The organism is Stenotrophomonas sp. YJH_SMC_81 (genome assembly GCF_059370875.1).
The window spans coordinates 112,257-169,927 of sequence record NZ_JCAFUB010000003.1 but is presented as its reverse complement, the minus strand read 5'-3'; the positions used below and the strand labels follow the sequence as shown (position 1 = coordinate 169,927).

The 57,671-nt window shown below is 64.4% G+C and carries 49 protein-coding genes and 2 pseudogenes (1 of these 51 only partly in view); 18 read left to right on the top strand and 33 right to left on the bottom strand.

What is annotated here, in order from left to right; genetic code table 11:
* The first annotated feature begins 82 nt into the window (after positions 1-82).
* Positions 83-2,029 carry an EAL domain-containing protein gene (locus AC5P8U_RS07280; protein ID WP_188241289.1) on the top strand — a complete coding sequence of 649 codons (1,947 nt, stop codon included), beginning with the start codon at positions 83-85 and terminating at the stop codon, positions 2,027-2,029.
* On the opposite strand, the gene AC5P8U_RS07275 is transcribed toward AC5P8U_RS07280, so the two are convergent.
* Positions 2,026-2,637 carry a TetR/AcrR family transcriptional regulator gene (locus AC5P8U_RS07275; RefSeq protein ID WP_447897150.1) on the bottom strand — a complete coding sequence of 204 codons (612 nt, stop codon included), beginning with the start codon at positions 2,635-2,637 and terminating at the stop codon, positions 2,026-2,028. The genes AC5P8U_RS07280 and AC5P8U_RS07275 overlap by 4 nt on opposite strands.
* A gap of 104 nt (positions 2,638-2,741) precedes the next feature.
* On the opposite strand from AC5P8U_RS07275, the gene AC5P8U_RS07270 reads away from it, so the two are divergent.
* Positions 2,742-3,818, top strand: a complete 1,077-nt coding sequence (locus tag AC5P8U_RS07270) for an MBL fold metallo-hydrolase (protein WP_188241288.1) — start codon at positions 2,742-2,744, stop codon at positions 3,816-3,818.
* 27 nt (positions 3,819-3,845) lie between these two features.
* Here the strand turns inward: AC5P8U_RS07270 and AC5P8U_RS07265 are convergent, their stop codons facing one another.
* Positions 3,846-4,343 carry a helix-turn-helix transcriptional regulator gene (locus AC5P8U_RS07265; protein ID WP_111007959.1) on the bottom strand — a complete coding sequence of 166 codons (498 nt, stop codon included), beginning with the start codon at positions 4,341-4,343 and terminating at the stop codon, positions 3,846-3,848.
* A gap of 515 nt (positions 4,344-4,858) precedes the next feature.
* On the opposite strand from AC5P8U_RS07265, the gene AC5P8U_RS07260 reads away from it, so the two are divergent.
* Entirely contained in the window at positions 4,859-7,978 is a 3,120-nt protein-coding gene (locus AC5P8U_RS07260; RefSeq protein WP_447897151.1) for a discoidin domain-containing protein, read from the top strand.
* A 59-nt stretch (positions 7,979-8,037) separates the two neighbouring features.
* On the opposite strand, the gene AC5P8U_RS07255 is transcribed toward AC5P8U_RS07260, so the two are convergent.
* The 9 genes from AC5P8U_RS07255 to AC5P8U_RS07215 all read right to left on the bottom strand — a co-directional run bounded on the left by AC5P8U_RS07255 (position 8,038) and on the right by AC5P8U_RS07215 (position 18,730).
* Positions 8,038-9,015 carry an ABC transporter substrate-binding protein gene (locus tag AC5P8U_RS07255; protein WP_072168942.1) on the bottom strand — a complete coding sequence of 326 codons (978 nt, stop codon included), beginning with the start codon at positions 9,013-9,015 and terminating at the stop codon, positions 8,038-8,040.
* A gap of 16 nt (positions 9,016-9,031) precedes the next feature.
* Complete coding sequence (locus tag AC5P8U_RS07250) at positions 9,032-10,777, bottom strand: amino acid ABC transporter permease/ATP-binding protein (protein WP_447897152.1); 1,746 nt, start codon at positions 10,775-10,777, stop codon at positions 9,032-9,034.
* Positions 10,774-11,325 (bottom strand): GNAT family N-acetyltransferase, encoded by a 552-nt coding sequence (locus AC5P8U_RS07245; protein WP_065185134.1) that lies wholly within the window; start codon positions 11,323-11,325, stop codon positions 10,774-10,776. Before AC5P8U_RS07245 ends, AC5P8U_RS07250 begins: the two co-directional genes overlap by 4 nt.
* Positions 11,322-12,542: a M20 aminoacylase family protein gene (locus tag AC5P8U_RS07240; RefSeq protein ID WP_088497294.1), complete on the bottom strand. Its 1,221-nt coding sequence runs from the start codon at positions 12,540-12,542 to the stop codon at positions 11,322-11,324. The genes AC5P8U_RS07245 and AC5P8U_RS07240 overlap by 4 nt, the downstream gene beginning before the upstream one ends.
* A 4-nt stretch (positions 12,543-12,546) precedes the next feature.
* Complete coding sequence (locus tag AC5P8U_RS07235) at positions 12,547-13,890, bottom strand: LLM class flavin-dependent oxidoreductase (protein ID WP_227837172.1); 1,344 nt, start codon at positions 13,888-13,890, stop codon at positions 12,547-12,549.
* Positions 13,891-13,909: 19 nt separating this feature from the next.
* Positions 13,910-14,887, bottom strand: coding sequence for an MsnO8 family LLM class oxidoreductase (locus AC5P8U_RS07230; RefSeq protein WP_088497292.1), 978 nt, complete (start codon positions 14,885-14,887; stop codon positions 13,910-13,912).
* A 14-nt stretch (positions 14,888-14,901) separates the two neighbouring features.
* Positions 14,902-15,264 carry a DUF3088 family protein gene (locus AC5P8U_RS07225; RefSeq protein ID WP_061477874.1) on the bottom strand — a complete coding sequence of 121 codons (363 nt, stop codon included), beginning with the start codon at positions 15,262-15,264 and terminating at the stop codon, positions 14,902-14,904.
* A gap of 156 nt (positions 15,265-15,420) precedes the next feature.
* Positions 15,421-16,002: an FMN reductase gene (gene msuE / locus AC5P8U_RS07220; RefSeq protein ID WP_088497291.1), complete on the bottom strand. Its 582-nt coding sequence runs from the start codon at positions 16,000-16,002 to the stop codon at positions 15,421-15,423.
* Positions 16,003-16,153: 151 nt separating this feature from the next.
* Positions 16,154-18,730: a TonB-dependent receptor plug domain-containing protein gene (locus AC5P8U_RS07215; protein WP_447897154.1), complete on the bottom strand. Its 2,577-nt coding sequence runs from the start codon at positions 18,728-18,730 to the stop codon at positions 16,154-16,156.
* A gap of 338 nt (positions 18,731-19,068) precedes the next feature.
* Here AC5P8U_RS07215 and ftrA point away from each other — a divergent pair, with 338 nt between their 5' ends.
* The 3 genes from ftrA (at position 19,069) to AC5P8U_RS07200 (ending at position 21,174) form a co-directional block, all read left to right on the top strand.
* Positions 19,069-20,070 carry a transcriptional regulator FtrA gene (gene ftrA / locus AC5P8U_RS07210; protein WP_495214028.1) on the top strand — a complete coding sequence of 334 codons (1,002 nt, stop codon included), beginning with the start codon at positions 19,069-19,071 and terminating at the stop codon, positions 20,068-20,070.
* A gap of 95 nt (positions 20,071-20,165) precedes the next feature.
* Positions 20,166-20,609, top strand: a complete 444-nt coding sequence (locus AC5P8U_RS07205) for a BLUF domain-containing protein (RefSeq protein ID WP_447897156.1) — start codon at positions 20,166-20,168, stop codon at positions 20,607-20,609.
* Positions 20,509-21,174: a chemotaxis protein CheW gene (locus AC5P8U_RS07200; protein ID WP_495214026.1), complete on the top strand. Its 666-nt coding sequence runs from the start codon at positions 20,509-20,511 to the stop codon at positions 21,172-21,174. Before AC5P8U_RS07205 ends, AC5P8U_RS07200 begins: the two co-directional genes overlap by 101 nt.
* An 11-nt stretch (positions 21,175-21,185) precedes the next feature.
* Here AC5P8U_RS07200 and AC5P8U_RS07195 read toward each other — a convergent pair whose 3' ends face one another.
* Both AC5P8U_RS07195 and AC5P8U_RS07190 read right to left on the bottom strand, forming a co-directional pair.
* Positions 21,186-21,686, bottom strand: a complete 501-nt coding sequence (locus AC5P8U_RS07195) for a hypothetical protein (protein WP_343236031.1) — start codon at positions 21,684-21,686, stop codon at positions 21,186-21,188.
* A gap of 92 nt (positions 21,687-21,778) precedes the next feature.
* The gene (locus AC5P8U_RS07190; protein WP_447897157.1) at positions 21,779-22,366 is read right to left on the bottom strand and encodes a TetR/AcrR family transcriptional regulator; all 588 of its coding nucleotides are present in this window, start codon (positions 22,364-22,366) and stop codon (positions 21,779-21,781) included.
* 233 nt (positions 22,367-22,599) lie between these two features.
* Here AC5P8U_RS07190 and AC5P8U_RS07185 point away from each other — a divergent pair.
* From AC5P8U_RS07185 to AC5P8U_RS07175, 3 genes and pseudogenes are all read left to right on the top strand, one after another.
* Positions 22,600-22,906, top strand: a pseudogene (locus tag AC5P8U_RS07185) (SRPBCC family protein).
* Between the two features lie 11 nt (positions 22,907-22,917).
* Positions 22,918-23,232 carry an ArsR/SmtB family transcription factor gene (locus AC5P8U_RS07180; RefSeq protein ID WP_005416268.1) on the top strand — a complete coding sequence of 105 codons (315 nt, stop codon included), beginning with the start codon at positions 22,918-22,920 and terminating at the stop codon, positions 23,230-23,232.
* A 2-nt stretch (positions 23,233-23,234) separates the two neighbouring features.
* The gene (locus AC5P8U_RS07175; RefSeq protein ID WP_188238463.1) at positions 23,235-23,693 is read left to right on the top strand and encodes an SRPBCC family protein; all 459 of its coding nucleotides are present in this window, start codon (positions 23,235-23,237) and stop codon (positions 23,691-23,693) included.
* 53 nt (positions 23,694-23,746) lie between these two features.
* On the opposite strand, the gene AC5P8U_RS07170 is transcribed toward AC5P8U_RS07175, so the two are convergent.
* The gene (locus AC5P8U_RS07170) at positions 23,747-25,006 is read right to left on the bottom strand and encodes an alpha/beta hydrolase family protein (protein WP_447897158.1); all 1,260 of its coding nucleotides are present in this window, start codon (positions 25,004-25,006) and stop codon (positions 23,747-23,749) included.
* Positions 25,007-25,229: 223 nt separating this feature from the next.
* Between AC5P8U_RS07170 and AC5P8U_RS07165 the strand changes: the two genes are divergently transcribed.
* Positions 25,230-27,038, top strand: a complete 1,809-nt coding sequence (locus AC5P8U_RS07165; protein WP_447897159.1) for a hypothetical protein — start codon at positions 25,230-25,232, stop codon at positions 27,036-27,038.
* Positions 27,039-27,255: 217 nt separating this feature from the next.
* On the opposite strand, the gene AC5P8U_RS07160 is transcribed toward AC5P8U_RS07165, so the two are convergent.
* The 4 genes and pseudogenes from AC5P8U_RS07160 to AC5P8U_RS07145 all read right to left on the bottom strand — a co-directional run bounded on the left by AC5P8U_RS07160 (position 27,256) and on the right by AC5P8U_RS07145 (position 28,579).
* Positions 27,256-28,038: a 3-hydroxybutyrate dehydrogenase gene (locus AC5P8U_RS07160; RefSeq protein ID WP_447897160.1), complete on the bottom strand. Its 783-nt coding sequence runs from the start codon at positions 28,036-28,038 to the stop codon at positions 27,256-27,258.
* 61 nt (positions 28,039-28,099) lie between these two features.
* Positions 28,100-28,249 carry a hypothetical protein gene (locus tag AC5P8U_RS07155; RefSeq protein WP_447897161.1) on the bottom strand — a complete coding sequence of 50 codons (150 nt, stop codon included), beginning with the start codon at positions 28,247-28,249 and terminating at the stop codon, positions 28,100-28,102.
* A 21-nt stretch (positions 28,250-28,270) separates the two neighbouring features.
* Positions 28,271-28,357: pseudogene (locus tag AC5P8U_RS07150) on the bottom strand (hypothetical protein); the annotation flags it as partial.
* 9 nt (positions 28,358-28,366) lie between these two features.
* Positions 28,367-28,579: a hypothetical protein gene (locus AC5P8U_RS07145; RefSeq protein ID WP_447897162.1), complete on the bottom strand. Its 213-nt coding sequence runs from the start codon at positions 28,577-28,579 to the stop codon at positions 28,367-28,369.
* Positions 28,580-29,265: 686 nt separating this feature from the next.
* On the opposite strand from AC5P8U_RS07145, the gene AC5P8U_RS07140 reads away from it, so the two are divergent.
* A complete protein-coding gene (locus AC5P8U_RS07140; protein ID WP_447897163.1) occupies positions 29,266-29,649 on the top strand; it encodes a hypothetical protein in 384 nt (127 codons plus the stop codon).
* Entirely contained in the window at positions 29,649-32,858 is a 3,210-nt protein-coding gene (locus tag AC5P8U_RS07135) for a zeta toxin family protein (protein ID WP_447897164.1), read from the top strand. Before AC5P8U_RS07140 ends, AC5P8U_RS07135 begins: the two co-directional genes overlap by 1 nt.
* A gap of 89 nt (positions 32,859-32,947) precedes the next feature.
* On the opposite strand, the gene AC5P8U_RS07130 is transcribed toward AC5P8U_RS07135, so the two are convergent.
* The 3 genes from AC5P8U_RS07130 to AC5P8U_RS07120 form a co-directional block, all read right to left on the bottom strand.
* Positions 32,948-33,427, bottom strand: coding sequence for a hypothetical protein (locus AC5P8U_RS07130; RefSeq protein WP_447897165.1), 480 nt, complete (start codon positions 33,425-33,427; stop codon positions 32,948-32,950).
* A gap of 79 nt (positions 33,428-33,506) precedes the next feature.
* A complete protein-coding gene (locus AC5P8U_RS07125; protein ID WP_069139953.1) occupies positions 33,507-34,238 on the bottom strand; it encodes a hypothetical protein in 732 nt (243 codons plus the stop codon).
* A gap of 91 nt (positions 34,239-34,329) precedes the next feature.
* Entirely contained in the window at positions 34,330-35,682 is a 1,353-nt protein-coding gene (locus AC5P8U_RS07120; protein WP_447897166.1) for a YwqG family protein, read from the bottom strand.
* A gap of 398 nt (positions 35,683-36,080) precedes the next feature.
* On the opposite strand from AC5P8U_RS07120, the gene AC5P8U_RS07115 reads away from it, so the two are divergent.
* Positions 36,081-36,656, top strand: a complete 576-nt coding sequence (locus AC5P8U_RS07115) for a 5' nucleotidase, NT5C type (protein ID WP_353074924.1) — start codon at positions 36,081-36,083, stop codon at positions 36,654-36,656.
* Between the two features lie 93 nt (positions 36,657-36,749).
* Here the strand turns inward: AC5P8U_RS07115 and AC5P8U_RS07110 are convergent, their stop codons facing one another.
* Entirely contained in the window at positions 36,750-37,589 is an 840-nt protein-coding gene (locus tag AC5P8U_RS07110) for a type 1 glutamine amidotransferase domain-containing protein (protein ID WP_447897167.1), read from the bottom strand.
* Positions 37,590-37,686: 97 nt separating this feature from the next.
* Between AC5P8U_RS07110 and AC5P8U_RS07105 the strand changes: the two genes are divergently transcribed.
* The 5 genes from AC5P8U_RS07105 to AC5P8U_RS07085 all read left to right on the top strand — a co-directional run bounded on the left by AC5P8U_RS07105 (position 37,687) and on the right by AC5P8U_RS07085 (position 43,645).
* A complete protein-coding gene (locus AC5P8U_RS07105) occupies positions 37,687-38,604 on the top strand; it encodes a LysR family transcriptional regulator (protein WP_447897168.1) in 918 nt (305 codons plus the stop codon).
* A 543-nt stretch (positions 38,605-39,147) separates the two neighbouring features.
* Complete coding sequence (locus AC5P8U_RS07100; protein WP_447897169.1) at positions 39,148-39,504, top strand: hypothetical protein; 357 nt, start codon at positions 39,148-39,150, stop codon at positions 39,502-39,504.
* 622 nt (positions 39,505-40,126) lie between these two features.
* Positions 40,127-41,335, top strand: a complete 1,209-nt coding sequence (locus AC5P8U_RS07095) for a hypothetical protein (protein ID WP_338168156.1) — start codon at positions 40,127-40,129, stop codon at positions 41,333-41,335.
* Between the two features lies 1 nt (position 41,336).
* Entirely contained in the window at positions 41,337-41,789 is a 453-nt protein-coding gene (locus AC5P8U_RS07090; protein ID WP_049427765.1) for a three component ABC system middle component, read from the top strand.
* Complete coding sequence (locus AC5P8U_RS07085) at positions 41,786-43,645, top strand: DUF3732 domain-containing protein (protein ID WP_447897170.1); 1,860 nt, start codon at positions 41,786-41,788, stop codon at positions 43,643-43,645. The genes AC5P8U_RS07090 and AC5P8U_RS07085 overlap by 4 nt, the downstream gene beginning before the upstream one ends.
* 80 nt (positions 43,646-43,725) lie before the next feature.
* On the opposite strand, the gene guaA is transcribed toward AC5P8U_RS07085, so the two are convergent.
* The 11 genes from guaA to rlmN form a co-directional block, all read right to left on the bottom strand.
* On the bottom strand, positions 43,726-45,291 hold the full coding sequence (gene guaA, locus AC5P8U_RS07080; RefSeq protein ID WP_414495141.1) for a glutamine-hydrolyzing GMP synthase: 1,566 nt from the start codon (positions 45,289-45,291) through the stop codon (positions 43,726-43,728).
* A 103-nt stretch (positions 45,292-45,394) separates the two neighbouring features.
* Positions 45,395-46,852 (bottom strand): IMP dehydrogenase, encoded by a 1,458-nt coding sequence (gene guaB, locus AC5P8U_RS07075; RefSeq protein ID WP_032958143.1) that lies wholly within the window; start codon positions 46,850-46,852, stop codon positions 45,395-45,397.
* 765 nt (positions 46,853-47,617) lie between these two features.
* A complete protein-coding gene (folD, locus tag AC5P8U_RS07070; protein WP_049402332.1) occupies positions 47,618-48,496 on the bottom strand; it encodes a bifunctional methylenetetrahydrofolate dehydrogenase/methenyltetrahydrofolate cyclohydrolase FolD in 879 nt (292 codons plus the stop codon).
* Positions 48,497-48,875: 379 nt separating this feature from the next.
* Positions 48,876-50,708, bottom strand: coding sequence for a monovalent cation:proton antiporter-2 (CPA2) family protein (locus AC5P8U_RS07065; RefSeq protein ID WP_447897511.1), 1,833 nt, complete (start codon positions 50,706-50,708; stop codon positions 48,876-48,878).
* 218 nt (positions 50,709-50,926) lie between these two features.
* A complete protein-coding gene (gene moeB, locus AC5P8U_RS07060; protein ID WP_495214022.1) occupies positions 50,927-52,063 on the bottom strand; it encodes a molybdopterin-synthase adenylyltransferase MoeB in 1,137 nt (378 codons plus the stop codon).
* A gap of 184 nt (positions 52,064-52,247) precedes the next feature.
* Positions 52,248-53,645, bottom strand: coding sequence for a ribosome biogenesis GTPase Der (gene der / locus AC5P8U_RS07055; RefSeq protein ID WP_005413118.1), 1,398 nt, complete (start codon positions 53,643-53,645; stop codon positions 52,248-52,250).
* 18 nt (positions 53,646-53,663) lie between these two features.
* The gene (gene bamB, locus AC5P8U_RS07050; protein ID WP_111007940.1) at positions 53,664-54,872 is read right to left on the bottom strand and encodes an outer membrane protein assembly factor BamB; all 1,209 of its coding nucleotides are present in this window, start codon (positions 54,870-54,872) and stop codon (positions 53,664-53,666) included.
* A complete protein-coding gene (locus AC5P8U_RS07045) occupies positions 54,872-55,510 on the bottom strand; it encodes a YfgM family protein (RefSeq protein WP_111007939.1) in 639 nt (212 codons plus the stop codon). The genes bamB and AC5P8U_RS07045 overlap by 1 nt, the downstream gene beginning before the upstream one ends.
* A gap of 65 nt (positions 55,511-55,575) precedes the next feature.
* Positions 55,576-56,445: a RodZ domain-containing protein gene (locus AC5P8U_RS07040; RefSeq protein ID WP_049413003.1), complete on the bottom strand. Its 870-nt coding sequence runs from the start codon at positions 56,443-56,445 to the stop codon at positions 55,576-55,578.
* Between the two features lie 18 nt (positions 56,446-56,463).
* Positions 56,464-57,249: a type IV pilus biogenesis/stability protein PilW gene (pilW, locus tag AC5P8U_RS07035; RefSeq protein ID WP_072168970.1), complete on the bottom strand. Its 786-nt coding sequence runs from the start codon at positions 57,247-57,249 to the stop codon at positions 56,464-56,466.
* A protein-coding gene (gene rlmN / locus AC5P8U_RS07030) for a dual-specificity RNA methyltransferase RlmN (protein ID WP_005409296.1) crosses the window boundary here: on the bottom strand, positions 57,236-57,671 show its end. The gene runs 770 nt beyond the window's last position; only the last 436 of its 1,206 coding nucleotides appear in the window; the start codon falls outside the window, past its right edge; the stop codon is at positions 57,236-57,238. Before rlmN ends, pilW begins: the two co-directional genes overlap by 14 nt.

Sequence of the window (57,671 nt, the reverse complement as noted above, 5' to 3'; positions counted from 1 at the left end):
GCAGAGCACCCTCAGTGGCCGCGCGCGCGGTCGTGGTTTACCCTGCTCGTCACTGGCCGTCGGTCACAGGCGGGAACCTGCTATGGATGCGCTTTCACGGGTCTCGGCCCAGGTCCTGGACAGCGCCCTGCCCAGCCTGCCGCTGTATCTGCTGCAGGCCACGGCAGTGATCGGCATGATCGGCGTGCTGCTGATCGCCACCCGTCGCGCCGGGCACGCCATAGAAGGCCGTCGCCTGTATGTCGGCGTAGCGCTGGGCCTGATCTACCTGTTCAATTCCTGGTTCGTGGCCCGTTATTCCCAGGGTGTCGTCAAACTGCACCTGGGCTTCGACATCCTGCTGGTCAGTGGCCTGCTGGGCGGCTGGCGCGGCGGCTTGGCCTGCCTGGCTGCCGCCCTGCTGGCCCGCTACCAGTTCGTCGGTATCCCGTTCTTCCTGCCTGCCAGCCTTGAGGCCGTGTTGCAGATGGTGGCGGGCGTCTGGCTGCGCAGGCACCTGTACCCGCGCATGCTCAACGAGCTCTCGCCGCGCATGATCCTGCAGGCATGGTCCGTGCGCATCGGGGTAACCGCTCTGGGTTTGGCGCTGGGTGTGGCGATCATTGGCGCCGATCAACTGCCGGTGGCCGAGCTGGCGATCCAGCGCGCGCTGGCACTGCCGGTCTCGCTGCTCGTGCTCGGCGCCGTGTTCGCGCTGGTCTACAACGATGCCCAGATCGATGCGCAACGCCAGCGCGAACAGGCCTGGCTCCGCATCGATCCGATCAGCGGGCTGCCCAACATGCGTGCGCTCGGTGAACGCCTGCAACAGTACTGGCGGGATAACGACGGCACCGGCAAGGCCTGCCTGATCGTGGCCGAGATGGGCAACCTGCGCGATCTGCGCCTGCGCTACGGGCCGTTGCAGGACAACGGCCTGTGGCAGCGCGACAGCACCGAGGAAGTGCATCGGTTGCTGCCGTCGCTGCCGGCTGCGCAGCTGGAGATCTACCAGTTCGGCGATGCCGCGCTGGCGATCCTGGTGCGCGGCCTGACCTTGTCCACACTGCGCACGCAACCGCAGATCACTGAGCTGGCCAGCAACCTGGCCGATCGGGTCGGCCGCGATTGGCCGGGCTTCCGGCCGCTGTTCCGCTGTGCAGTGGTTGAATTGAAGCCCCCTGCTGATGCCGATGAAGGACATCTTCCGTTCCGCGCCATCACCGTGGCACTGAGCGCGATCGAGTCGGGCGTGGTGTTCTTCGATGACCCGATCCAGCGCGACAGCGAGATCGACGCCCTGATCGAGGTTGCCCTTGAGCACTGGCTGCAGCAGGGCAATGCGCCGCTGTGCTACCAGCCCAAGCATCGCCTGCAGGATCGCCAACTGGTCGGCGCCGAAGCACTGCTGCGCATGCGCGACGGCGAAGGCCGGCCGATTGCCCCGATGCGGGTGATCTCGCTGCTGCGCCGCCAGGGGCGGCTGGCAGACCTGGAATGGGCCACGCTGCGGTCGGCGGTGCACTTCCTGCAGCACTGCCGGCGGGACGGCGCGGCGCTGACCATTGCAGTCAATGTTTCAGCCGAATCGCTGCGCCTGCCCGACTTCGGCCTGCGCCTGCAGGAGCTGCTTCAGCTGCATGACATCCCCGGTGCGATGCTGCGCCTGGAGATCGTCGAATGGACCGAAATCGTCGAGCGCGACGTGGTCGATGCCAACATCGCACAGCTGCTGGCAGCCGGGGTCACCCTGTCGCTGGATGATTTCGGCGCCGGCTATTCAACCCTGATCCTGCTTTCGCAGCTGGCCATCGCCGAGGTCAAGATCGAGCAGGCGCTGATCGCCACGCTGTCCGACGCCAAGTCGCAGTCGATCGTGCGCTTCATCGTCGAGGTCGCGCACCGCTGCGGCGCGATCGTGGTGGCCGAGGGTACCGAGACCCTGGCCCAGGAACAGAAGCTGCGCGCACTCGGGGTGGATGTCGGCCAGGGCTACCTGTACTCGGCGGCGCTACCGGCCGACGAGTTCCGTCGCTTCGCAGCCGGCTAGACCGCGTAGAACCCCAGGAACATCGCCACCGCCGATTCGGCCACGCGCGCACGTTCCTGCGCGGTCAACGGTGGCTGCCCCATCGTGACCTGCGGCCAGAACGCGAAGCTCTTCACCAGCCCATGCAACTGGGCGCCGGCAAAGTCCGGATCCACCTCGCGCAGGCGGCCATCGGCAATTGCTGCGCGGATCCAGGCACTCTCGCCGCTTTCCTTCTCGCCCATGCGGCAGACGATGGCCTGCGCGCGCTCCGGTGAATGGATGATCTCGGCCATCGCGACCCGCGCCAGATCGATGAAATTCCCATCGCTGAGCAGGTCCAGCTTCTGGCCCATCAACTGCAGCAGCTGCGTCTGCAGCGGCTGGTCGGCGCGGTATGGCAGTGCGTCGCTGGCCACGCTGCGCTCCCACAGCTCCTCCAGGATCATCGAGAACAGTGCTTCCTTGCTCGGGAAATGGTTGTAGACGGTGCGCTTGGAGACCCCCGCCGCCTCGGCGATGCGGTCCATGCTGGTCGCCTCGTAGCCCGATGCACGGAACTCCTCCACCGCCGCGCGCACGATGGCGTCACGTTTGCGGTCGGTCAGGCGTTGCGGGGCACGGGACATGGCGGAAACCGGATAACTGAACGGATGCCTCCATTTTACACTCGACAGTGTACTTTTGAAAAACACGAAACTACACTGTGCAGTGTACTCAGCGGACGTCGCCCATGAAGCGCCTGCTCCTTGTCCTACTGCTCGGAATCCTCGCCGTGACCACCTACACCTTCTGCAAGTCCTGGTCCCTTCCCGACTTCCCCGATTCGCCGCAGTACCGTGATGGCAAGTTCCGCAATGCCCTGCCCCGTCCGGCGATGGGCCTGCGCGACGGCGCGGAGATCTGGTGGACGTTCCTGTTCAACAAGCCCAAGGGCACCGTGCCCGCGCACCCGATTCCGGTGAAGCCGCTGGACCGCGCCGCGCTGGACGCCGCACCAGATCGCAGCCTGTTCCGGCTGGGGCACTCCACGATCCTGCTGAAGCTGCGTGGTCAGTACTGGCTGACCGATCCAGTGTTCTCCGAGCGCGCCTCGCCGGTGCAGTGGATGGGGCCGGCACGCTTCCATGCACCGCCGATCAGCATCGACGCGCTGCCGCCGATCGCCGGTGTGATCCTCTCGCACAACCACTATGACCACCTGGACCATGCCGCGGTCATGCAGCTGGCCGGCAAGACCGCGCGCTTCATTGCACCGCTCGGCGTCGGCGACCAGCTGGTCGCGTGGGGGGTGGATGCGCGCAAGGTCGAGCAGCTGGACTGGTGGCAATCCACCGAAGCCAACGGCCTGCGCCTGACCGCGACCCCGGGCCAGCACTTCTCCGGCCGCGGGCTGGGTGACAGCGACCGCAGCCTGTGGGCTTCATGGGTGATCCAGGACGGTGACTTCCGCATTTTCTTCAGCGGCGACACCGGCTACTTCGACGGCTTCAAGGCCATCGGCGAGAAATACGGTTCGTTCGACCTGACCATGATCGAGACCGGCGCCTATGACCCGCGCTGGGCATTCGTGCACATGCAACCGGAACAGACGCTGCAGGCGCACCTGGACCTGCGCGGCAAGTGGCTGCTGCCGATCCACAACGGCACCTTCGATCTGGCCCTGCATGCATGGCAGCAGCCGTTCGAGCGCATCACGGCGCTGGCCGCTGCAAACAATGTTCCAGTGGCTACGCCGATGATGGGCGAAGCACTGGACATGCAGGCGCCGCAGGCGGGTACGCGCTGGTGGGAGACGGTGGAGCTGTAATGCGGTCGGCTCCGATTCTGGCCGCCGCTACGTCTTCGGGTGAAGCCTGCGCCCTTCCCTGGCCAGATTGATCTGTAGCGCAGCGGCGGCGAGCTCGGTCATTTCCGTCGTAACTTTGCCGCTGCCGCGCGCTCGCAGCCAACCGAGAATGTCGACGAGATGCCAGATCGAGGTCGAGCCGTCATGCACGGGGGACGGAAACGACTGCGGGTTGGCCAGCATGAGCTTCCGCATGTTCTGGCGCGACATTCCGAGCAGGTCTGCGACGTCAGTGAGCCCAACCAGATCGGGGCTCACTTCAACCAGTTCGGCACCGGGCACGGCCCGCTGCACATCGTCCAGCGCCGAACGCAGGGCAGCCCCTGCGCTATCTGCCTCGCGGCAGAACGCCAAGGCCAGCCGTCCCGGCAGCCCAAGGCCCACAAGCGCGTCGTCACAGCCGCCTTCGGCCAGGCGCTGCTCGAGGACGCCGATTTCAATACCTGCGTCCGGCAAGCGGTACTTCAGGGTGAAGTTGAATTCCATGATTGACCCCCTTCGCTTCTGACGAAGCGTGATCTCATTGCTCACGACTGCAGTTCTCGACCACACGCCGCAAGGCTCTTGCATGATGGCTGCCGCTACGCGGTGTGCTCCAGATGCTCACGATGCAGAACTCCCCGCATCGGCAATCGGTGTCGTTGCAAGGGCAATACATCCGGCCCCACGCATGGCCGCCCGCCATACGGAGCCTCCACCCACGATCCTCCGCGAACTGCAACGCCGCTTCGATGTCCTTGTCTGGATGACGCGCTCGAGACCTTCCTTGTTCTCCATAGTCTGCACACGGTTCACATTGGTTGTCAAATGACAACCCACTTAAAAGGACTTTCGACGTGACCCTAGCCAATTCGCGCTACACGTCCAGAGCCACATCCGTCAGCCCTCCCGTGATGGCAGCGGCAGCGTCCAGCGGCGCTGCAGTGCGTCATGTAACCGGTTACATCCCTTGCTAGCGTAGCGCTCGCCCGATTCCGGCCGAACCTGCGAGGCTGTCCGTAATGACGTTGCGCGCCGAACGCTCCAAGGTCTCCACACCGCCTTTCCCGTTGCGCCCTGCCGCTGCCCTGCTGTTGGCCGCCCTGGCCTCCAGCGCACAGGCACAGACCCTCCCCCCGCGCAGCCAATGGCAGGCCAGCAGTTCCTCGCAGCAGGTGCCGGCGATGGCGATCAGCCACCTGATCGACGGCAACCCGAAGACCGTTACCGGCGGTGCATTCAGTCCGGGCCACTGGTTCCAGATCGATCTCGGCGCGCCTGCAATGCTGGCCGGCGCGCGCCTCACCTGGGATGTCTCCAATCCGGAAGGCTATTCGCTGCAGACCTCACTGGACGGCAGGCAGTGGCAAACCGCGTACACGATGGCCGATTCGCTTGGCGACGTGGAAACGCTGTACTTCGCGCCACGGCAGGCGCGCTACCTGCGGCTGGCCAGCCCGCAGCGCACTTCCGATTGGGGCGTGTCGATCTTCGAGATGGAGCCGCTGGACAGCACGCTCAGCGCACGCGTCAGCGGTATCGATGCAGCGCAGGCGGCGGCGCTCTGGCAAGGCGGCGGCACCGTCGCGATGCCGGCCGGGGCAAATGGATCCCATACGTTCGAGATCACGCTGCCGCAGGCCCAATCAACGGCTGGCCTGGTGGTCGACTGGGCCGATGGCGCACGAGGCGCTGCCCGACTACAGGCGCAGGATGCACGGGGCCGTTGGCAGGACCTCGCACACGATGCACAGGCGGCCAGTCACCGTCAAAGCTGGCTGGCCGCCACTGCAGCACAACCATTGCGTGCTTTCCGCCTGAGCGTGGACGGCGCTGCGCCGCAGATCGCACGCCTGCGCCTGCTCGGTCCGAAAGCCGTGATGACGCCGATGAAGCAGTATCAGATCGTCGCCAGCGGCGCCCAGCGCGCATTGTTCCCGGCCTCGCTGCAGATGCAGCAGACCTACTGGACGGCCGTGGGTGTGCATGCAGGACGACAGAAGTCGATCTTCGATGAGTACGGCAACCTGGAAGCCTTCAAGGGCGCACCGCTGGTGCAGCCCATCTGGCGCAATGCCGATGGCCAAACCGCCGGCGCCGCCGGGCAGGCCATGCAGCATGCCCTGCGCGACGGCTGGAAGCCGATGCCCTCCGCCACCTGGTCACCGCAACCCGGCCTGCAGCTGCGCAGTGAAGTGTTCGCCATTGAGCGCGATGGCCAGCCGGTGACCTTCCTGCGGCATCGGCTGCAGAACACGGGAAGCACGAAGATCGAAGGCACGCTCACCCTCGTGGTGCGCCCGATGCAGATGAATCCGCCATGGCAGAACGGCGGGCTGTCCCCGATCCGCGAGGTGACCATCGATGGGCAGGCCCTGCGTATCAATGGCCGCACGCTGCTGCAGTCGCTTACTCCAGTGACCGCATCCGGCGCGGCGCCATTCGGCAAGGATGGCGCAACGGAGATCACCGCAAGCCTCGCTGCCGGCCAGCTGCCTTCCACGCAACAGGCGCGTGATGACCAGGGGCTTGCCTCGGCTGCGTTGAACTACCGCGTCTCGTTGGCGCCGGGAAGCAGCGATGCCATCGTGGTCGCGTTCCCGTTGGGCACCGCCGCCGCCGATGCCAATGGCGTGCTGCCCGAAGCGCCAGCGCTGGATCTGGCCACGCTGCCCCGCGATGCCAATGCGGCGTTTGATTTACTGGCCACGCAGGCGTCTGCGGACTGGCAGGCACGGCTGGGCCAGGTCGGCCTGCGCCTGCCCGATCCGTCGCTGGTGGACATGCTGCGCGCGCAGGCCGCCTACATGCTGATCAACCAGACCGGTCCAGCCATGCAGCCCGGCCCGCGCAACTACAACCGTTCCTTCATCCGCGACGGCATGGCCACCTCGGCGGTGCTGCTGCGGATGGGCGAAGCCCGCGTGGCGCGCGACTACCTGGCCTGGTACAGCGAACACGGCGTGCATGCCAACGGCCTGGTCTCACCGATCCTCAACGACGATGGCAGCGTCAACACCGGCTTTGGATCGGACATCGAGTACGACAGTCAGGGCCAGTACGTCGCGCTGGTGGCCGATGTCGCGCGCCTGGACGGCGGACCCGAGTCGGTGCGTGACTACCTGCCGAAGGTGAAGGCCGCGCTGCGCTTCCTGCAGGAGCTGCGCGAGCGCACGCTGGTGCCCGGTTACAAGGCCGACCAGCCTTCGCCGGAACGGTTCGCGGGCATTCTTGCGCCGTCGATCAGCCATGAGGGCTACCCCTCGCCCACCCACAGCTATTGGGATGACTACTGGGGGCTGAAGGGCTGGCACGACGGCGCCTGGCTGGCCGAATCGCTCGGCGACCACCAGACCGCAGCCTGGGCGCGCGAACAATACAAGCTGCTCTACGCCGCACTGCATGCCTCGATCCGGGCGACGATGGCATGGAAGGGCATCGACTTCATTCCCTCCTCGGCCGACCTGGGCGATGGCGATCCCACCGGCGTTTCGATCGCACTGGACCCGACCGGCGCACAGAGCGTGTTGCCCGCCGAGGCGCTGCGGACCACCTTCGCGCGCTATCTGGACGATGTGCGCAAGCGCAGCCAGCCCGGTGCGCTGTACGCCTACACCCCGTACGAGATCCGCAACGTGCTGAGCTATGTGCACCTGGGCCAGCCGCAGGTCGCCGATGAGCTGCTGCAGGGGCTGCTGCATGACCGGCGCCCGCTTCAGTGGCAGGTGCTGGCCGAGGTCGTGCACTCACGCCTGCGCTTTCCTCGCTACCTGGGCGACATGCCGCACACCTGGATCGGTGCCGAATACGGCCGCACGCTGTTCGGCATGCTGATGCGCGAAGACGATGATGCGCTCTCGCTGCTGCCGGGCACGCCGCCATCGTGGGTGGCGGGCGATGGATTGGCCGTGGAAGGCCTGCCCACCGCGTATGGCACGTTGCAGATGCAGGCACGGCAACGCGACGGCACGCTATCGATCACGCTGGGCAATGGCCTGCGCAGTGGGACGGCGGTGAAGGTCTGGTGGCCGGCGCGGACGATGCCGAAGACCGTGCGTGTGGATGGGCGCGACGTTACCGCGTTCGATGCAGAGGGCGTGCGCCTGGCAAGACCATTCAGAACGCTGGAGGCGCGTTGGTAGAGCAGCCGAGCATGGCTCGGCTCTACAGAAGCAGCGGTAGCGCCGGGCCACGCCCGGTGTCATTGCAGCGTCGGCAACCCCGGCGGATTGGTCTGCGATTGCGGCACCGCCTCCTCGGCCACGTTCCAGCGCTTCAATGCCTGCGCATAGGTGCCGCTGCCGATCTGGGTGTTCAACGCCTGCGTCACCGCATCGGCCAGGCCGCTGCCCTTGCGCGTGGCCACCGAGATCGCCGCAGCGTTCGGCCAGCCACCGGGGAACAGGCCCACGCGCCGCACCTTGCCATCGCGTGCCGAGTAGGCGCCGGTGGCATTGGGCTCGAACGAGACATCGGCGCGGCCAGTGATCACCGCCAAGCGGCCGACCACGGCGTCATCGAAGTACTGGTACTCCACCGGTTTCAGGCCGGCCGCAATGTTCTGCCGGTCCCACTGCCGCAGGATCTGGTCCTGGTTGGTGCTGGCGCCCACCACGACCTTCAGCCCGGCCACATCAGCGGGTTTCTCGATCTTCTGGATGGGCCCATCGCTGCGCGTGTAGATGCCCAGAAGATCGTAGCGGTAGCTGGAGAAGTCGAACTTCTTCTTGCGCTCTTCGGTCACCGTCACGTTCGACAGCACCGCATCGTACTTGCCCGATTCCAGCCCCAGCGGCCAGTCCGCCCACGCGACCGGCACGATCACCAGCTTCAGGCCCAACGCATCGGCAATCAGCCGCGCGATGTCGGGCTCGATGCCGACCACGTCCTTGCTGTCCGCGCCGTAGTCGGCCAGCGGTAGCTGCCCCGGATGGGTCGCCACGGTGAATGCGCCCGGCGTGACGAAGCGGTAGCCCGCAGGAATCAAGGCCTGCGCCTTCGGGTCGAGCGTGCCCTTCAGCACGGCGGTGTTGGTACCGGCCAGGCTGGTCGCGGCCACAGTGGCAGCCTCCGGGGCCTGGCGCACGCGCGAGTAGACGATGCCGGCGATGCCGATGACCAGCACCGCCACGATCAACAGGGTGCTGCGCGAGGGGCGACGCGGCGCTGCAGGGCTCATGGTGTTCCTTCCGGGGTTACAGGGTCTTGGCCAGGAAATCGGCGGTGCGTTGCTGGCGCGGGCGCTCGAACAGAGCCTCGGGCGTGCCCTGCTCGATCACCCGGCCCTGGTCCATCATCACCACGTGGTCGGCCACGCGGCGGGCGAAGCTCAATTCATGGGTGACAATTACCAGCGTGGTGCCGGAGCGGGCCAGCTCTTCGATCACACTGAGCACTTCGGCCACCAGTTCCGGGTCCAGCGCAGAGGTGGGTTCGTCGAACAGCAGCACCTTCGGTTGCAGCGCCAGCGCGCGGGCAATCGCGATGCGCTGTTGCTGGCCACCGGACAGCTGGCGCGGGAAAGCATCGGCCCTGTCGGCCAGGCCGACCCGCTCCAGCAGCGTGCGCGCCTGTTGTTCGGCCTGCACACGGGGCACGCCACGCACCGCGATCGGTGCCTCGATGATGTTCTCCAGCGCGGTCAGGTGCGGGAACAGATTGAAGCCCTGGAACACCATGCCCACCTCGGCACGCCGACGGCGGATCTCACGCTCAGGCAGTTCGTACAGGGTGTCACCGTCACGGCGGTAGCCGATCAGCTGGCCGCCGACGGTCACATAGCCGCTGTCGGCACGCTCCAGGTGGTTGATCAGCCGCAGCAGCGTGGACTTGCCGGCGCCCGATGGGCCGATCAGCACCGTCACGCTGCCGGCGCGCAGGTCCAGGTTCACATCCTCCAGCACCGGCTGGTCGCCAAACACCTTGCCTACGCCGTGCAGCGATACCGCCGCGCCCTCGCCCGCTTCGACCTGGGGGGCGATACGCGGGCGGTGGATCGAGCGCTGCGCAGCATCGCTCTGCACGCGCAGCGGCGATGACACGCGCGACGCCGTGCGCTCGCGCTGCAGCTGGCCGCGCGCGAAGCGCTGCTCCACCCGTCGCTGCAGCAGTGAAAGTGCGGTCAGGATCACCAGGTACCAGACCGTGGCCACCATCAGCAGCGGCACCACCTCCAGGTTGCGGCGGTAGATCACCTGCACCGTGTAGAACAGCTCAGGCAGCGCCAGCACGTAGACCACCGACGTGCTCTTGGCCAGGCCGATCACATCGTTGAACGCGGCCGGCAGGATCGAGCGCATCGCCTGCGGCAGGATGATGCGGCGCACCTGGCGGCCACGTGGCAGGCCCAGCGCGGCCGCGGCCTCGTACTGGCCGTGGTCAACAGACAGAATGCCGCCGCGGATCACTTCGGCCGAGAACGCGGCCTGGTTCAGGGTCAGGCCCAGCACCGCGGCAGTGAACACACCGATCAGCTGCGTGGTCGGGTACGAGAACAGGTTGATGCCGGTGAACGGCACGCTCAGTTCGATGGTGCTGTACAGGTAGCCCAGATTGTTCAGCAGCAGCAACAGCACCAGCAGCGGGATCGAGCGGAACAGCCAAACGTAGCCCCACGACACCGCCGACAGCAGCGGCGAGCCGGAGACGCGGGCCAGCGCAAGCAACGTGCCCAAGGCGAAGCCGAGGCCAGTACCGAGCGCGGTCAGCAGCAGCGTGCGGCCCAGTCCCTCAAGCACCGGGCGCGCGAAGAACCATTCGGCGACGGTGCCCCAGCCCCAGCGCGGATTGCCCAGCACGGACTGCAGCCCGATCAGGATCAGCGCCAGTGCCAGCACCGTGCCGAAGACCTGCAGCGGATGCCGGGCCGGCACGATCTTCAGCGCCGGCGCTGGCGCCGGCCGGGTTGCAATGCCATCCAGCGCGGTCGAAGGCGTGCTCACGCGTGGGCTCCTTGCAGCTGGGTCTGTGCAGGCACGATGGGGGGCGCCGGTGCCCGCAGGTGCTTTTCGAACGGCAGGTGCGCAATGGTTTCGGGATCCGCATCCAGATCGAACAGCGCGGTGTAACCATGGCTGAGGTACAGGCCAACAGCTTCAGGCTGGCGGAAGCCCGTCGTCAGGAACACCCGCCGATACCCTTGCCGCGCCGCCTGCTCTTCCAGCTCCTGCAGCACGCGCCGCGCAATGCCCTGGCGACGCAGCCCGGGCAGCGTCCAGATGCGCTTGAATTCGGCGGTATCCGGATCACGGTGCGGCATGAACGCACCGCCGGAAATCGCCACCCCGTCGCGCAGCAGCAGCACGAAGGCGCCCACCGGGGCCGCAAAGGCCTGCGCCGGATAGCGCTGCAGCTCCTCGCGGGCGCTGCCACCGATGCGTCGACGCACGTCGGCGTAGCGGCTGTCGTACTCCTGCTCCAGGCCGTCGAACAGCGGCCGCGCCAGTGGGTCATCCACCGAGGTGTAGAGGAAGCGTTCGTTGCTGCTCATGCCACGTCCTTCACCAGATAGTCTTCGGCCAGCCGTGCCCACAGGCTGGCAGCGGGTGCAATGGCGGCGTCGTTGAACACATAGCGTGGGCTGTGCAACGGTGCGCTGTCGCCGTTGCCGACGAACACGAAGCTGCCGGGCCGCGCCTGCAGCAGGAAGGCAAAGTCCTCACTGGCGGTGCGCGGTGCGAAGTCGGGCACCACCTGTTCGGCGCCGAAGCCCTGCACCGCCACCTTGCGGACGTAGGCGGTCTGCTGCGGGTGGTTGATCACGCTGGGGAAGCCGCGCGGGAATTCAATCTCGGCGCGCGCGCCGAACGCGGCGGCGGTCTGCTCGGCAAGTTCCGTGACCCGGCGTCGCAGCGTGTCGCGCACCTCGGGCAGGTAGGCGCGCACGGTCAGCTTCAGCTCGACCACGTCCGGAATCACATTGGCGGCCTGGCCGCCGTGGATCGAGCCGACGGTGACCACGCCCATCTGCCGCGGATCGACATTGCGCGACACCACGCTCTGCAGCGCGGTAACGATGTGCGCTGCCGCCAGGATCGGGTCGATGCTGCCCTGCGGCTCGGCACCGTGGCCGCCCTTGCCGATCACCTTCAGCCGCGCCCAGTCCACCGACGCCATCGCCGGGCCATCGACAAAGCCGAAGTGCCCCACCGGCGCGCCCGGCCAGTTGTGCAGCCCATAGATCGCATCCACCGGGAAGCGTTCGAACAGGCCATCGGCAATCATCTTCGACGCGCCCGAACCCGTCTCCTCTGCAGGCTGGAATACCAGCTGCAGGGTGCCGTCGATATTGCCGTGATGGGCCAGGTAATGCGCGGCGGACAGCAGGATGGCGGTATGGCCATCGTGACCACAGGCATGCATCAGGCCCTCGGTCTGGCTGGCGTAGGCCAGGCCGGAGTCCTCGCGGATCGGCAGCGCATCGATGTCGGCACGCAGCCCCAGCCGACGACTGCCCTGCCCGCGCTGCAACGTACCGACCACGCCGGTACCGCCGAGGCCAGTGGTCACTTCATAACCCCATTGCTGCAGAAGTTCGGCCACACGTGCGCTGGTGCGATGCTCCTCGAAGGCCAGCTCCGGGTGCCGGTGCAGGTCATGGCGGATCGCAATGGCGGCCTCGGCGCGTGCTGCGATTTCGGGCAACACGCCAGTCGCTGGGGAACTCCGCCGGGCCTGGCCCGGTGCTACTGCGGTTTCTCCGCTCATTGCCCTACCCCACCTTCCGCGCCGGTTCGGCGTCGGTCGCATACCGGCTGGCCTTGTACGGCAGGCCCAGATGCTCGCGCAGCGTCTGCCCTTCCAGCGCGCGCTGGTGGTAGCCCCGCGCCTGCAGGATCGGCAATACCTGGGTCACGAAATCGTCCAGGCCCTCGCGCTGCGCGGCAAAGCCGAGAATGAAGCCATCGCTGGCACCGGCATCGAACCAGCGGATCAGCTCATCGGCCACGTGCTCCGGCGTACCGATGAAGTTTGGTCGCGGGCTCACTGCCTCCAATGCCACCTGGCGCAGGCTCAGGCCCTTCTCACGCGCATCCTGCTTGATGCGGTCGGTGGTGGAGCGGAACGAATTGCTGCCAATGTCACCCAGCTCCGGGAAGGGCGCGTCCGGATCGTACTGGCTGAAATCGTGGTGGTCGAAGAACCGGCCGAGATAGGCCAGCGCATCCTCCAGCGTTGCCAGTGCGGCAATCGCCTGGTACTTGGCTTCAGCCTCCTCGGCAGTACGGCCGACGATGGGGCCGATGCCCGGAAAGATCTTCACGTCATTGCCGCTGCGGCCATGCGCGATCGCCGAATTCTTCACCTTCCGGGTGAACGCGCGGGTTTCCTCCAGCGACGGCGAGTGGGTGAACACCGCGTCGGCGTACTTGCCGGCCAGCGCGATGCCGTCGTCGGACGAACCGGCCTGGAAGATCATCGGCTGGCCCTGCGGCGAACGCTGGATGTTGAGCGGCCCTTCCACCTGGAAGAAGCGGCCCTTGTGGTCGAGGCGGCGGAACTTTTCCGGCGCGAAGAAGATACCGCTGTCGCGCTCGCGCACGAAGGCGTCGTCGTCCCAGGAATCCCACAGCCCCTGCACCACCTCCAGATACTCGTCGGCGATCTGGTAGCGCAGCGCATGTTCCGGGTGTGGCCGGCCATAGTTGCGGCCCGAGCCCTCCAGTGGCGAGGTCACCACGTTCCAGCCGGCACGGCCGCCGCTGAGCAGATCCAGCGAGGCGAACTGGCGGGCCACGGTGAACGGATCGCTGTAGGACGTCGACAGCGTACCCGCCAGGCCGATCTTCTTCGTTGCCGCGGCCAGCGCCGACAGCAGCGAGATCGGCTCGAAGCGGTTGAGGAAATGCGGGATCGACTTCTCGTTGATATACAACCCGTCGGCCACGAAGCCGAAGGCGATACCGTTGTCCTCGGCCGTGCGTGCGATGTCGATGTAGAACTGCAGGTTGACGCTGGCATCAGCCGGATTGGACGGATGCTTCCAGGCATGCATGTGGCTGCCGGGGCCCTGCAGCATGATGCCGAACGGAATGTGGCGCGGGGTCGTGCTCATTGGGAATCGCTCCTGCAGGTCAGGCCACCGCCGCGCGCGGCGCAGGCGACAGCAGTTCGAGGGATGTCAGGCGTGCGTCAAGGTCGGCCACCGGCGCGTCGAGGATGAATTCGCCCACGCCGAAACGCCGGTGCAGCGCGTCCAGTTCGCCGCGCACATGCTGCGCATCACCGGACAGCACGCTGGGGCGCGTTTCCTCGATGCGGAAGTCGGCCACGCCCACCTGGCGCGCGTACTCGGCAGCCGCCTCGGGGCTGGGCAGGTTCACCGCCTGCCCCGGACCGAGGTGCAGCTTGTAGACGCGCAGCGCGCCGATATGACGCGCTGCTGCTTCGGCAGTCGGTGCGGCGAAGGCCACCGTGGCCAGCAGCGGGGGCTGCGAGGAGACGCTGCGGTAAGCGTCGAACGCAGCCTCGATATGTTTCGGGTCGCCATCGAAGTGCGCGGCGTACACGAAGCGCCAGCCCAGCTCGGCTGCTTGCTTCGCGCTCTGTGGGCTGGCCCCGAGCAGGAAGCGCTCAGGCGCCTGCTGTGGAATCGGGCGCGCCAGCGCCTCGGTCGCGACACCGGACAGATAGCCCTCCAGGTCGCGCAGCTGCTGGTCGAAATCGGCGAATGCCGGGCGTCCCGCCGCCAGCGCGGCGGTCGACGCTGGCAGGCCACCGGGCGCCTTGCCCACCCCCAGATCCACGCGCCCCGGCGCCAACGCCGCCAGCAGGTTGAAGCTCTCTGCAACCTTGTACGGCGCATAGTGGCGCAGCATCACCCCGCCACTGCCGATGCGGATGCGCCGGGTCTGCGCCAGCACCCAGGCTGCCAGCACTTCCGGCGCCGGGCTGGCAAGCGCCGGGGCAGCATGGTGCTCGGCGAACCAGTACCGGTGGTAACCCAGCTGCTCGGCACGCTGCGCCAGCTGCAGGCTGTTGCGCAGCGCCTGTTCGGGCGAAGCACCTTCGGCCACCGGGCTCTTGTCCAGCACACTGATGAGATAGCTCACGGTCGCGTCCTCGCTCAGGGGTGGGCTACAGGAATGCCAAGCAAGCCGTTCAGCGCGGCCAGGATCGGCTCGGCACCGGAGATGTACTGGCGGTCCTGATGCACGCCACTGGCCAGCTCGCTGCGCACACCCTGCGGCAGCACCAGCTTGGGCAACGACTGGTCCTGCTCGCCGATCTCGGCAATCACCTCGCGGCGTGGCCGCGCGAAGCCGATGCGGCGCACATCCAGCTGCGCGTCGAGGCCGTCGATACTCGACAGTGCCCCTTCCAGCAGCAGGCTGTGCCGGCAGAAGAAACGCTGGCCAGGAATCTGGCCATCCTCGAACTCGCGGTCGAGCAGGAACAGGATGGGTTTGCTTGCTGCGTCCAACGCCACGGGAGTGTCCTCATCAGGGCCGGCAATGCGATGCCGCTTCGATTTCGATGCTAGGGATGCCGGTGCTTGCGGTGGCGATACCAGGCGACAATCGGCGGTCAGATCCGGCCATGCAGATGCGCCTTGGCCATAAGCAAAGCGCCGTCGGTTATGCCGTCAGGCAATGCGTCGCAGCGGCGCCGGTACCGCCGGCGCCTGCACGGCCAGATGCCCGGCCGCACGCTCGGTCGCCAGCGCGACGCGGGCCTGCAACGCTGCACTGTTGATGTGCTCGCCATCAAAGTCGGCAGGCGTGGCATACACCCCGATCGGCAGCGTGTGCGCCTGCAGGAAACTGAACAACGGCCGCAACTGATGGTCGATCACCAGTGCATGGCGCTCGCTGCCCCCGGTCGCCGCCAGCAGCACCGGTGTATCCACCAGCGCCTCCAGCTCGATGAAGTCGACCAGGTGCTTGAACAGCCCCGGATACGACCCCCGATACACCGGCGCGGCCACCACCAGCAGCTCGGCCGCCTCGATCGTCTGCAACGCCTGCTCCACCGCAGGCTCCGCCTCATCGCGAGACAACGACTGCCCCAGCGAGCGCGCGATCGGCGCCAGCTCCACCACCTCCACGCTGGCGTGTACCCGCTGCTGCAACGACGCCAACAGGTGCCGCACCAGCAGCAACGTGCGCGACGTCGCCGAGCTGGTCGGTGACCCTACCACTGCAACCACCTTCAATGCAGAAGACATGAACTGCTCCTCGATGATGCCGAACCCCGTCCGGCCGCCTTTCGCGTTCTGTAGAGCCGAGCCATGCTCGGCTGCTGTTGCCTTTGTAGAGCCGAGCCATGCTCGGCTGCTGTTGCCTTTGTAGAGCCGAGCCATGCTCGGCTGCTCCACCTCAGAACCGGTAATTGATCCGCCCGTACCAGAACGTCCCGATCCGGCTCAGCACATCGCCCGAATCCCACGTCGTCTCGATGCTGGCCACATCGGTAGCACTGCGCGCGTACTCCGGCACCTTGCGCGTGCGCTTGTCGAACACGTTGTTGACGCCCAGCGCCGCGCTCCAGCCCGCACCCAGCTCCACCGCACCTGAAAGGTTGGTCACCAGCACCGGCGGCTGCCTGTATTCCACGCCGTTGTTCAGGCGCTTGATCGGGCCGTAGTAGGTGAAGTCGACATTCGAGCGCCAGCGCCCGTTCTGCCAGCCCAAGCCCGCCACCTGGGTGTAGCTGGGCGTGCGGAAGCGCAGTGCGTACTCGCTGGATTTGGTCAGCAGGTTGATGTTGGGCAGCCCCTGCAGCGCCGCCGGAATATCACTGACCTTCCGGATCGTGGTGCGGCCGACGTTGGCCGCATAGCTCCAGCGCAGCTTGCCCCACGCCGTTTCCTGGTTCGCTTCCAGGGTCAGCTCCACACCGCGTGTGCGGGTATTGCCCACATTGGTGAAGTAGCTGGCGTAGAACGCATCACCCGGCAGGATGCCGATGCCGGCTGAACCCAGCAGCGCATCGATGGTGTTCTTCTGCGCCGCACTCAACACCGTACCGCTGTTGTCGGTGATGCGCGCTGGATCCTGCGCGTTGTAGCCGATCTGGCTGGACTGGCCGAGCTGGCCGCGGATGTCGATCTGGTAAGCATCCACGGCCAGGTGGAACGCAGGGCTCGGGTCCCAGGTCACACCCAGGCTGTAGTTGGTGGCCTTTTCCGGCTTCAGCGGTGTGGCACCCAACGCAATCGCCGCCGGCGAAGACACCTGTGCCACCAGCGTGGTGCCGCACGGGCAGCTGCCGGTGGCCTGGTAGAACTGCGCGCCCAGGCTGGGCGCATGGAAGCCGTTGCTGACCGTAGCGCGCACACCCAGCGCATCGGTGAAATCGAAGCGGGTGGTCAGGCGGCCCGTGGACACGCTGCCGAAGTCGGAATGATCTTCCCAGCGTGCAGCCGCATCCAGATACCAGCGCGCGGTGATGTTGCTGGCCGCGCCCACATAGACCGCCTTGCTGTTGCGCGTCGCCTTCACCGCATCGGCGGTGGAATAGCCCACGAACGCGGCGGCACCGAAGCCGATGTAGGACTCCCACTGCCCGGCGCCGCGTTCGTACTGTTCGTGCTGGTACTCGGCACCTGCGCTCACTTCCAGCGGCGAAGCGAATGCCGCCACCTCGAAGCCACGGCGCAGGTCGAGGTTGGCGATGCCCTGCTGGTAGTCCAGCTTGCCATCATAGAAGTCAGTGGGCGAACCAGGGTACGGCAGCGAGTAGTTCACCGAGTTGCGGGTATAGGTGCGTACCGTGCTGCGGTTGCCGGTCAGGCTGGCGTCGTAATCCCAGCCCGCGATCTGGCCTTTCACACCTGCGGTGCCGGTGTACTGCTTCTCCTTGGTTTCCAGCAACGGCAGGAAGCCATCGGGAAACACGCTCAGCACACCCGGCGCCTTGTAGGTGGTGAAGATGGTCGCCGGCAGGCGGAAATTCTGGATCGCCTGCGCGGTTCGATCACTGGCGGTGGCATTGGCGTAGAACTGCGCGCTCTCGCCCAGGCCATGGCCCACGTTCACCGCAAACGCCTTCAGCGCATACGATGGCGAACTGAGGATGGTGTTGGCCTCGGCATTGCGGTTGGCCTCGGCCGGGTTCGGCGATGCGCCGGCCGGCAACCGGTTGTTCGGTCGCAGCGCGACCAGATTGCCGTTGGCATCTACCGCCGGATAGCTCAGATAGCCATCAATGTAGCGGCGGGTACGGATCGCGTGGTGCTGCCGCGTGGTTTCGCCCGACAGGTTGACGAAGCCATCGGCGCCCCACGGCAGGCCCACGTTGGCACGCACGCTGGTGCGCGCGCCATCGCCATCAATGCTCTGCCCGCTTTCCACGGAAAGCTCGCCACCGTGTGCCTGCGATTTCAGGATCACGTTGACCACGCCGGTGATCGCGTCCGAACCATAGATGGCCGACGCGCCATCGCGCAGCACTTCCACGTGGTCGATCGCCGAGACTGGAATCAACGCCAGGTCTGCCCAGGCATGGCCGGGGAAACCGCCGCCGTTGGCCCCGCTCACATAGGCACTGGCATTGCGGCGCTTGCCGTTCACCAGCACCAGCGTGTAGCCCGGCGAGAGATTGCGCAGCTGGTAGCCACGGATCAGGCTCTCCTGGTCGCTCTGGTAGCCACCGATCTGGCTCAGCGACGGCAGGCTGCGCTGCAACGCTTCCAACAGGTTGGCCTGGCCGGTCGCAGCAAGGTCCTCTGCGGAAATCACATCGATCGGGGTGGAACTGTTCTTCACCGTGCGCGTGCTGGTGCGCGACCCGGTAACGACCACCGCATCCAGCGTGGACGCTGCCACGTTGGCCGTTGCAGCGGTGGCAGCAGGATCCGCATCGGCGTCAGCCGCATGGCCAGGCGATGCGGCCAGAACGCTGGCGATCAGGACGGCGAGAGTGTTCAGCACAGGGGCGTGGGCAGCAGGCATGGGGGCTCGTGGGGGTGGGCCGGAAACACGCTTCCATTCAAGGGCCTGTTCACCCACCGCGACAGGCGCGATCGCGTCACCCAGCCGTAACATCCGGCCACCCACATGACCGCTGGTAATGACGTTAGGTGGCCGCAACGGTGCGCTGCTGCCTGTAGAGCCGAGCCCACGTTCGGCTGCTCTTCGCGACGGCGTCAGATGCATCCACCCCGCCGGCACTGAACCGAGTGTGGGCGCGGGCCTACAGTAAGGGAGCGACCGCTCCATATGCCTGCCCGGCATCACCTCATGCCCTCGCACCACGCAGCGCCACGCATCTGCATCCGTAGCATCAAGCCATGCCCAGCCCACCCGCCGATCCCACCGCACCGCTCGTCGCCATCGTTGCCTGCCACGGCCAGGGGCTGTTCGAATTCGGCTGCGCGGTAGGCCTGTTCGCGCCTGTGCGGCCGGAACTCGGCGTGGCCTGGTACCGCACCCAGCTGTGCGCGGGTGAACCCGGTGCACTGCGCATGCTCGGTAATGCACAGGTGCAGCTGCCCTACAATCTCAGCACTGTTGATGACGCCGACATCATCGTCATTCCCGGATGGCGCGAACCCAGCGAACGCCCGCCGCAGGCACTGCTCGATGCACTCGTCCGCGCCCACGCACGTGGCGCACGCATCGCCTCGATCTGCTCTGGCGCCTTCGTGCTGGCCTGGGCCGGGCTGCTCGATGGCCGCCCGGCCACCACCCACTGGCGCCTCACCGAAGCGCTGGCACGCGACTTTCCGCGCATCGATGTGCGCGAAGACGTGCTGTACGTCGACACCGGCAACGTCATCACCTCGGCCGGCTCGGCCACCGGCATGGACATGATGCTGCACATGGTGCGCAAGGACTACGGCGCGCGCGTGGCCAACCTGGTGGCCGAGCGGCTGGTACTGGCGCCATGGCGTGATGCCGAACGCAGCCAGCGTGTCAGCCGCGCCATTCCCAATGGCGAGCCCTCGCGTCTGGCAAAACTGATGGAATGGATGCGCCGCAACCTGCGCGAGCCGCACTCGCTGGGCAGTCTTGCCGAGCAGGCCGCGCTCAGCCAGCGCACGCTGCAGCGGCAGTTCCTGGAAGCCACCGGCCTGTCACCCATCGACTGGCTGATCCGCGAGCGCGTGGCATTCGCCCGCGAGCTGCTGGAAACCACCGACCGGCCGCTGCAGTGGATTGCCGAGCAGGCCGGCTTTGGTTCGCAGGAGTCGTTCCGCCGGCACTTCCGCGGCCAGGTGGACGCCAGTCCTACCCAATACCGCAGCCAGCATCGCGGCGGAATTGGCGCGGATCGGTTGGTGGGCTGCTGATCCAACGCATCACTCCCCGGTGATGCGTGAGGAAAGGCTCACGGCAGGCTATGGCGACCCACGTATAGTGACGGGCGTCACAAGAAGCCCCTTCCATGCTCCACGCATTTGCCTACTCCAGCCACATGTCGGCTGGGCTTTCCGATGAAATGCTCCGGCAGATCGTCTCCCGCTCTGCCACGTTCAACCGTCGCGTGGACGTTACCGGAGCGCTGCTCGTCGACGGGCAGCGGTTTTTCCAGTACGTCGAAGGTCCGCCCGACGGCCTGGAGGCGGTCAAGCACCGCATCCATGACAGTCGCTCGCATGCTGCCGTCGTGCCGGTACTGGACATGGCCATCAGCGCGCGTGCTGTTCCCTATTGGGCCATGACCCGCATCGACACCGGGCAGGTCGTGGTGTCCGGCCTGGTCAATGCGCGATGGGACGAATTTGGCCATGCCGTTCCGGGCATGGATCAGCTCGTCGGCCTGCTGCATCCGCACTTTCCGCGCATCGGCCCGCTCAGTGCGCACCATGCGTCCGTCGGATCCAGCTGAACCGCCGCCCTGCGCGCGTAGTCCCACGCGGCCGCGTACTCCCTGCACACGTCATCATTCAAGCCGCGTTACCCATCGTTCCTGCCAGATCCACAGCATGCCTGTACCCGCTCAACCTTCAACGGAAACACGTCCCTCGCCCGCCGAGTTGTTCGAGGTTGTCGTCCTGCGTGCAGGCACCGCCCTGTTCGCGATCGACGTACAGCTGGCCGTGGAAATACGCGGCCCCGAGACCTTCGGCCCTGCGGACCAGCATGGCAGGCGGAGCCTGGAGGTACGGGGGCAGCCGTTGCCGGTGGCCGACCTGCGCAGGCTCAGCGGGCAACCGGCATTCGATGGCGGCAGCCCAGCCATGCTGTTGATCACCGCCGGCACCGCAACCCTGGCGCTGGCGGTAGATGAAGTGCTGGAAATCGAAACACCGGACGCAACGCCAGACGTATCCGCGCCTGCCGAGGGTCGGGTGTTCAATTTCTGCAGCGGGCACGTTCGGGTGGATGCCACACGTTCGGCTGCGCTGATCGAACCGCAGTCGCTGCTGGCCGCGCTCGCGGTGCGGGACTGAGGCGCCTCTGCTCAAGGGCGCCTGCGAACCGGTTCAAACCGCATGCGCCAGCACTGCGCGGCAAAGCCGATCACAAACACCACCGTCAATCCCAGCAGCGTGTGCAGCACCACCGGCGCCATCGGCGCCGCAGCAATCGGATGCGCTGCCGGCAACCGTGTCAGCGTTTCATTCACGCCTGGCACCAGCGACAGCAGGAAGCTGAAGGACAGCGCAAACGTCGACACGTAGGGTGCGGCGCCACCCAGCCAGCGCAGCCGGCCGGCCAGCACGCCGCCGAAGGCGATCAGCAGCACGATCACTCCGAATGCGTGGCCCGGGTTGATCCCGCCCGTACTGGAGACGGTGAACGACGTTGCCACCGACAGCACAAGCCCGAGCAGGTACAGCTTGCCGGAGCGTGTCGCGGGGTCGATCGCGCGATGGCGAATGAAGGCATACAGGGCGGCGAACACCGGTACAAGGCTGACGGCCGTGTGGATCACGCCCAGCGTGGACAGAGAGTGCGACATGGAACATCTCCAAGGGTTGATTGAACCTACTAGTAGGTAGACTTCTGAACCAAAGAAAAGGCCTACGTTGCCGCAGGCCCACCACACATCTATCAGGCAGCCGCGCTCACCCGCGCGATGGCCAGCCGTGCCAGCGCAGCAAACGTCGCCGCATCGCCGAAACCGCGCGCGGCCAGCATCGCGCCATGCACCGATGACATGAACGCCTTGGCCTCATCGGCCACCGGACCCTGCAGGCGCAGTTGACCCAGCGCCGCGCCCTTTTCCAACGTGAGCGCCAACCAGCCACTCAAATCCTCGAAATGCCCGCGTACTTCTTCGGCAATCTCCGCAGGGATCATCGGTGCCTCTGCCGCCAGCATCGCGCAGATGCAGAACGAAGACGTGCCACCGGCAATACAGCTCGACCAGTAGTCCACATAGGCGTTGAGCTCCTGCAGCGGGTCGTCCAGCTGCCGGTCCAGCAGCGCCAGGCCTTCGCGCGCCTCGGCCCGGTACAGCTCAACCACCGTGCGCACCAGGTCCGCCTTGCTGGGGAAGTGGTGATGGATGCTGGCCTTGCTGATGTTCACCCGCGCCGACACGTCGGCGTAGCTGAAACCGTTGTAGCCACCAGCCTCCAGCAGCGAACGGGCGTGGGCCAGGATCTCTTGGGCCTTGGGCGAGAGCGGCTCTTTCATGCCGCCAACCTACTAGTAGGTTGGCGGCCTGTCAACTATCCGCGGCCGGGTGGGCAGCATCTGCTAGTGCCGGCCGCTGGGCGGCAATTGCACGCACCCAACTCCACCGGGATGCCGGCCAGCGGCCGGCACTACCACATCCGGGCGTTCGTGGCCGGTTTTGACATGCAGGTATTTACCTGCATATAGTCCACTCAAGGGCGGCGCCTGCCGGCCCATGCGAGGAACCTGCAATGGTGGATATCGCACACCGGGTCGGCATCAAGGTCCCCGCAAGCCAGGTGTATCAAGCACTGGCCACCCCACCAGGCGTCCCTGGCCGGCCCTGCCGAATGGATCGGCACCCACGTGCGCTTCGCGCTGAAGCAGGAAGGCGACTACTGCGTCCTGTTCACCCACGAAGGCTGGAAGGAACGCGTCGAGTTCACCTCCCACTGCAGCACCAAGTGGGCGGTCTTCCTGCTGAGCCTCAAGGCCCTGCTGGAAACCGGCAAGGGTCAGCCCAATCCACACGACATCAGGATCGACAACTGGAACTGAAGACGCCCCGCATGAATGCAGACAAGGTGTTCAAGGCACTGGCCGACCCCACGCGTAGAACGCTGCTGGACCTGCTTTGCGAAGACAACGGCCAGACCCTGGGCCAGCTCTGCGAACACCTGGACATGGCACGGCAATCGGTCACCCAGCACCTGGGCCTGCTGGAAGACGCCAATCTGATCAGCACCGTGCGCCGTGGCCGCGAGAAGCTGCACTTCATCAACCCGGTGCCGCTGCATGAAGTCTACGAGCGCTGGGTACGCAAGTTCGAGCAGCAGCGCCTGAGCCTGCTGCATGACCTGAAACGCGAACTGGAAGGAGAATGACGATGTCCGCAGAGACCACCCGCTTCATCCACGTGATCTACATCGCCTCCACGCCACAGAAGGTGTTCGAGGCCATCACCCGGCCCGAGATCGCCCGCCGTTACTGGGGCCACGAGAACGTCTCGGACTGGAAACCCGGCTCGCGCTGGCAGCACGTGCGCGCCGACGAAACGCGCTCGGTCGAGCTGGTCGGCGAAGTGGTGGAAAGCACCCCGCCCTCGCGGCTGGTCATCACCTGGGCCGCCGCCTCGCAGGCCGACAATCCCGATGCCTACAGCCGGGTCACCTTCGAGATCGTGCCCTACCAGGACATGGTGCGGCTGACCGTCACCCACGACGAATTGGAACCCGGCAGCGGCATGGATACCGGCATCCGCCAGGGCTGGCCGATCGTGCTGTCGAGCCTGAAGTCGCTGCTGGAGACCGGCAAGGGATTGGATGTGTTTGCGAAGCCGAGCTGAGTCGTGCCGCTATCGGCGGCGGAGCGCCATTCGCCGCCTGCGCCACCATCCGCTCAATCGCTCACTGTGCGCGCGCGCCCGTATTGTCCGTGCACATCCTGCTTGATCCAATCCGCCAGCAGGCGCAGATAGCCGTCGGTGATCCGCGTCGACACGCGGTTGCCCTCGGCATCGGTACGGAACTCGACCATGCCATGGTCGGTGTCGGGGAACAGGTAGGTCTCGATCGGCCGCCCTGACGCGCGCAGGCGCCCCAGGATGGTGCGCGTGGCCGCAATCGGTGCGGCCCGGTCCTGTTCGGCCAGCACCCATAGCAACGGCACCTTCAGGCGGCGCAGCGCAGCCTCGGCGTCGTAGTCCCAGATCAGCTCCAGGTTGTCGAAGCGCGCGCGACCGATCCGGCGCAGGTCAGCGTCGCTCATGCGCAGCATGTCACCGCTGTATTCACCACTGATCGTCTTTGCCCACGGCGCGTCACCGATCTTCGCACGCACCCTGGCCAGCGTCTCGAAACCTTCACTGAAATGCGTGCGCATCAGCTGCGCGGTGGCCTCTGACAGCTGCCCGACCTGCTTCATGGCCGCCGGATCCAGTTGCAGGCGGTGCGCCTCGTCGAACAACTGCTCGCGGTCCTCCTCGATGGGCGAGACCACCAGCCCGAAACCGATCGCCACGAAATCCGCCTGCGAACGCGTGGCCGCCAGCGGCGCGATCCAACCGCCCTGGCTGCCACCGAAGTACCCGGCACGGCCGAAGCGACCTTTTGCCAGTTCCCGCGCCTTAGCAAGCGCCGCCGCTGCGTCGTCAGCGAGCAGCTCGAAGTTCTGCGTGTACTCGCCTTCCGAATCGCCGGTGCCACGCTTCTGGTAGGCGAACACCGAGATTCCCTGCGCCACCAGCATGCGTTGGTAGATCGCCGCCACCGCCATCGTGCGTTCCGAGCCATGCACCAGCACCACCAGCGGCCGATTGGGATCGGCCGGACCGGCGGGTTCGATCAACTGCCCGACCAGCTTGGTTCCGGCACTGGTGAAAGTTGCATCGGTATCGCGGGTGGGCAGTCGTTGCCAGCGCTGCGTGGCCCCCGCAGGCGAGCTGACGCTGACCACATCGCCGCTGCAGCTCACCGGCGCGTTGGCATCGCCGGTGGCGCCACGTCGCCCGTCCAGCATCAGATAACGCTGCCCCGTGGCCGGTGCCGCGGCGGGTGCGCCCAGCACCACGATGTTGCCCTGCCCGTCACCGTAGGCGCTGGCCGTGCACAACTCAGTGGCTGCAGCAGGCAGCGCCGCAGACAGAAGTACCGCCGTCAACAACAGGTTCGTTCCCATCAGTGCCTCGGACATCCGTCGAAAAGTGTGGCCCACTGCCAGCATCATCGAGGTGCAGCGTAGCGTGCCCGGTGGCCGGCGTCATCGTCCTGCAGGTCGGGCGCGCTGCATATTTCGTAGGCGTCCGATGGAAGCCTCCCGACCCTGCGGCGACGCTGATGCCCCCTTGAACCCGCATCATCGATGCCGAAACTCCTGGACGAGCATGATCCTCTCCCGCATCACTCTGGGCATCCTTGCCTCCCTCGCCGCAGCGCCTGCATTCGCCAAATTTCCAAACTGCCCGATGCAGTACTGGTCTCCGTCAAGCCTCCAACACAAGGAGCAGCTGCCCGATACACATCGCCCAGGAGAAAGTGGCTGCAAGGTGACCGAACTGGGTCTTTCCGACTATCAGTGGATGGAGGCCGTCCGACTACCCACGAAGTTCGCGCTTCTGCGAATTGCCAACCGATCCACCTCTCCGGATCACGTACTGAAAATCAATGGTCGAATCTCGGGCATTGCTGGCGAGCCGTTGAACCTTCCGGGAGGACGCACCCTGGAATTCATGATGAGCTCGAACGATGGCGCCTTCTTTGAGGACGACTACGAGTACCGTCTCAAGGTTCCGAATCAATGGAACTGGCAGATCCCTGCCAACAAGCACCTTGTGTCAATCATCGACATGCGGAATGGCAGCCATGTCCATGGCTTGACTCTCCCTGCGTCAGGCAACGCATTCGACACCATTGCCATCAACAACCACGCAACCAACGCAACACAGATCAACGGCACCTACACCCAGTTCCCCAAGCAGAAGCTCACCGTCATGCCAGGCCAGAGCGCCCGTGCTGAGTATGATGCCAAGACACGCAAGTGGAACTGGGTCCATAGCGAGTACTACCTGCTGCGACCTGATCAATGGGACAAGCGCGTCTCCTCCCGCTCCATCATCGAACTGTATGATGGCGAGTGGACCAGCACACTTGCGCTGCCGCTGGGTGCCAGTGACCGTGATCGCAGGATCATCCGTTCCGACGCCAGCTGGGAGTCGTCCATCCGGCTCAACTATTTCGACAGGGAGCCCGTTCTTCCGCTGTACAAGGGAGATGAGTATGAGTTCATCTATCTGGCAGAACTGAGGCGCTGGCAGGTACTCCGCCAGGTCGCCCGGGAAGTCAAGTTCCACGAGCTGGGCAATGGAAGCCTAGAGGAGACAGCCTCGCTTGTCCGCGTGGTGGTTGGGTCTCCGTACACCCGGTACCGGACACTGGCCCTGCCCACGCCAGAACGCGGCCAGAATGGCCGTCGCGTGATTGTGGACAACACGGCGCTGTGGCAGATCGATGTCGCCCAAGGCGCGCTGCGCGAAACGGTACGGCCACGCGAACAGGTTGCGTTCCGGGTCAATGACAAGGGCGATTGGGAGCGTGAAACAACCACCATCGATCTACTGTTCATTGTCGACCAGCAGGTGGAAGCCGTTGGTGGGATGAGCGGCGCATTGGAGCTCATGGAGGAGAACCTGAAGCTGACCAATGAAGCCCTTGAAAACTCGGGCGCCACCTTCCGCTATCGTCAGGCCCATGTGCTAGCGAACGATTTTACCTTCCCGGGGGTCGAGTCGTTCGATATCGCCCATAGCCTGGGGCACGACCCCGATGTAACGGCCATCCGCAAGCTGATCAAGGCCGACGGCATCTACTACGGCGGCACGCGCAACACCAACAAGCGGCTGCCGTGCGGCATCGCGTACACCTCCCTCACGCAGGGCATCTACTCGATTGCCACGTCGCTGCAGTGCCCCACCACCACGCTGCGCCAGCAGGTGGCCTACGGCCTGGGCATGCCCAAGGCGCAGCCGCGTCAGCCGGTACCGGTCATTGGCTACGGCAATGAACTGCCGTACTACCCGACACCGCACAAAGTGCTTCCCAACGGCTACCGCGCATTCAACCCTGGCCAGGAAGGCTATGTGGACCGGATGAACGAACGCGCCGAACTGGTCGCAGGATTCTCCGATCTGCTGTAAGTACTGACTGTCGCCCGGGTTCGCCCGGGCGGCACGCTCAAAAGCGCACCCACCGTCACATACGCCAGCTGGACTCCGCACGCGCCCGACCCCAGCTCAGGCTGCACTCCGATGCCCGTCGCCACAGCATCGCTCCACAGGCCCCCCAAGGCGACGTCCAATGCGTGGTTCAGACGCAGATTCCCCGTACAGCAAAGTGGCGGCAGTCACCCTCGGCTTAGCGCGCCGTCCAGCCCCCATCCACCGGCAGTGCCGTGCCGGTAATCTGCGCCGCCGCGTCCGAAGCCAGGAACACCACCATTTCTCCCAGTTGCTCGGGCGTCACGAACTGCAACGAAGGCTGCTTCTCGGCCAGCAGCGCGCGGGCGGCGGTCTCCTGATCCGTGCCTTCCTTCTCGGCCAACGCGGTAATCTGCTGCTCGACCAGCGCCGTTCGGACCCAGCCCGGACAGATCGCATTGGCGGTGATGCCGCTACCCGCATTCTCCAGCGCGGTCACCTTGGTGAACCCCACCACGCCATGCTTGGCCGCCACATAGGCCGACTTGTTCACTGAACCCACCAGGCCGTGTACCGACGCGATGTTGATGATGCGGCCGGCGCCCTGCTGCTTCATGTGCGGCAACGCCGCCGCCGTTGCATGGAATACCGCCGACAGGTTCAGCGCCAGGATCGCATCCCACTTGTCGACCGGGAATTCCTCGATCGACGCGGTGTGCTGGATGCCAGCATTATTCACCAGGACGTCGATGCGCCCCATCTTCGCAACGGCGTGGTCGATCATTCCGCGCACCGCCTCGCCACGCGACAGGTCAGCGCCGTCATGCGCGACGCGCACGCCGAACTCAGCTTCCAACCGGGAACGGATGCGTTCGATCTCCGCCGCATCGCCGAAGCCATTCAGCACGATATCGGCACCTTGCCGCGCCAGCGCCGTGGCGATGCCAAGACCGATACCGCTGGTGGAGCCGGTGACCACCGCAACCTTTCCAGAGAACATGGGCGAGCTTCCGTTGGGGGTGGGCCGCCAGTGTAGCGTTACCGGCCTCCGCACCCTCCTCCTACGTGCCCACGTCCAACGAATACGCCAACAGGAACTCCCTGGCGTACTCATTCCCACCCTGCGCCGAAGCGCGAATCAGGTCCACCGCACGCGGCACGTCCCTGGCAATACCCTTGCCATGGAACAACGCCAAGCCAAACTCGAACATGGCCGACGGATAGCCGGCCTCCGATGCCCGCTCAAAACACGCGGCCGCCCGCATGACGTCCTGCTCGACGCGGTCGCCGGTCAGCAGGCACAGTCCTACCGCATGGATTGCCGGGATTTAACCCTTCTCTGCGGCCTGCTTGAGGGTCGCGAAGCTGTCCGCCTCAGCATGTGCGTCGTCCTCCCCAACGGGCATCGAAGAAGAGAGGAACAGCGCTTCGGCACAGCCGCGTGCAAGCTGCGGAGCCAACAGCCGCCGCGCCTCGGCAATGTCACCACGGTCGAGCACCGCATCGAAGTCAGTCGTGAGCTGGGTTGGCACGTTCGTCATGGCGCAGGCGTCCTTCCTGTTTGCGGGCATCCTTTCGTCCCGTTGGCATTATGCCAGCACCATCCCAGGGCATCCCGCCAGACCCCCACAAGACCGGGTGCCCAGAAGACCCTCCGCGTCCATCGGTGTTGGCCCTACAGTCAGCGCAATCCACCCATGGATGGCCCGACGGAGGCCGCTCAGGCACTCCGCCCGATGTCGCAAATGACATTGGACCCGCCACGGAATGTGCGGATACCCTTGAATCCGCATGGATCTGCCGAAAGGGTGATAGTCATGGCTTTTGCTTCCCCTCCGCCTGTCCCGGCGAACCTCCGGGAAATGCTCAAGGACTATCCGGAGCATATCGAACAGCTACAGAAGGCTCTCATCTCAGTGAGCCATAGGCGACAGAGTTACGCCCCCCCTTGAGGCCGCAGTATGGAGGACTGTCTCACTAGCTTTGTCGCCGAAGCGCGAGCTGAACTAGCAATTGCCGAAGCTTCAGACGCCCCCAAGGCAGTCGCACAGTCTCAAACAAAGGGAAGGCTCATGTCCTTTGCGAGATCCAGCAACTTTGGCATGGCCAGACTCGGCGATCTCAGGAAGTACTTCGAGCTTCATTCAAGGCCCGACTAGCGACGGCTTCTGTTAGTCGGCTGGCTGTTGAGGGGGCATTGAACTCGCCATTACAAGTACAGATACTCATGAAAACGCGTCAGACAGCTGAACAGGTACCCACCATGCCTCAATCCTCCCCCCCGGTTCCGGCTAAGCTCCAGGAAATGCTCAAAGACTATCCGGAGTATATCGAACGACTGCAGAAGGCTCTCAACTCGGTGAAGGGCAGGAGGATAAAGTCCACCCCTCCTTTTGAGGCCGCAGTCTGGCTATTGGAAGACCACCTCAGTGGCTTTATCGCTGAAGCGCGAGCTGAACTAGCCACCGCCGAAACGTCAGGCAATCCGCAGGCCATTGCACAGGCAAATGAGAAGCTCGAACTGATGTTCATGGCACGAAGCGGTGGCGGCGGGATGCTGAACATCAGTGATCTTGCGGCCTACTTTGAAGCTCATAAAGAGCACTACTGATGCCAGCTCCCAGTGCCGTTCTTGCCCCCGCGACTCATGCAGAATACCTGGAGCGGCACGTCATCCCTCGGAGTGGATTCAATTCCGCAAACCATCATGAAGTACCGCGCGCCATCGTCTTGGCCGGGCAACCAGGTGCTGGCAAGAGAAAACTGAATGATGCGGCAAAGATCGACCTGGGGTATGACGTAGTGCCCATCGATCCTGACGATCTACGCGATACACATCCGGACGTCGAACGCCTGCGTCAGCAGCACCCATACACTTGGGCCGGCCACACCCACGAAGACGCCAGCCAATGGGCAAAAGAGCTGCGATCGGCAGCAATCGGTGGGCGTAGAAATCTCATCCTCGATACCACGCTCGGCAATGGTGATAGTGCGGTCACACTGATCAAGGACCTTCAGGCCAAAGGCTACGACGTAGAGATTCGGGGCGTCGTCGCGCATCGGCTGGAAAGCGAACTTGGTGTGGATGCGCGCTTTGCGGACTCTTTGAATAGCGCCGGCTTCGGCCGCTACGTCCCCGAAGACGTGCGCAAACACGTTTACGATGCCCTGCCCGGCAATCTGGACAAGGTTCATGCCGCGACCGGCATCCAGATTCGACTCTACGGACGCGAAGGCGCCCAGGTCTACGACAGTCATAGCGATACCCGCCTGCCGGGCGCAGCGCTGGAAGCCGAACGCGAGGCCCGGCTGAAGGACCCTCGAATCACCCAATCATTGCGCGACGGCTGGCGCGCACAAGGCCGCTGGCATGCCGAGCTTGGGGACACCCTGCCCCTCAATGACAAGGTCAGTCCACATACAGCCGCAGCCGTTCTGGATGAGCGCGCAACGCTCAAAGTTGTTGAAGGCATTACGCCCAACATCCAGGAAGCACGCGGCATCGACCACACCATCCGCGTGCGTCCAAACATGGTGCGGGGCGCCGTCATCGGTGGCGCCGCAGCGACGGTCGTTGAAGCCGCGACGGAAGGAACAGAGATTGCCGACCTCTACGCGCGCGACAACCGGACGGGCGCGGAAGCCGCGCTGCTGGACTTCGGAGCACGCAGCGTCGGCGGTTGGACCGGCGCGGCAGTGGGCGCCAAGGTCGGTACGCTGCTGGGCATCGAGTCCGGCCCCGGTGCCATTGTTACCGGCATCATCGGTGGCGGGTTAGGCGCCTGGGGCGGCAGTGAGATCGTCGATTGGATCGAGAAGTACCAGATCAACAATCAGGCCGACAGCACCGGCAGGGTCTGGACGTTTGACCCGGCGCATCCCGAAAATGGCTGGACACACAGCGAGCGGGAGATCGTAGGCACCGTCGGCACGCTGGCCGATCGCCCGATCTACGGCGCGACCACGCTGCTGACCGCCGATGCCGAACTGACCCAGCAGCTGAACTACCAGGCCTCAAGCCGGGCCGTCGGGCTGCGGCTGTCCGAGCCGGATCAGCCAATCAATCCCTTCAGCATCGCCGGCGATGCCAGCGATACGCCCAGCGCCCTTCCACGTTCCTGGGAGCGCAACCCGGAGAACGGTGAATGGCGACGCGAGGTCGTCCATCAGGTCCTCGAACATGGCATCAAGAGCACCACGGTCGAAGTTGCCGACGCCACCAAGGCTGCGCAGCTTGATGAAGCCGCACAGGGCATCATGGCCTTCAACGCCGCCCGAAGCTCGGCGGCCTTTGCCAAGCAGTATGAGGAGGCCTACACCGCACAGGGCTGGTCCCAGTATGGGGCCATTCCTGACGAAGTGATCTGGGCCCGCGAGCATCCCGATCACGTACTCGCCTCCGACGGACGCACCTATCAGCATCAAGGCGATGGTGAGTGGCTGCATGACGGCTGGATCTACGACTCGCTGGCCGAGGGCAACATCCACGACGAGTTGAACAGTACCTACCCGCAGATCCGGGCCATCCAACAGATTGAGGCGCCCGTACCCAGCGCCCACGAACGCAGTATCGAGGCATTGACCGCCAACGAGCGCGATGCCCACGAACAGGCCATGCAGGAAGCCAATCGACTTGGCGTCGCCGCACCGCAGGTGCAGCAGATGGCCGCCGCTGCCGTGGCCGAGGTTCGCGGACAGCACGCCGAAGAACGCCTGACGCCACAAGCCGTGATCGATGCGCACACCGTTGAACGCGCTGCACTGGCGCCCAACACATCACCCTTGGTACAGGAGCATCACGCTCCTACGCCTGCAGTGCCGACGCCATCGAATCGTGCGGAACCCGTGCACGAACCGGCTCGCCGCGAAGTACCCCAACAGGAGCCGATCGCTGCCTCTGCAACGCAACCTGCACGGGATGAGTCAAGCGAGCGACAAGCGCATGCCGAGGCAAACCCTCCTGTACACCCGATGCCGGCAGCCCCTGTGCCGTCGTCACCCGGCATTCCCTCCCCTGAGCGATCTCCCGCGCAGCCAGAAGTGAGTGTGCTACCTACGCCGGATGTCGGGCACCCGGCTCCTGCGCAGGAGCCCGTTACAACTCACATCCACTCCCCGGCCCCGTTGATCCAGACCGAAGTGGCTGAAGCCGTGCCGGCTACTGACCGCCCCCACGAAGCCGAAGCGAAGCCGGCGCCGGTCCAGCCGGAGTCAGACGTTCCAGTCACCCTCGCAGCAGCCGAGCCAGCTACGCCCGCGCCGATGACAGACGCGGCAACCCAAGTCTCGGAGCACGAGCCTTTCTACACGCCACCACCCGTGGGGGCACCGGCGGCATCACCCTCAAGCGCAACGGCCCAGGAACCCGAAGCGCCGCCCGTGCCCCTGCTGCCTACCCAGCCCGAGCATCCCGATCATGCCCTCTACCAACAGGTGCGCGAAGGCGTAGCGGCACTGGATGCCAAGCACGGTCGGACCTTCGACGAAGCCAGCGAGCGCATGACCGCCAGCCTGCTGGTGCTGGCCAAGGACAACGACCTGGCCCGCGTCGACCACATACTGCTGAGCAACGCCACGGCAGACAAACCGGCCGGTCACACCCTGTTCGTGGTCCAGGGCGAGCCCAGCGACCCCGCCCACCAGCGCGCAGCCATGCCGACCGAGCTGGCCGCACAGACCTCGGTCGAAGAATCAATGCAGCAGTTCGACGCAGTGAGCCGCGAAGCGCAGCAGCGTGCCATCGCCAACCAGCTTGAGCAGCAGCTGGAAGATCAGCGCGTGCAGCAGGATATCCAGATCCGCGCCGCCAGCATGGGCTGAGTGGGTGAGACACGTGCGAGATCACTCACAACAACCCGCCCTCCTGGCCCCTCTGTTTGCCAATCGGCGCCACTGATATCGCCGCACAATCAGAAGAACAGACCCGCCCGCTCAACGGTCGCCAGCGGGCTGGCCTTCCGTACCGCCTCCAGGAACAGCAGGAAATCCCGATTGAACAGCGTCAGGTTGTTGGTGAACGTCACGCACTTTCTCCCCGATGCTCTGCTGAAGCACACCTGCCAGACATAGCGCCCGTAGATCTTGTCGGAGGTGCGAGTGACTGAGGTGATCTGCGAAAGCGGAACCGCCGTGGGCACCGGCCCGCGCCGCAGGTAAAAGGACGCCGCATCAAAGAAGTAGTGCTCGCGATCCTCTTTCCCATCCACCATCACCAACGTCATGGACCTGCCGGAAATCCGGCGCGGAGTATGCAAACGCAGCCCCGTCTCTACGGACGAGCGAGCAGTTGCTGCCATTCGCCGAAGGGTGAACCAGAGAATCACCAACGGAAGCGCCGCGAGCACAATGAAACCCACGGTCTTCAAAACAGTTTCCAGCGTGCTGGACACACAGATCTCCAGGATGAACGTTCAAGCGATGCCCAAGTAGATCCACGCCATGCGTGGATGACTCTCCCTCAACGCCTTTTCACTTCCAGTGATCCGGCCCCAGGAACGGCAGGCTCAACACAAACACCGGAACCGCCACAGGGATCAACGCCGCCCCCAGCACCTTGCCCGCCGCCGAACCCACGCCCGGCTTGTCCTCCCGCTCCGGCAGGATCCGCTGCGCCCGTGCATTGATCGGCTGTGCCAGCTTTCCCTTCTCCGCCAGCGCCGCAGCATCCGGCAACTTCACCCGCTCGCCGTCGCCCTCGAACAGCGCGCTGTAATAGCTGCCGCCCTTCCTTGAAAGATTGCAGGCGCGGTCAAACGCCAGCGCGTAGCGGGTCCGGTCCATCGGCAGGTAGTAGCGCGCCCGCTCCTCCACGGCCTTGGCCTCACGCGAGGGGACCTCAATCCGCTCCAGCTTGAACTGCGCGGCCTGCTCCGCCGTCACCTGCTCCGGCCGCAGCAGCAGCGCATAGCTGCCGTGCACCTTGGCCTTGTTGGCCGGGTCGCGCCAATCCTCATGGAAGTACATCTGCGCGCAGGCCACCGCCTCGCGCAGCGGGCTGTCCATCAGCGCCCGGTACTCGCGGAACGGTGCGGCATTGAAGCGCATCGGCTCGTCATAGCGCGGCAGCAGGTACAGCTGGCCGTCGTCGGCCACGAACGCACTGGTGATCTCGCGGCTTGAGGCATGCTCCTCCGGGCCACTGGCACAGCCGGACAGCAGGCCAAGGCACAGGGCGGAGAGGATGAAGAAGGACGTTCGCATGGCGTGTTCGAGGGCTTCCCTGGGAAATCGGCCCCTCCCGAAGGGACGAGGCAAGCCCGTCATGGTGCCATGCCGGCCTTGCCATGCCCAATCAGTGCGACTCCACCACACCCACGACGCGGTCAAACCTGCAGTTGCGCAGGTCCTCACGACTCAACCAGAACGTGGCCTGGCCACAATCACCAAAGACCAGGTCAATCGCCGGGTCACACGCCAACTGCAGCAGGCAGACCGCGTCGCCCTCGCCTTCCACGTCGGGCACGGTGCCGTGCAAGCGCGGTACGTGCCCCAGCATCTGGTGCACCCGCGTCTCGGCGCAGCGCTTGCGGCCATCAGGCAACGTGCCCAGGCTTTCATCAAACGGCAGATGTTCGTCCTGCAGGTGGCGGTACATCAGTGCAGGTATGCGCGCGGCCGCAGCCGGCGAGCCCGCCGCGTAGGCAACTGCCGCCAGCAGTCCCTTGGTGAACGCCCGGCCCATGCCCAGGTCGGTCAGCGTCATACGCTCGAAGTCGTCGCTGATCTGTCCGATAATCCACTCACGGAATGCCTCCCGCGTTGCATCATCCGGGGCTTCATCCAGACCAATGGCGGCGGCGCGCTTCACCCATGCGCGTACATCGGCGTAATCAATACCCCCGCGCTTGCCTGCACGCCGTTCATTACCGATCACCCGCGAAAGGCGGTCAATGATGATGCCTACCTGGGGAAAATCGGTCTGGTAACGCAGCCATTGCACCGGGAACGTCCACGCAGGTGACTGCGGGCGCTCCCATTCCGTGGCGGCGTCCGCGCGCGGAAACAGGCCCGTGGCCGCCACCACCGCACCCAGCCGCATTTCGTCCCGGCGCGAGGGGTAGATCTCGTAATACGGCCGATCCTCCTCACCCGGCGGCAGCCCCAGCTCATCCGGCCAGGTATCCATGTGCCGCGCCACCAAGGGCCATTGAACATGCACGCACGGCCCGTCTTCCTCAGGCAGCAGCCATGCAGGATTGCGGTGCGCATGGTCCGAAGGGCCTTCATCCAGAATCGGCCGCATGCCGTCCGGCAGCGCACGCACGTGCTGATCGGCCGCGACCTCGGGCGCGTACAGCACACGCACGCGTTGCTGTGGTTCGTCCGTGTCCCATATCTGCTCTTCGTCGTTCATGGCGAAGAAGAACAGCATGCCTTGCGAGGGCATATCGGGATCCACGCGTGGCAGCTCGGCGCAATCGATCTGCGCCAGGAAGTGCATCGGCGCCGCTTCGCCGCAACTCTCGCCAACCGGCCAATCCATCCCATCGGGCAATTGCGGCAGACCGCCTAGACGGCTGCGAACCCTGGGGAATGCCGCCGGCGGGTAGAAACGCTGCAGCACCAGGGCCGGGGTGCGGTGCTTGGCGAAGAAGGCCTCAAGCACGGCTTCAGCATAGTGTTCGCGCTGGTCGGCGTGGTACATTGAAGCTGCCTGAGCATCCATTTCGGTGACGTCCTTTTGAGTCTGGATCGAGCACCACAGGTATATCACCACCCGGTCTGCCAGTAGCGCCCGGCGATGATCCACTCACCAGCGCGCCAGACTGCGTGTTGGTTGGCGAAATGAGCCAGCCGCTGCGGGCCGTGCGTCCTGGCCAAGGGCCAGGTCAGCTGCCCGGCAGGCCCTTGAAGAAGCGCCGCGACATAAGCCGCATTTCCAGCATGCCGATTACGGCATCCGTGGGTCGCCGGCCCCTTCAGCCGTGCGGGCGCAGTCGGCATCGCGATTGCCGCCATGTCTGTCGCATTCGCCAAACACTTTGCCCCGCTACTGGGGAACCGATGAAGAAGAAAGCCCACTCTTGGGAGGAGAGCGCGTAAATGAACGCTGATGATGTGAAGTCAATACCGATGATGGACCCGCTCGCGAACCAGCACACCGGTGGATCGAGTGCATCCAGACGCACCATCTACGTAGATCTTGATGGCGTAATGGCCGACTTCGACGCGGCATTTCCCGCCCTGTTTGGCCTGGACCACCGCGTGCTTGCCGACGATGAAATGTGGAGGCACATCAACAACCACCCATCATTCTTCCGCGACCTTCCGCCAATGCACGGCGCAGTGGAGTTCTTCCACAGCATCCACCACTTGAACCCGGTGATTCTCACGGCCTGCCCGAAATCGAACTATCCACTCGCTGCCATGCAGAAGCGGCAGTGGGTCCGCGAGCACCTGTCAGCAACCTGCCTGGTGTTGCCTGTGCTCGGCGGCAGGCACAAGCCTCTTTTCATGCACCAGCCAGGCGATGTTCTGATCGACGATTTCGAAGCGAACTGTGATGCCTGGACAGCGGCCGGAGGCGTGGCGATCAGGCACGCCGGCGATTGGACTGCGACGCGTCACGCGCTTTCCCAGATTGAAGATCTGTCAGGGGCAGCGCTCGCGAAGGGCTGATGCCCTCTCTTCCGACCACGTTGAGACTTCCATAGACAGGCCGAGGCGCTGGCCCCTCGGCCCAGGGCTGGCAACCTGCTGCGCAGCCCCGCCTTACTTCAACCGCTCCAGCAACCGCTGCCCCACCTCCAGCGCCGAGGCCGGGTTCTGCCCGGTAATCAGCTCGCGGTCCACGACCACATGCCCGGTCCACGGCGTGGTGTTGCTGCTGAACCGCGCACCCGCCCGCTGCAGCGCGGTCTGCGGGTAGAACTTCATCTCACCGCCACCCAGCAGCGGCTTGGCCTGCTCTTCTTCCTGGTTGCTGATCACCGTCATCTGGTAGCCGCGGTAAATCCACTTCGGCGTGGCCGGCATCGCGCCCGCCTCCAGCTTCGCCACGAAACCTGCAGCATCCGGCAGCGTGGACAGCAGCGCGATCGGCCCGTGGCAGACCAGCGCGGTGGTCTTGTTGCGCTGGTGGAAGTCGGCCAGCAACCGGCCCAGCGCCGGGCTCTTCAGCAGGTCCTGCATTGGCGCGTGGCCACCGGGTATGTAGACCGCATCGAAACGCGCGTAGCCCTGCTGCTCAACACGCGCCAGGCTGACCACCGGCGAAGCCGTCGGCGAGGTCAGCGCCAGCTTCTCCAGCAGCTCCTTGTGCAGTTTCAGCTGCGCGGCATCGTTGCCGAAGTACGCCGGCGTCACCGAAGACGCATCTACCGTCGGCACCCGCCCCTGCGGCGTGGCGAAGGTCACTTCGTGGCCCGCGTCCAGCAGCAGCTTGACCGGCTGCATCAGCTCGTTGAGATAGAAGCCGGTGGACAGCATCTTGCCGTCCTTCAGGTCCAGGTGGTTTTCGTCAGACAGCACCACCAGCACGTTGGCGGCCTGCGCGCCGCTGGCGGCCAGGGTCAGGGCCAGCGCTGCGGCCAGCCGGGTCATCAGGTTCATGGGGTCGCTCCTATCGGGGAATGGCGGCCACTTTATTCATTGCCCCAGCGGCGATAAATTGGCCCCATCGCAAAACATCTGTTCCCCGGAGAACCAAATGAGCCGCAAGTTCGACTACCTGGGCGATGTGGAGGTGTTCCTGGCGGTGGTCGAGCACGGCTCGTTCACGGCCGGCGCGGTGGCGCTGTCCACCACGCCCTCGGTGCTGAGCCGCGCGGTCACCCGCCTGGAAGCGCGGCTGGGCCGACAGCTGCTGCAGCGGACCACCCGCCGCGTGGGCCTGACCGACGCCGGGCGGCTCTATCTGGAACAGGTGCGCACCGCCTTCGGCCTGCTGGACGACGCCGAGCGCGACGTACTGGCCCAGGACGGTGCGCTGGCCGGCCGCGTGCGCCTGAGCGTGCCCACCACCTATGGCCACTACCGGCTGCCGCCCGTGCTGGCGCGCTTTGCGCAGCAGTACCCGCAGGTGCAGGTGGAACTGAACATCACCAACCGCAACGTGGACCTGGTGGCCGAAGGCTTCGACCTGGCCATCCGCCTGGGCCAGCTGCCGGACAGCGGGCTGGTGGGGCGCAAGCTGGAAGACGCGCCGCTTCTGCTGGTGGCTTCGCCGGAGTACCTGCAGCGCCGCGGCACGCCGCAGACGCTGGACGACCTGCAGCAGCACCTGTGCCTGCCGTTCGTGATGCCGCGCACCGGGCGGCTGGCGCCGTGGATCTTCCGCGATGGCGGGCGCGACGTGGACTGGCTGCCGCGTTCGTCCATCGAGACCTCCGACGATGTGCTGGGCGTGGTGTCGCTGGCCGAACAGGGCATCGGCATCTGTCAGAGCTACGAGTTCATCGTGCGCGAGCGGTTGCTGCGTGGGGAGCTGGTTGAAGTGCTGCCGCAGCTGCGTGGGCGGTCAAGGCCGTTCTCGGTGATCTATGCGCCGCATCGGCGGCAGTCGGCAGCGGCGCGGGCAATGATTGAGTTGCTGGTGGGGAATGCGACTGAGGATCGCGCTGGTTGAAGCTGCGAGCTTGCTAACGGTGTCGGGTTTGAACCGATTTTCGGGCTGTGCGGATGATCCGGCGCCGCCGCCCGGCGAGGCGGACTAGGAACTGTTGCAAAGAAGGCTGTCGCGCTATTCACTTGTGCCGTGGGCGATTGCGCCAGTTTGATTCGCCATCAGCAGAGCAGCTGCGCGAATGCGTCTGCTGGCGTCGCGTGCTGCACGAATGCGGCGTGCCACAATAGCTCTTCGCTCTCGGATTCAGCGATTCCTTCGCGAATTTCTATTGGTATTCGAAGCGGCTGCGTAAACACCATGGCGCGCCACCGACAACGGGTGGCAGCGGGCGTCCAAACCCGAGACAGATAGTTGTTTACGCTTGCCCGTCGGCACCGTCCTTAACCGGTGCCGGCGGGCAATCCGTCGGCCTTCATGGCGGGCGGTGCGTGGGGGTCTTCGGACCCGCCGGTTATTGACAACTGTCTGTCCCGGTTTGGAACCCGCACCGTCCGCCACCTCTTCGCGGTGGCGCTGTTAAGCACAGCCACGGAAGCCGACGCCATGAACGAATCCGACACCTTCTCCTCGTACACCGTTGTTGAATCCATCAACGACGACACTCCCCTGCCCGACCTGAACTCCCTGCTCGGCATCCTCAAGCGCATGCGTGGCTACGAGGGTGCCGACGGCCATCCCTGGCCAGAAACCGATGTGTCACCCGGTCGACGCGTGAGCCTGGCAAGGACTGAGCGCGCAATGGTGGGCGCGTTGACGGTACTGGAACTGCTGCACGCGGCAGACCGCTGCCGGGTGGCAGCGGACCCGGAGCGGCATCTGGATGAGGGGGTCGTGGATGGGCTGTTTCTGGCGTGCCGGGGGTTGGTTGAGTGGGCTTGTCATGAGGTGAGGCCGGAGTAAATCAAAGCTCAACATTCCACCTTGACCTCGCCTCGACCGAATCAAAGCTAGATACCGGTCGATCTAGCACAAATATCTGCAAAAATACCAAGACGCACAGCAAACGTCGCGCCCTCAGACTTTGGCAGGATGGACTATTGGACCCTCCAATAACATTCTCCAATTAGGCCAACACTTAAGCCTCTGGCCAATATGCTTACCGAGCTTGAAAGTTCAGTGAGATTGTGGGACCGTAAGCTAGAGCACGAGCTCAGTCGGTGGTCGCGTCACTCACGCGTCCCTAGAACGGATCCTAATCACGGCCAAGGGTGGCCCAAGCTCAGCTGACGCCCCCAAAGCTGCAATGGCTTGCAAGGGGGCAGCCAGTGGTAACTTTGCAGAACCTTCAAATATTCCTGAAAAATCCGGTCTCCTTATCGAATGAAGCAATCGAGAAATCCATAGCTTCCATTACCCATGCTCGACTAAGAAATTGGGATTCGCGTAGAGACATGGTTCGGCAGATTATAAATCGCGACGCACTCCTGCCGACCAGCGCCCTGGACGCAGCAAGCAAGGGCGCCAGCTCACATGAAAATTCACTCATCGCAAGTAAAGCGCCAACCTCTCTGGTAATCGAACAATGAGCGGCGCCGACAAATTTTCTGCCGACAAGACATCGTTAGGCTTTGAATTTCAGGATTTCGTATATGTCGAAAAACTAATTTCCCTTAGAGAAGGGCAGGCACTTGGCCTGGAGCTCCATGACGACATCCATGTTCAAACAGTTTCAGATGACGGATCCATTCAAGACCTCACACTAATCCAGGTAAAGCACTCGGTAGAACCTGGCAACATCACAGACAGAGACATTGATCTCTGGAAGACCCTGCATAACTGGCTCCAGATCATCCCAGGGCTCCCCAGCCATAGAAATCTGACGCTTCAACTCTATACAAACAAGGGCCTAAATAACCAAGAGTTTGTTTCTTTACTAAAGAGTCCACGTCAGAACATTGAAGCCATAATTTCGCACATAAGAAGTACTAACGAGAAAATCTCGCTAGTCGAGTCCAAGAAGAAACCTGACGAATCAAAGAATCCTCTCGCAAAGTACGTTCAATCGGTATGCGATGCGAGCAATGAAAAACTTAATCATCTTTTTAGTCGATTCGAATTCCATTCTGACGACTCGTCCGTCATTGGAAGAATTACCTCAGAACTGAGGCAGCTTTCCGTTCCAGCATCTCAAATTGAAGAAACCAGACGTCATGTAATCGGCGCATTCAAAGAATCGAAGTTCTCCCGAATAATAAGTGGCGAAAAAGTAGTTATTACGTTTGACGATTTCAGAACAACGATGGGATTTGACAGGATTATTAGATCAGCACGATCCGAACCTATTGAGTTTGATCGATTCATTGATTTTTATTACGAATATGAACGACCTCACACCCTGTCATTCCGCTCAAGCAAGTTCCATGAACAGCTTCAGGACATCGGAATACACGAAGAAGAGATCATTGATCGCGGAGTCGAAATGATCTTGTCAGAGCAATTTATACAGTCACTTAAGGACTCGGGATCGTTCAGCGCTAGAGACGATTCAAGGCTCGAAAACAAGGCACTGTCAGATTGGCAACTTTTACACAATCAGTCTCATAGGAACACGCCGGATGATGACGAGCCAATTCATCTAAAAGCGTCTCAGGATTGCTATGACCAAACAATGAAAAAGCAAATGACGGCTGGCGGCGTCGAAATTCCAATCAATCTCAGCTGCGGAAAGTACATTAAACTTTCCAATATTCCTCGAATAGGATGGCGCAAGAACTGGCGGAGCAAGTTCTGAAATGAACCGAATCTCTCAGAATGAATTAATCGGAACCGTTGCGCTTCAGATTGCACTTGAGAACTCGCCCGACCATAGTCTCGCCCTATCTAAAGCAATGCTCATCCTTCCATTGATTTTTGATAGAACAATTCGCTCAGTTCTGAAGAGAAAGAACAGTATCGTATTAAGTAGTAAAGACTTAATTGTCTCAAACCCTGGTGCGTTTACTGTAGTCCGCGCGAAGTATGAGGATCTTACAATTACGTCCTTGAATACTATTTTGCTAGCTAAGGAGCTTGGAATGATCACCCTGGAGGATCATTCATTGAGCCTTAGATCCAAAATATTCTTCCGAGACGCTACGGACATTGGAAAGATCGCGACGGAGATCTTCGATTCAGGCCCCAAGCTTGGCCTAATCCTTCGCGAATCGACTTTGGACCTCTATCAAACATTCAGGATCGAATTGTGAGCAACATCCAGATTTCCAGCGTAATTCTCTGGCAAAAGAACGGAATAACAAGATCGCTAGACTTCCTCCACAATCGCGTTAACGTGATTACTGGAGACTCAGGAAAAGGAAAGTCGTCAATACTTTTCATAATTGACTACTGCTTACTCGCGAGTGAAACAACAGGCATATCGAAAGCAAACATCGACTCAAAGGTAAATTGGTATGGCATCAAGCTTTCGGTAGATGGCAAGGAGATCGTAATAGCTCGCCCAGCGGAGAGCGCCGGCTGTACCGACCAGGCCTACTTTAACGAGAACGGAATCATCCCAGACACCCCCGACCTGAATGTCCGCGTTGACAGTCTAAAAAAAGTTCTCAGTGCAGCCTTTGGAATCGACACGGAATTGAGAGTTCCATACGGCGGAAGGTACATTCAGGCCGGATCTAAAGTCTCTTTCCGAAATTTCCTAGCGTACTGCTATCAGGATCAGAACACCATCGTCGCGCCAGACCATTTGTACATTAGACCTACTGATGGCCGATTCCAAGAGTCCATTGAAAGAACATTTAGAATGGCGATTGGCGCAGAGAACGTTGACACCGCTATTTCTCGCAGCAAGTTGGCAGAGCTTGAACGAAAGAGAGCAGCTCATGTTAGAAAGCAGGATTCCTATAGAGAAGCCGCAAATTCATTTTCAGAGGAAGTTTCTGCGCTATCTATCGAGGCTCGCTCACTGGGTGTTATTGATCAGGTTCATGACACCTATCACGAGAATTTCGCCGAACTGAGGAAGGTTGTCCAGATACCCTCTACTCCGACCGGCCCCAGGGCTGAAGTTGAAAGGGTCGAGCGCGAGATTTTCAGGCTCACTGCCAAGAATCGTCAGCTTCAGGCGTTTATCGACAACAAGCCGACTTACGTCGCTTCCCTGAAGCAAATTGAAGATGCGCTAAAGCCGGTCAATACGTTCAACTCGCAGTCTGAGGATATATTCCCCTCGCAGTTTGCCAACCAGGTCATATCGAAGCTGCAACGTGAGCTCTCTGAAGTTAAAGAGTCTTTGCGAAATCGGAAGAGCTTCCCATTCCTTGATGAAGTTAGAAAGATTCACGAAGGCAATGAAGTAGAGCTGCGAAGACTAAGGGATGAACTTGACACTCTTAACGCAAGACAGGATGTCCAGCAAAACCCGAATGAATACTATCGTTTCTTGGGCCGACTGGAGACAAAGCTTGACATCTACAGTCAGAGCCACACCCAGCCCGTCGACACGCAATCCGAAGAGTTCGACGACGCAATCGCAGATCTACAGAAGGTTGTTGATCAGAATGACGAAAAGAATTCGATCGCGAAGGAAAGATTAAATAGCCTTATAAATAGAGTATTAAGCCATCTCCCACTAAAGGGATACAGCGAATTCTCCGCTCACTACTCAGAGAAGGAGAAATTAATCCATCTACACTCGCCCGATCTGACTCAAATAGAGAAAATGCCAGATGTGGGAAGTGCATCTAACTATCTGTACCTTCATATCGCGCACTTCCTTGCAATACATGAAATCGCAAGGACGTTACTGATTCCTTGGATGCCGTCCTTCTTAATACTTGATCAAGTCAGCACCCCATATTTCTCAAGCGACGGCCAACCGAATGATGACATCCGCAGCCTTGACAAGGTCCTAGCGCAACTGAATGATTTTGTTTCTAGAATGGATAAACGCGGCGGATTTCAGATCATTCTTTTGGAGCACATAGCCGAAGATCACTGGACGTCGCTGCAACTTGACCGGTTCCATCTCGTGGACAGAGAGCTTCGGGATGATTACGGCCTCATTCTTGAGCTCGCTGAAGATGACAGTCCTCGGAGCGAATAGATTCAGGGAAGCATTTATAGAATCCCCGCTCAACTCGAAGATAGAACAAGGGCGCCTCTCGGCGCCCTCGTTCTTTCAACTCATTCCCACTCAATGGTCGCCGGCGGCTTCCCCGAGATGTCATAAACCACCCGCGACACCCCCCGCAACTCATTGATGATCCGGTTGCTCACCGTCCCCAGGAACTCATACGGCAGATGCGCCCAGTGCGCCGTCATGAAGTCGATCGTCTCCACGGCCCGCAGCGCAATCACCCACTCATAAGCGCGCGCATCGCCCACCACGCCCACCGACTTCACCGGCAGGAACACGGCGAACGCCTGGCTGGTCTTGTCGTACAGATCCGCCTTGCGCAGCTCATCAATGAAGATGGCATCGGCCTTGGCCAGCAGTTCGGCGTATTCGCGCTTCACTTCGCCCAGAATGCGCACGCCCAGGCCCGGGCCCGGGAACGGATGGCGGTAGACCATGGTGCGCGGCAGGCCCAGCTCAACGCCCAGGCGGCGCACTTCGTCCTTGAACAGCTCGCGCAGCGGCTCCACCAGGCCCAGCTTCATGTGCTCCGGCAGGCCGCCCACGTTGTGGTGGCTCTTGATCACATGCGCCTTGCCGGTCTTGCTGCCGGCCGACTCGATCACATCCGGGTAGATGGTGCCCTGCGCCAGCCACTTGGCGTTCTTCAGCTTGCTCGATTCTTCGTCGAAGATCTCAACGAACAGGTTGCCGATGATCTTGCGCTTGGCTTCCGGGTCGCTCACGCCTTGCAGCGCGGCAAAGTAACGGTCGGCGGCGTTCACGCGCACCACCTTTACGCCCATGTGCTCGGCGAACATCGCCATCACTTGGTCGCCTTCCTGCCAGCGCAGCAGGCCGGTATCCACGAACACGCAGGTCAGCTTCTCGCCGATGGCCTTGTGCAGCAGCGCGGCCACCACGGACGAATCGACGCCGCCGGACAGGCCCAGGATCACTTCGTCATCGCCCACCTGTTCGCGCACGCGGGCGATCTGGTCGTCGATGATGTTGGCGGCGGTCCACAGGGTCTGGCAGCCGCACACATCCACCACGAAGCGGCGCAGCAGGGCCTGGCCCTGCAGGGTGTGGGTCACTTCCGGGTGGAACTGCACGCCGTACCAGCGCTTTTCTTCGTTGGCCATGGCGGCCACCGGAATGCGGTCGGTGGTGGCGGTGATGGTGAAGCCCGGCGGTGCAACGGAGACGTGGTCGCCGTGGCTCATCCAGACATTCAGCTTCGGCTCGCCGCCGTGGTCGCTCAGGCCCTTGAACAGTGCATCCGGGTTGATCACGTTCACTTCGGCGTGGCCGAATTCGCGCTGATCAGCGGCTTCGGTGGCACCGCCCAGCTGTGCGGCCAGGGTCTGCATGCCGTAGCAGATGCCGAAGATCGGCAGGCCGCTGTCGAACACTTCCTGCGGCGCAGCCGGGGCACCCGGCAGCGTGGTCGATTCCGGGCCACCGGACAGGATGATGCCCTTGGCGCCAAACGCGGCGATCTCGGCCGGGTTGTGGTCCCACGCCCAGATTTCGCAGTAGACGCCCAGCTCGCGGATGCGGCGGGCGATCAGCTGCGTGTACTGCGCGCCGAAATCGAGGATGAGGATCTTGTCGTTATGGATGTTGGTCATGGCGCCCCGGCAATGCAGTAGGGAAAACGAAATCAGATTTACGGCGGCAGATGGAGAAAGAGGAACGGGAAGTGCTTCCCCGTTCCTCTTTGCTCGGCCCGCGTCAGGCGCGGTAGTTCGGCGGCTCTTTGGTGATCGTCACGTCGTGGACGTGGCTCTCACGCTGGCCGGCGCCGCTGATCTTCACGAACTTGGGCTTGCTGCGCATCTCGTCGATGGTGGCGCAGCCCACGTACCCCATGGTGGCGCGCAGGCCGCCCATCAGCTGGTGGATGATGCCGCCCACCGGGCCGCGGTACGGCACGCGGCCTTCGATGCCTTCCGGCACCAGCTTGTCGGCGGTGGCGGCGTCCTGGAAGTAGCGGTCCTTCGACCCCTTCTCCATGGCAGCCAGCGAACCCATGCCGCGGTAGCTCTTGTACGAACGGCCTTGGTACAGCTCGGTCTCGCCCGGCGATTCCTCGGTACCGGCCAGCAGGCCACCGACCATGATGGTCGAGGCACCGGCGGCCAGCGCCTTGCCGATGTCGCCCGAGTAGCGGATGCCACCGTCGGCGATCAGCGGGATGCGGTCCTGCAGGGCTTCGGCCACCAAGTCGATGGCGGTGACCTGCGGCACGCCGACGCCGGCGACGACGCGGGTGGTGCAGATCGAGCCCGGGCCGATGCCGACCTTCACTGCGTCCGCGCCGCTGTCCAGCAGCGCCAGTGCGGCTTCGCCGGTGCAGATGTTGCCACCGATGACCTGCACGTTCGGGAAGTTCTTCTTGACCCAGCTGACGCGGTCCAGCACGCCCTGCGAGTGGCCGTGCGCGGTATCAACCACGATCACGTCCACGCCGGCGGCGACCAGCGCTTCCACGCGGCGATCGGTATCGCCACCCACGCCGACGGCAGCGCCGACCAGCAGGCGGGTCGACAGATCCTTGGCAGCGTTCGGGAAGTCGGTGTTCTTCTGGATGTCCTTGACGGTGATCAGGCCACGCAGTTCGAACGAGTCATTGACCACCAGCACCTTTTCGATGCGGTTGCGGTGCAGCAGCTGCAGCACTTCATCAGACGCGGCGCCTTCCTTGACCGTGATCAGGCGATCCTTCTTGGTCATGATGTGGCGGACCGGGTCGTCCAGCTCGGTCTCGAAGCGCATGTCGCGGTGGGTCACGATGCCGGCCAGCTGGCCGTCGCTGCCCACCACCGGCACGCCGGAGATGTTGTGCGCCTGGGTCAGGGCCAGCACGTCGCGGATGGTGGTTTCCGGGCCGACGGTAATCGGGTCGCGGATGACACCGGCCTCGAACTTCTTGACCTTGGCCACTTCCGCGGCTTGCTGTTCCAGGCTGAGATTCTTGTGGATGATGCCCATGCCGCCGAGCTGGGCCATGGCGATGGCCAGGCGGGCTTCGGTGACGGTATCCATGGCGGCGGACAGGATCGGAAGCTTCAGCTTCAGGTCTCGGGTCAACCGCGTTTCGAGGTTGACGTCCTTGGGCAGGATGGTCGAGTGGGCGGGGACGAGCGAGACGTCGTCGTAAGTGAGTGCTTCAGCCTGGATGCGCAGCATCGGCATACCCGAGATGTGGGGAAGCGCGACATTTTACCCTGTTTTCGCGTCGCGTGGCAGGGGGTAGATGCGACGCAGTGTCGCGCCGGCGGTGATTGGTTCAGGGGCCCGCCTACCACTTTGGTGGGTGCGGACCGTTGGTCCGCACTACCCTTCAGACACCTGTGCCCCAGCATTGCGCCGGCCAACGGTCGGCACCCACCTTAAGAGGATCACTCGGGCCAGCACTGGAGCGCCTGTGGTAGGTGCCAACTTTGGTTGGCACCTACCAGGAGCGAGTCATCGGCCTGCCTTTGGTGGGTGCGGACCGTTGGTCCGCACTGCCCTTCAGACACCTGTGCCCCAGCATTGCGCCGGCCAACGGTCGGCACCCACCTTGAGAGGATCACCCGAGCCAGCCCTGGAGCGCCTGTGGTAGGTGCCAACTTTGGTTGGCACCTACCAGGAGCGAGTCATCGGCCTGCCTTTGGTGGGTGCGGACCGTTGGTCCGCACTGCCCTTCAGACACCTGTGCCCCAGCATTGTGCCGAGCAACGGTCGGCACCCACCTTGAGAGGATCACCCGAGCCAGCCCTGAAGCGCCTTTGGTGGGTGCGGACCGTTGGTCCGCACTGCCTTCATATACCTGTGCACCGGCATTGTGCCGAGCAACGGTCGGCACCCACCTTGAGAGGATCACCCGAGCCAGCCCTGAAGCGCCTTTGGTGGGTGCGGACCGTTGGTCCGCACTATCCCTCAGGCACCTGAGAACAGCCCCAGGTGAGGTCAGCTCAGCGCTTCCGCCGCTTCCAGGGTGTTCTGCATCAACGTGGCCACGGTCATCGGGCCCACACCACCCGGCACCGGGGTGATCCAGCTGGCCCGCTGGGCCGCCGCCTCAAACCCGACGTCGCCCACCAGCCGACCGTCATCCAACCGGTTGATACCGACGTCGATCACCACCGCGCCCGGCTTCACCCACTCGCCCGGCACGATGCCCGGGCGGCCCACCGCCACCACCAGGATGTCGGCATTGCGCACGGCCTGTTCCAGCACGTCCTTGGGGGTGAACTTGTGGCAGCTGGTCACGGTGCAGCCGGCGATCAGCAGCTCCAGGCCCATCGGGCGGCCGACGTGGTTGCTGACGCCCACGATGGTGGCGTTGCGGCCGCGCACCGGCTGGTCGGTGTGGCCCAGCAGCGTGGTGATGCCGCGCGGGGTGCACGGGCGCAGGCCGAACTCGCGCAGGGCCAGGTGGCCGACGTTTTCCGGGTGGAAACCGTCCACGTCCTTGCGCGGGTCGATGCGCTGGATCAGCCGGCGCGCGTCGGGGATCCCCGGCAGCGGCAGCTGGATCAGGATGCCGTTGATCTTCGGATCGGCGTTGAGCTGGTCGATCAGGTCGAGCAGCTCGGCCTCGGTGGTACCGGCCGGCAGATCGTAGTCATGTGCTTCGATGCCGACCTTCTCGGCGGCACGGCGCTTGTTGCGCACGTACACGGTCGAAGCCGGGTCGCCACCGACCAGCACCACGGCCAGGCCCGGGCGGCTGCCACCGGCGGCCACGCGGGCGTCGACGCGCACCTTCAGGCTGTCGAGCAGGTCCTCGGCGATGCGGCGGCCATCAAGGATGCGGGCAGGATGCTGGGGGGCGGAATCGGTCATCGGGAGCAGGCGTGGGGCGGCGGGGACGCTATTGTCCCTGATTCAGGCCCCCTCGCCCACCGACTTTGGCGATCCCCCACCTGCCTGGTAGTGCCGGCCGCTGGCCGGCAACCCCATGACGTCGGAACGTTCGCGTATCTGCCGGCCAGCGGCCGGCACTACCAACCGCCGGCTTCGGCAATTCCCCACACGGTAGTGCCGGCCGCTGGCCGGCACCCTCATGACGCCGGAACGTTCGCGCATCTGCCGGCCAGCGGCCGGCACTACCAACCACCGGCTTCGGCAATTCCCAACCCGGGTAATGCCGGCCGCTGGCCGGCAACCTCATGACGTCGGAACGTTTCCGTATCTGCCGGCCAGCGGCCGGCACGACCGGGCTTTATTCTTCCTCTTCCGGCACGTCCTGCGGGTTCAACGTCTTGCTTGCCCGCTTCGGCGCGGTGAACGGCGTCGGCGTCGGCACGCCCTGGCCGGAATTGCCGAACACCATCTTGGCGCCGGCATTCAGACCACCACCGGCAATCTCCAGCTCGAAGCGCTCGGCGTCGCGGCGACGGATCTGCTCGGCAATCTCCACCGCGTCGTCCTCGTCCGCACCCAGTTCCACCAGCGCGGCCTGGCCGAACAGCACCGCCGACTCGAACGTCTCGCGGATCTGGAAATCGACACCGGCATGGATCAGCCGCAGCGAATGCTCGCGGTCGAACGAGCGCACCATCAGCTTTGCCTGCGGGAACTCGTGCGACACCAGCTCAACAATGCGGTCAGCCGCCTCGGCCTTGTCCACGCACACCGCAATCGCACGTGCGGTGGCCGCGCCCGAGGCATGCAGCACGTCCAGTCGCGTACCGTCGCCGTAGTAGATCTTGAAACCGAAGCGCGCCGCGCTCTGGATCATCTCCACATCGTTGTCGATGATGGTCACGTCCACGTCGCGCGCCAGCAGCGACTGGCTGGCGACCTGGCCGAAGCGGCCGAAGCCGATCAGCAGCACGCTGCCGGACAGGCCATCGGCCTCGTCCACGCCGTCCATGTTCACCGTCGGCTTCGGCGCGATGCGCTTGTAGACCAGCACCACCAGCGGCGTCAGCGCCATCGACAGCACCACCACGGCGGTGAAGTTGGCATTGATCTCCAGGTTGATCACGCCGGCCGAGGCGGCGGCGGAAAACAGCACGAAGGCGAACTCGCCGCCCTGCGCCATCAGCACGCCGCGGTCCAGCGCCTGCGCGTGGTCGCTGCCCATGATGCGCGCGACCACGTAGATGCACAGCGCCTTGGCCGCCATCAACGCCAGCACCAGGCCGAGGATCAGCTGCCAGTTGCCGGCCACCACGCCCAGGTCCAGCGCCATGCCCACGCTGAGGAAGAACAGGCCCAGCAGGATGCCGCGGAACGGCTCGATGTCCGCTTCGATCTGGTGGCGGAAGGTGGATTCGCTCAGCAGCACGCCGGCCAGGAACGCGCCCATCGCCATCGACAGGCCGGACAGCTGCATCAACAGCGCGGCGCCCAGCACCACCAGCAGCGCGGCGGCGGTCATCACCTCGCGCGCCTTCGACTCGGCCAACACGCGGAACAGCGGATTGAGCAGGAAGCGGCCGACCAGCACCAGGCCGACAATGGCGCCCACGCCGATCGCCACCGACAGCCAACGCGAACCCTCGCCGCCGGCACTGCCCGCGCCCGGCGCCATCCAGGCCACCAGCGCCAGCAACGGCACGATCAGCAGGTCTTCGAACAGCAGGATCGAAACGATCTTCTGCCCCGACGGCAGCGCGATGTCACCGCGCTCGGCCAGCAGCTGCATCACCACCGCAGTGGAAGTGAGCACGAAGCCGGTGGCGCCGATGAAGGCCACCTGCCACGGCAGCCCGAACAGCTTGGCGATGCTGGTCAGCACCAGCGCACAGGTGACGATCTGCAGCGTGCCCAGCCCGAAGATCTCCTTGCGCAGGCCCCACAGGTGCGAGGGCCGCATTTCCAGACCGATCACGAACAGGAACATCACCACGCCGAGCTCGGCGGTATGCAGGATCGCCTGCGGGTCGGAGAACCAGCCCAGCCCGAACGGTCCGATCGCCAGGCCAGCGGCGAAGTAGCCCAGCACCGAGCCCAGGCCGGCCCGGCGGAACAAAGGCACCATCACCACCGCCGCGCCCAACAGGGCGACGACCTTGACCAGCTCGCTGGTCGCTGCTTCTACCGCCATGCGGTGTGTTCCCCGAGATCCAGAATCGGGTTCAACAATAGAGCAATGCCGATGACGGCAATAGCACGCATGTTGCGCCGGATTGTCTTGGCGATGGAACGATGCAGGGAGCGATCCCCAGCATCATCCCGAAACCCGATACATCCATCCACGCATGGCGTGGATCTACTAATGCGTCGGTAGATTCACGCCATGCGTGGATGATGCCCCGGCCGGGTTCAACCACCTCGGCAGAACGCGGCGTAATCGATATACCCCGGGAACGGCACGCCCGGCGCGCACACCGGGCAATGCGGGTCCGGGCGGATGCCGGTCTCGCGGAAGCGCATGCCCAGCGCATCGAAGCGCAGCAGGCGCCCAACCAGCGGCTCGCCAATACCCAGCAGCAGCTTCAGCACCTCGGTGGCCTGCAGCACGCCGGCCAGGCCAGGCAGCACGCCCAGCACACCGGCCTCGGAACAGTTCGGCGCGAACTCCGGCGGCGGCGGCTCGGGGAACAGGCAGCGGTAGCACGGCGCCACGCCACGCTGGCGGCCAGCGTCAAACACGCTTACCTGGCCGTCAAAGCGCTCGATGGCGGCGTACACCAGCGGCTTGGCGTGCTTGATGCAGGCGTCGTTGAGCAGGTAGCGCAGCGGGAAGTTGTCCGAGCCATCCAGCACCACATCCACGCCCTCCAGCAGCGCATCCACGTTGTCGGAGGTGACCCGCTCGGGCACAGCCTCGACCTCGATCGACGGGTTCAGCGCCAGCAGGCGCTCGCGCGCCGAATCGACCTTCAGCTGGCCGACGCTGGCTTCGGTATGCACGATCTGCCGGTGCAGGTTGCTGCGCTCCACGCGGTCGTGGTCGGCGAAGCGCAGGTGCCCTACCCCGGCGGCGGCCAGATAGAAGCCGGCCGGCGCACCAAGGCCGCCCGCACCCAGCACCAACACGCGCGAATCCTGCAGCCGGCGCTGGCCGGCCTCGCCCACCTGTGGCAGCAGCAGGTGGCGCGAATAACGATCAAAGAAATCGCGGTCGGCGGCACTGGCCAGCGGCTGCACCAGTGGCAGCGACTGCTCGCGCCAGGCCACGGTGCCGCCCGTCACGGAAGCGACCTGGGCGTACCCGGCCTCCAGCAGGAACTGCGCGGCATCGGCCGAGCGCTTGCCGCTCTGGCAGATCAGCAGGATCTCCTGGTCGCGCCGCGGCAGATGCGCGGCCGGGTCGGCCTGCAGCTCGCCCTTGGCCACGCCGCGCGCGCCCTCGGCCATGCCGCCGGCCCGTTCATGCGCCTCGCGCACATCGATCAGCACGGCGCCGTGGGCCAGGCGCTCGCGTGCCTGCGCGGGGGAAAGCTCTTGGATGCTCATGGCCGCATTATCGCGCACGTGGCGGCAGGCCGCCTTGACCGATACCTGCAAACATGGGGTAGTGCCAGCCGCTGGCCGGCATGGCCATGAACGCACCGGACGACGCGAGGTTGCCGGCCAGCTGCCGGCACTACCGGTGGGAGCGCGAACGAAGAAGGCGGCCCTGCGGCCGCCTTCCCGTGAATCACTTGCCCTTGACGTGCTTCATCAAGCGCCGCTTTGCCTTGACCTGCCGCTCGGTGAGGACGTTCTTCTTGCCCTCGTACGGGTTGGTACCCTCGCGGAAGATGAAGCTCACCGGCGTGCCGATCAGCTTGAAGCGCTTGCGGAAGAAGTTCTCCAGGTAGCGCTTGTACGACTCCTGCAGCTCCTTCAGGCGCGTGCCGTGCACGATGAAGGTCGGCGGGTTGGAACCGGCCGGGTGCACGTAGCGCAGCTTGGAGACATGGCCGCGGATGGTCGGCGGCGGGTTGGTCTCGTAGGCCACTTCCAGCGCCTTGTTCACTTCGCTGGTGGTGAAGGTCTTGTTCGCCGATTCGTGCGCACGATGCACCGCACGGAACAGCTCACGCAGGCCCGAGCCGTGCTTGGCCGAGATGCGCACCGATTCGGCCCACGGCACGAAGCCCAGCTTCAGCGACAGCATGGTCTCGGCCTGCTCGCGCTGGTACTCGGTCAGGCCATCCCACTTGTTGATGGCGATCACCAGCGCGCGGCCGGCGTCGAGCACGGCACCGAGCACGGTGGCGTCCTGGTCGGTCACGCCTTCGGTGGCGTCGAGCATCAGCACGGCCACCTGGCACTGCTCGATCGACTGCATGGTCTTGACTACCGAGAACTTCTCGACGACCTCGTCCACGCGCGAACGACGGCGCAGGCCGGCGGTGTCGATCAGGCGGTACTCACGGCCGTCGCGCTCCAGGTCCACCGCGATCGAGTCGCGGGTGGTACCCGGCACGTCGGAGGCGATCATGCGCTCCTCGCCGAGGATGCGGTTGACCAGGGTCGACTTGCCCACGTTCGGGCGGCCGACGAAGGCGATGCGGATGCGGTTCGGGTCGTTGTCCAGCTCTTCACCGCTGCCTTCTTCCGGCAGGCGCTGGATCACTTCGTCCAACAGATCGTCCAGGCCCTGGCGATGCGCGGCCGAGACGGTCAGCATCTCGCCGAAGCCGTAACGGGCGAACTCGGAACGCACGCTGTCCTCGTCGGTGCCATCGATCTTGTTGATCAGCAGCAGCGTCGGGCGCGACAGCTTGCGCAGCCAGGCCAGGATCTCGTCGTCCAGCGCCGAGGTGCCCTCGCGGGCGTCGACGACGAACAGGATCAGGTCGGCTTCGGCCGCGGCCGCACGCGCCTGGCGCGTGGTGGCGCCGGCCAGGCCTTCGTCTTCCCCGGCGATACCGCCGGTATCCACGACGAGGAAATGGTTGTCCTCGTCGAGGCGGCAGACACCGTAGTTGCGGTCGCGGGTGACGCCGGGCTGGTCATGGACCAGCGCGTCACGGGTGCGCGTAAGCGCATTGAAAATAGTCGACTTGCCGACATTCGGCCGTCCAACCAGGGCGACCAGAGGCAGCATCGCGATTACTCCAATTTTTTAGTTTGCCAACCGGAAGGCGGTCAGCTTGCCATCCACGTTCTGCACCAGCAGCACCCCGTCGACGACGACCGGCTGGGCCAGCAGGGCGTCGCCGCCACTTTTTGCCCGTGCCGCCATCGCACCATCGGAGGTCTGCAACCAGTGCACGTATCCCTTGTAGTCACCGACCACGACGTAGTCGCCGTGCAGTGCCGGGCCGGTCAGGGAGCGACGGGCCAGTGCCGTCTGCGACCACATGGCTGCGCCGCTGGCCTTGTCCAGGCCGAACACGCCGCCCTTGTTGTCGGTCACGAACACATTGCCGGACGATACCGCCACGCCACCGGCACCGCCATGGTCGCGCGCCCACAGCGGGCGACCGGTCGGGCCTTCGATGGCCATGGTCTGGTTCTTGAAGCTGCTCACGTACAGGGTGTTGCCGTCGAGCACCGGTGCGCCGTCGACGTCCGCCATGCGCTCCAGCTCGGTGCGGCCTTCGCCGTTGCCGAGGTTCTGTTCCCACAGCGTGCGGCCATCCTGCTGGGCCAGGGCCGCAACCGCGCCCTCGTCCTTGCCGATGAACAGCACGCCCGGGCCGGTCACCACCGGCGCGTTGCCGCGCACGGTCAGCGCCGGCAGCTCGCTCGGGTTGAACCACTTCTGGGTGCCGTTGCCGACATCGAAGGCGGTCACACGACCGTCGTTGCTGCGCACGTAGACCATGCCCTGGGCAACGGCCGGCGCGGCGATCACTTCACCCGGAACACGGGCGCGCCACTTCTCGCTGCCGTCGTTGATGTCCAGCGCGATGACCTGGCCATCCAGCGTGCCGATCACGACCAGGTTCTCACCGACACCCGGGCCGCCGGACAAGCGCAGCTTGGCCTTCTTCTTTTCCTTCTTCGGCTCCCAGGTCCAGACCTTCTTGCCGGTCTGCAGGTCGATGGCGTGCACGCCACCGGTGATCGCCGCAGCGAACACGTGGCCGTTGGCCACCGCCGGACCCTGGCGCACACCGATGCGACGCTCGCCCTTGCCGAGGTTGACCGACCAGATCTTGCTGACCTTCACGGTCGGCTCGAACTTGACCAGCTCAGCCGGTTCCTGTGCCTTCTTCGCCGCCGCGTCCTTGCCGGCGAACCAGCCCTTCATGGTGCCGCAGCCGGTCAGGGCCATGCCCATCAGGAGCACGGTGGCGACGCGGGTGATCATGACCTTCTGACTCATCAAACCGACTCCGCAGGGGCGGCAACGGTGCCGCCGGCGTCCATAACCTTGGTTTCCAGCAGGCGCCGCTGCGGCGCTGCCACGTCCAGCGTCTTCAGCGCCTTCTCGTACTGTGCACGGGCCTCATCGCGCTTGCCCTGCGCCATCAGCGCATCGCCATGGATTTCCAGGCTGCTGCTGTCGGTGGCGCTGCCCAGCAGCTTGATGGCCTCGTCGCTCTTGCCGGTGGCCACCAGCAGGCGGGCCACACGCTGGTCGACCACGCGCTGCAGGTCGCCTTCGACCTTCACGTTGCGCAGGGTGGCCAGTGCCTCTTCGTTCTTGCCGGCGTCGACCTGGGCCTTGGCCAGCTGCAGCGCCGCGAGGTCGCCGTAGATGCTGGACGGGCCGGCTTCGAGCGCCTTGACCGCCTTGGCGGCGTCGTCAAGCTTGTTCTGCTGCAGGCCCTGCAGGGCCTTCTGGTACTCGACATTGGCCGAGGCCAGCTTGCTGCCCTGATCCTTCTGGTACCACTGCCAGCCGGCAATGGCACCGATGGCGATGACTACGCCACCGAGGATGCTGGCGCCATTCTTCCGCAGCCAGCTGCGGACGCGTTCACTTTGTTCGTGCTCGTCGAGCAGATCGTCGATCGCCATGCGTACTCTCGCCCCGCCCGTCGGGAGGGACCATTGGGTTTAATCGAAGGTGGTGAAACCGCGCCTCAGTGCGAAACCGGGACTACGGAGCCTTCAGAGGATACCTGAAAGCGTGCCACGTTGGCTCGCTGGTAGGGGGTCAGATCGACGATAGCGCCGTTCTGCTGAACCTGGACCGCCGAGGCGTTGCCCAGGGTCACCCGGGTCACCTGGCCCGGCGTGAAGCTGCGGGTCTCGCCGGACTTGATCAGTGCCTTCTCGACGGTGCTGCCGTCCGGGCCGCCGATGTCGACCCAGCTGTCGCCGCTGAACTGCATTTCCAGCGCATTGCCGGCAGCCGGGGCCGGCGCCGGGCGCGGCACCGGGGCCAGCGAGGCGACGTAAGGGGTGGCCGCCGGCTTGCTGGCCGGGGCCGTGGCTGCTTCGGCCGGGGCGGCCGTCTCGCTACCGGCTGCGGACGGCGTGACCGGCACGGCGGCCGGGATCACGTCCAGCGAGGCGGTGCTCGGCGACGGGGTCGCGCTGCCGTCGAAGTGGCCACGGGTGGCGAACCACACCGGCACCGCCAGCACGGCGGTGATGCCGACATACAGCACGCGCCGGCCGAGGTTCTCGGCGATGCGGCGCGCACGCGGGGTATGGGTATGGCTGACCAGGGTGGGCGGAACCACCGGGCCGACCTGGGCCTGCTCCAGCAGCTCGCCCACGTCCACGTCGAGCAGGCGCGCATAGCTGCGCAGCTGGCCGCGCACGAACACCGGCGCCCCCAGCTTCTGCCATTGTTCCTCTTCCAGGGACTTGACCACCTGGACCGGCATGCGCAGGCGCGAGCCGACATCTTCGAGGGTCAGTCCGGCCGCTTCACGGGCCTGGCGCAGGCGGGTGCCGCAGCCGGCCGCAGTCTCGAGAGCGCTCACAGTCTGGTCATCAATCACAATGCATCAACCCTGGAGTTAGGAGCCCGCATCCTGCGGAAATTCCTGTCGAATCCGCTGCAGATAGCGATCAGATGCCGCCCGATCGCCCAGCCTCGCTTCGATTTGAGACGCAAGTTGTAACACGGAACGCGTTGCGGGTGCAGCCGCAATCCTACGTTCGGCGAAGGCCCGGGCCTCCATGTAGCGGCCCTGGCGGAAGCTCAGCTGGGCCATCGACTCCAGCGCCACCGGGTTGGCCGGCGCCGCGACGAGTGCCGCGCGCAGGTCGCGCTCGGCACGTTCGAGCTGCCCAGCGTCCAGTGCGCAGCTGCCGGCATTGGCCTGCGCTTCGCCCGGGGTGGCATAGCCCGGCGCCTGCAGCGCCCGGTCGAACCAGACCAGCGATTCGGCCGGCTGGCCCTGCTGGCACAACCAGGCACCGTAGTTGTTGAGCACGTCCCCGCGCTGCGGCGCCAGCTCGGCGGCCTTGCGGAAATTCTCGCCCGCCTGGCGGGTGCGGCCACGACGGTCATCGATGCCGGCCTGCAGCACCAGCGCATCGGGCGCCTCGGGCGCCAGCTTCAGCGCTTCGCGCACCTTGCGCTCGGCGGCGTCGAGATTGCCGACCTGCAGGTCACGGGTCGCCAGGGTCAACAGGTCGCGCCAGCGCACTTCGCGCCGCACGCTTTCCGGGTCAGCCACCGAATAGACCGGCGCCTGGCTCGGCCCAAGCTTGGCCTTGGGATGGGATTTGCAGCCGCCGACCGCAACGGCCAGCACGCCCGCGAACAGAACCAGCCAGAGGCGGTCAGGCCGCGGCATCGCTCCCCTTCCCCGCCTGCAGCGTCTTGTTGAACTCCGCTTGGCGGCGGGTGCGGTCCATCACCTGGCCCTTGAGCTGGCCACAGGCGGCATCGATGTCGTCGCCACGGGTGCGGCGGACCATGGTCAGCACGTTGCTGTCGAGCAGGATCTTCTGGAAGGCGCGGATGTGCGCTTCTTCCGATCGCTCGTAGCGGGTGCCCGGGAACGGGTTGAACGGGATCAGGTTGACCTTGCCCGAATCCTTGGCCTGCACCGCGTTGTCGAACTGGCGCATCAGGCGGGCCAGCTCCCGGGCATGCTCAGGCTTGTCGTTGATGCCCTTCATCAGGGTGTATTCAAAGGTGACCGACTCGCGGCGCTTGTTGGCGCGCAGGTAGCGTGCACACGAGGCCATCAGCTCGGCGATCGGGTACTTCTTG

Bases quoted from the DNA above. Each gene is read 5' to 3' on its own strand.
- AC5P8U_RS07280 (WP_188241289.1), top strand. From the start codon at position 83: ATGGATGCGCTTTCACGGGTCTCGGCCCAGGTCCTGGACAGCGCCCTG.
- AC5P8U_RS07275 (WP_447897150.1), bottom strand. From the start codon at position 2,637: ATGTCCCGTGCCCCGCAACGCCTGACCGACCGCAAACGTGACGCCATC.
- AC5P8U_RS07270 (WP_188241288.1), top strand. From the start codon at position 2,742: ATGAAGCGCCTGCTCCTTGTCCTACTGCTCGGAATCCTCGCCGTGACC.
- AC5P8U_RS07265 (WP_111007959.1), bottom strand. From the start codon at position 4,343: ATGGAATTCAACTTCACCCTGAAGTACCGCTTGCCGGACGCAGGTATT.
- AC5P8U_RS07260 (WP_447897151.1), top strand. From the start codon at position 4,859: ATGACGTTGCGCGCCGAACGCTCCAAGGTCTCCACACCGCCTTTCCCG.
- AC5P8U_RS07255 (WP_072168942.1), bottom strand. From the start codon at position 9,015: ATGAGCCCTGCAGCGCCGCGTCGCCCCTCGCGCAGCACCCTGTTGATC.
- AC5P8U_RS07245 (WP_065185134.1), bottom strand. From the start codon at position 11,325: ATGAGCAGCAACGAACGCTTCCTCTACACCTCGGTGGATGACCCACTG.
- AC5P8U_RS07240 (WP_088497294.1), bottom strand. From the start codon at position 12,542: ATGAGCGGAGAAACCGCAGTAGCACCGGGCCAGGCCCGGCGGAGTTCC.
- AC5P8U_RS07235 (WP_227837172.1), bottom strand. From the start codon at position 13,890: ATGAGCACGACCCCGCGCCACATTCCGTTCGGCATCATGCTGCAGGGC.
- msuE (WP_088497291.1), bottom strand. From the start codon at position 16,002: ATGTCTTCTGCATTGAAGGTGGTTGCAGTGGTAGGGTCACCGACCAGC.
- AC5P8U_RS07215 (WP_447897154.1), bottom strand. From the start codon at position 18,730: ATGCCTGCTGCCCACGCCCCTGTGCTGAACACTCTCGCCGTCCTGATC.
- ftrA (WP_495214028.1), top strand. From the start codon at position 19,069: ATGCCCAGCCCACCCGCCGATCCCACCGCACCGCTCGTCGCCATCGTT.
- AC5P8U_RS07205 (WP_447897156.1), top strand. From the start codon at position 20,166: ATGCTCCACGCATTTGCCTACTCCAGCCACATGTCGGCTGGGCTTTCC.
- AC5P8U_RS07200 (WP_495214026.1), top strand. From the start codon at position 20,509: ATGCCGTTCCGGGCATGGATCAGCTCGTCGGCCTGCTGCATCCGCACT.
- AC5P8U_RS07195 (WP_343236031.1), bottom strand. From the start codon at position 21,686: ATGTCGCACTCTCTGTCCACGCTGGGCGTGATCCACACGGCCGTCAGC.
- AC5P8U_RS07190 (WP_447897157.1), bottom strand. From the start codon at position 22,366: ATGAAAGAGCCGCTCTCGCCCAAGGCCCAAGAGATCCTGGCCCACGCC.
- AC5P8U_RS07180 (WP_005416268.1), top strand. From the start codon at position 22,918: ATGAATGCAGACAAGGTGTTCAAGGCACTGGCCGACCCCACGCGTAGA.
- AC5P8U_RS07175 (WP_188238463.1), top strand. From the start codon at position 23,235: ATGTCCGCAGAGACCACCCGCTTCATCCACGTGATCTACATCGCCTCC.
- AC5P8U_RS07165 (WP_447897159.1), top strand. From the start codon at position 25,230: ATGATCCTCTCCCGCATCACTCTGGGCATCCTTGCCTCCCTCGCCGCA.
- AC5P8U_RS07160 (WP_447897160.1), bottom strand. From the start codon at position 28,038: ATGTTCTCTGGAAAGGTTGCGGTGGTCACCGGCTCCACCAGCGGTATC.
- AC5P8U_RS07155 (WP_447897161.1), bottom strand. From the start codon at position 28,249: ATGTTCGAGTTTGGCTTGGCGTTGTTCCATGGCAAGGGTATTGCCAGG.
- AC5P8U_RS07145 (WP_447897162.1), bottom strand. From the start codon at position 28,579: ATGACGAACGTGCCAACCCAGCTCACGACTGACTTCGATGCGGTGCTC.
- AC5P8U_RS07140 (WP_447897163.1), top strand. From the start codon at position 29,266: ATGAAAACGCGTCAGACAGCTGAACAGGTACCCACCATGCCTCAATCC.
- AC5P8U_RS07135 (WP_447897164.1), top strand. From the start codon at position 29,649: ATGCCAGCTCCCAGTGCCGTTCTTGCCCCCGCGACTCATGCAGAATAC.
- AC5P8U_RS07125 (WP_069139953.1), bottom strand. From the start codon at position 34,238: ATGCGAACGTCCTTCTTCATCCTCTCCGCCCTGTGCCTTGGCCTGCTG.
- AC5P8U_RS07120 (WP_447897166.1), bottom strand. From the start codon at position 35,682: ATGTACCACGCCGACCAGCGCGAACACTATGCTGAAGCCGTGCTTGAG.
- AC5P8U_RS07115 (WP_353074924.1), top strand. From the start codon at position 36,081: ATGAACGCTGATGATGTGAAGTCAATACCGATGATGGACCCGCTCGCG.
- AC5P8U_RS07110 (WP_447897167.1), bottom strand. From the start codon at position 37,589: ATGAACCTGATGACCCGGCTGGCCGCAGCGCTGGCCCTGACCCTGGCC.
- AC5P8U_RS07105 (WP_447897168.1), top strand. From the start codon at position 37,687: ATGAGCCGCAAGTTCGACTACCTGGGCGATGTGGAGGTGTTCCTGGCG.
- AC5P8U_RS07100 (WP_447897169.1), top strand. From the start codon at position 39,148: ATGAACGAATCCGACACCTTCTCCTCGTACACCGTTGTTGAATCCATC.
- AC5P8U_RS07095 (WP_338168156.1), top strand. From the start codon at position 40,127: ATGAGCGGCGCCGACAAATTTTCTGCCGACAAGACATCGTTAGGCTTT.
- AC5P8U_RS07090 (WP_049427765.1), top strand. From the start codon at position 41,337: ATGAACCGAATCTCTCAGAATGAATTAATCGGAACCGTTGCGCTTCAG.
- guaA (WP_414495141.1), bottom strand. From the start codon at position 45,291: ATGACCAACATCCATAACGACAAGATCCTCATCCTCGATTTCGGCGCG.
- guaB (WP_032958143.1), bottom strand. From the start codon at position 46,852: ATGCTGCGCATCCAGGCTGAAGCACTCACTTACGACGACGTCTCGCTC.
- folD (WP_049402332.1), bottom strand. From the start codon at position 48,496: ATGACCGATTCCGCCCCCCAGCATCCTGCCCGCATCCTTGATGGCCGC.
- AC5P8U_RS07065 (WP_447897511.1), bottom strand. From the start codon at position 50,708: ATGGCGGTAGAAGCAGCGACCAGCGAGCTGGTCAAGGTCGTCGCCCTG.
- moeB (WP_495214022.1), bottom strand. From the start codon at position 52,063: ATGAGCATCCAAGAGCTTTCCCCCGCGCAGGCACGCGAGCGCCTGGCC.
- der (WP_005413118.1), bottom strand. From the start codon at position 53,645: ATGCTGCCTCTGGTCGCCCTGGTTGGACGGCCGAATGTCGGCAAGTCG.
- bamB (WP_111007940.1), bottom strand. From the start codon at position 54,872: ATGAGTCAGAAGGTCATGATCACCCGCGTCGCCACCGTGCTCCTGATG.
- AC5P8U_RS07045 (WP_111007939.1), bottom strand. From the start codon at position 55,510: ATGGCGATCGACGATCTGCTCGACGAGCACGAACAAAGTGAACGCGTC.
- pilW (WP_072168970.1), bottom strand. From the start codon at position 57,249: ATGCCGCGGCCTGACCGCCTCTGGCTGGTTCTGTTCGCGGGCGTGCTG.